The organism is Pseudomonas sp. PNPG3 (assembly GCF_023093815.1).
Classification (GTDB): Bacteria; Pseudomonadota; Gammaproteobacteria; order Pseudomonadales; family Pseudomonadaceae; genus Aquipseudomonas; species Aquipseudomonas asiatica.
Map to the genome: position 1 here is coordinate 1 of NZ_JALLKV010000030.1, position 57,671 is coordinate 57,671.

The window sequence follows — 57,671 nt, forward strand, 5'->3', positions numbered from 1 at the left end:
AGCTGGCTTTGTCCCTCCTCCTCCCTTCAAGTCTAACCATACAAGCTGGCTTGCCTGCGATGGAGCGCGAAGCGGTCCCAAGGATATCAGGCCGGGCGCAGCCGCAAGCTCCGCCACAAAGCCGCCGTCATCAGCACACTCACCCCGGCCCACCCCCAGGCCTGTTGGTTCTCCAACCCTTCCACAAACAACTGCGGCGCCACCCCGGCACCGACGATGAACGCCAGTAACGCCACCTCCGCACGCCGCGCCCGCACCGGCCACACTGCAAACACCAACGCTGGCAACGCCAACGCTGCGCTGGGGAAGCTGCGGTAGCGTGGGTCGAACACCATCGCCAGCATGCTCACCGCCGCGGCAAAACCCGCCGCCAGCAACAGCCAGCCGACCCGCGCCTGCAACCAGGCGTACAGGCGTTCGCGCCAGCCCGCGCGCCGTGCCAGGGCCAGCACGGCATGGGCCAGCACCAGCAGGTTCAGCCCTGCCAGCAGCACCGCCCACAGCCACTCCCCGGCAAAACGCGCATGGGTGCGCATCAGCTCGCCCCAGAGCCCCAGGCAGCCTGCCCCAAACGCTGCCAGCAACGGCAGCAGCATGGCTGCCGTCGGGGTGGCGGGGCGCCCGGCAATCATCAGCATCACCACCGTCAGCACGGCACTGGCCAGCAACCACTGCGGCCAGTAAGGCAGGTTGCTCACCGGCCCTTCGAGTATGCCCTTGTCCTGCCGGTTGGCATCGTAAAGCCCCCAGTAACCACCAACCGCCCCCTCATTGGCGCGCTTCCATGGCTGGTCGAACGCCTCGATCAGGTTGTAGTGCCAGCCGTTGCTTTCGGCCATGGCCACGAACCCGCGAATGAAGCGCGCCTCGTTGACCCGGCTGGGCTGTGCGGTTTCGCGCTGGCGGCCTTCGCTGGGCCAGCCGGTTTCGCCGATCAGGATGTCCTTCGGCGCGAAGCGCGTGCCGAACACCCGGCGCACATCGGCGACGTGGGCCAGGGCTTCGTCGATGCCCCGCGGGTCGTCTTCCCAGTAAGGCAGCAAGTGAATAGTCAGGAAGTCCACCGCAGGCGCTACCTGCGGGTGCTGCAACCAGAATTCCCACACATCGGCGTAGGTTACCGGCACCTTGACCTGGCTTTTCACCCGGGCGATCAGCGTGGCCAGGTGCGCGCCGGTCACCTCCTTGCGCAGCAGCGTCTCGTTGCCGACGATCACCGCGCTGACCACGTCGGGGTTGGCATTGGCGGCGGCGATCAGTAGCTCGATTTCTTTCTCTGTGTCGGCCGGGTGGGCGTTGACCCAGGCACCCAGCATCACCTTCAGGCCATGCTTGCGTGCCAGCGCCGGGATTGCCTCAAGACCGGTCTGGGAATAGGTACGGATGCACTGGAAACGCTCGGCCAGCAACGCCAGGTCGGCATCCATGCGCGCCGGGCGCAGGCGCAACGGCTGGTCGTAGGGCGACTGGTCCTTGTCGAACGGGGTGTACGAGGCGCATTGCAGCTTGTGCGTCGGGCTGGCCGCGTCGGGCAGTTGCACCGGCTTGCCAAGCCCGTACCAGAGCCCTCCGAGCCCGAGCAGGGCGAGCAGGGCGAGCAGGCAGGCAAGCAGGTACAACGGCAGCAGCAGGCGGGTAGAACTGGGCATCGGGCGGTCCATCGTCAGGCGCAAAAGGGTAGATAGTAGCCCGGCGCCAAACTTTTGGCATGCAAGGATCGCGCAGGGCGGCATAGGCCGATGGCGCTAATGGCATAGTGCTGTCGCATATGGGGCGGATATAGGTCGTAGCTGGAGCAGGTCGACTATTGTTGCAGGACGATGATGCAAATTCCGAGACCTGACGAGGGGATGCTTTGATGGCTGCTAATACAAAAATGCGACGTTTCCTGGGTGTGGGCACCGCCATGGTACTGGCCATGGGCGCGGCACAGGCAATGGCCAAAGAAGTCAGCATTGGTTACGTGGATGGTTGGGCTGACAGCGTGGCGACCACCAACGTGGCCGCCGAAGTGATCAAGCAGAAACTCGGCTACGACGTGAAGTTGCAGGCCGTGGCCACCGGGATCATGTGGCAGGGCGTGGCAACCGGCAAGCTCGACGCCATGTTGTCGGCGTGGTTGCCGGTAACCCATGGCGAGTACTGGGCCAAGAACAAGGACAACGTGGTCGACTACGGCCCGAACTTCAAGGACGCCAAGATTGGCCTGATCGTCCCTGAGTACGTCAAGGCGGTGAGCATCGCCGACCTCAAGACCGATGACACCTTCAAGCAGAAGATCGTCGGCATCGACGCCGGCTCCGGCGTAATGCTCAAGACCGACCAGGCCATCAAGGACTACGACCTGACCGGTTACAAGCTGCAGGCCAGTTCCGGCGCAGCGATGACAGCAGAACTGGGCCGTGCCTATGCCAAGCAGCAGTCGATTGCGGTGACCGGCTGGGTACCGCACTGGATGTTCGCCAAGTGGAAGCTGAAGTTCCTCGAAGACCCGAAAGGCGTGTATGGCGCCGCGGAAACCGTGAACAGCATCGGCAGCAAGGAACTGGCGACCAAGGCCCCGGAAGTGGCGGAGTTCCTGAAGAAGTTCAACTGGCAGTCGAAGGACGAGATCGGCGAAGTGATGCTGGCTATCCAGGAAGGCGCCAAGCCTGAAGCGGCGGCCAAGGACTGGGTGGCCAAGCACCCTGATCGCGTGAAGGAGTGGACTGGCAAATAACAACCTGTCAGGGCCAGTTTTGCTGCTTCGCGGGTGAACCCGCTCCTACAGGGATATCACTGCCTTCCGGGCTAGTGATGCCCCTGTGGGAGCGGGCGTGCCCGCGAATGGGCCATCACTTTGTTACGCAACCGGTAAAACACCGTTGCATCTAAGACTAAGGTCGTCTGGTTGGCGTCCGATAGCCGCATAAAGTAAGGGTCGTGGGTTCCACCCCTATCTGTGCTGCTAGGACAAAAACAATGAACGACAGCATTTACCTCTCGATACAAAACAGCCCCCGCTTCAAGGAGCTGGTCACCAAACGCGAACGGTTCGCCTGGATTCTCTCGGCGATCATGCTCGGCCTTTACTGCGCCTTCATCCTCCTGATCGCCTACGGTCCTCAGATCCTGGGCACCAAGCTCAGCCCTGAGTCGTCGATTACCTGGGGCATCCCCCTGGGCGTCGGCCTGATCGTCTCGGCATTCGTCCTGACCGCCATCTACGTACGCCGCGCCAACGGCGAATTCGATGAGCTGAACAAGGCCATCCTGAAGGAGGCGCAACAATGATTCGCCACGCCAAAGCCCTGGCCGTACTGGCCTGCGGAGCCTTCGCACCCGCCGTGTGGGCCGCCGAAGCCCTGACCGGCGAGGTGCAGAAGCAACCGCTGAACGTCTCCGCGATCGCCATGTTCGTGGCCTTCGTCGCCTTCACCCTCGGTATCACCTACTGGGCCTCCAAGCGCAACAAGTCGGCGTCGGACTACTACGCCGCCGGGGGCAAGATCACCGGCTTCCAGAACGGCTTGGCGATTGCCGGTGACTACATGTCGGCCGCCTCGTTCCTGGGTATTTCCGCACTTGTGTTCACCTCTGGCTACGACGGCCTGATCTATTCGATCGGCTTCCTGGTCGGCTGGCCGATCATCCTCTTCCTGATCGCCGAACGCCTGCGCAACCTGGGCAAGTACACCTTCGCCGACGTGGCCTCGTACCGCCTTGGGCAGAAGGAGATCCGCACCCTGTCGGCCTCCGGTTCGCTGGTGGTGGTGGCGTTCTACCTGATCGCGCAAATGGTCGGTGCCGGCAAGCTGATCGAGCTGCTGTTCGGCCTGGACTACCACGTGGCGGTGATCCTGGTGGGTATCCTGATGTGCCTGTACGTGCTGTTTGGCGGCATGCTGGCCACCACCTGGGTACAGATCATCAAGGCCGTGTTGCTGCTGTCCGGTGCCAGCTTCATGGCGCTGATGGTAATGAAGCACGTGGGCTTCGACTTCAACACCCTGTTCTCCGAGGCAATCAAGGTGCACGCCAAGGGCGAGGCGATCATGAGCCCGGGCGGCCTGGTCAAGGACCCGATCTCGGCATTCTCTCTGGGCCTGGCGTTGATGTTCGGTACCGCCGGCCTGCCGCACATCCTGATGCGCTTCTTCACCGTCAGTGACGCCAAGGAAGCGCGCAAGAGCGTGCTGTACGCCACCGGCTTCATCGGCTACTTCTACATCCTCACCTTCATTATCGGCTTTGGCGCCATCCTGCTGGTCAGCACCAACCCGGACTTCAAGGACGCCGCTGGCGCCCTGCTGGGTGGCAACAACATGGCAGCGGTGCACCTGGCCAACGCCGTGGGTGGCAGCGTGTTCCTCGGCTTCATCTCGGCTGTTGCCTTCGCCACCATCCTGGCGGTGGTCGCCGGCCTGACCCTGGCCGGTGCCTCGGCGGTGTCCCACGACCTGTACGCCAGTGTATGGCGCAAGGGCAAGGCCAACGACAAGGACGAGATCCGCGTGTCGAAGATCACCACCGTCGCCCTGGGCGTACTGGCGATCGGCCTGGGCATCCTGTTCGAGAAGCAGAACATCGCCTTCATGGTCGGCCTGGCGTTCTCCATCGCGGCCAGCTGCAACTTCCCGGTACTGCTGCTCTCGATGTACTGGAAGAAGCTGACCACCCGCGGTGCCATGATCGGCGGCTGGCTGGGCCTGGTGAGCGCGGTGACGCTGATGATCCTCGGCCCGACCATCTGGGTGCAGATCCTCGGCCACGAGAAGCCGATCTACCCGTACGAGTACCCGGCGCTGTTCTCGATGCTGATCGCCTTCGTCGGTATCTGGTTCTTCTCGGTCACCGACAAGTCCAAGGCTGCCGAAGACGAACGTGCGCTGTTCTTCCCGCAATTCGTGCGTTCGCAGACTGGCCTGGGCGCTTCGGGTGCTGTTTCGCACTGATCCTTCCGGCAATGAAAAAACCGCGCTTCGGCGCGGTTTTTTTGTGTTTTCGCTGCTAGATCATGCCTAGTAGCAACAAAACCAGCAGAACTACCAGCACCACGCCGATGATGCCGGACGGGCCATAGCCCCAACTGCGCGAGTGCGGGAAGACCGGTAAGCCACCAATCAGCAGAAGGATCAGGATGATGATGAGAATCGTGGTCATGACGGAGTCCTTGCGTGGTTGAGGGTCAAGGGCCTCGGACTGCTGGCCTCTTGTAAATAAGGACCGGTGGTGAGTGTTAAAGATTCCATTTGAATGGTTGCCAGTACCGGCCTCTTCGCGGGTAAACCCGCTCCCACAGGGACAGCGCAACCCTCAGGCTTGTGATGATCCTGTGGGAGCGGGTTTACCCGCGAAGAGGCCGGTACTGACCACACAGTCATGCCCCTCCATTCACTACCTTGATGAACCCTGCCTGCCCATCAGGCCTTGATTAGACTGGTTGCACAACCCATCAGAACAAGGCCAGCCACCATGCAAAACCGCATCATGATCACCGGCGCCGGGTCCGGCCTCGGTCGCGAGATCGCCCTGCGCTGGGCGCGCGAGGGCTGGCGCCTGGCGCTGGCCGATGTCAACGAAGCCGGCCTGCGCGAAACCCTGGAGCTGGCCCGCGCAGCCGGTGGCGATGGCTTTGCCCAGCGTTGCGACGTGCGCGACTACAGCCAGCTCACCGCCCTGGCCCAGGCCTGCACCGAGCAGTTCGGTGGTATCGATGTGATCGTCAACAACGCCGGCGTTGCTTCGGGCGGGTTCTTCGCCGAACTGTCGCTGGAGGACTGGGACTGGCAGGTCGCAGTCAACCTGATGGGCGTGGTCAAGGGCTGCAAGGCCTTTCTGCCGCTGCTGGAGCGCAGCAAGGGGCGGATCATCAACATCGCCTCGATGGCTGCGCTGATGCAGGGGCCGGGCATGAGCAACTACAACGTGGCCAAGGCCGGCGTACTGGCCCTGTCGGAAAGCCTGCTGGTCGAGCTACGCGAACTGGAAGTGGCGGTGCACGTGGTGTGCCCGTCTTTCTTCCAGACCAACCTGCTGGACTCGTTCCGCGGGCCGAACCCGGCGATGAAAGCCCAGGTTGGCAAGCTGCTTGAAGGCTCGCCGATCAATGCGGCGGAGATCGCCGAATACATCCACCGGCAGGTTGCCGCTGGTGAGTTCCTGATCCTGCCCCATGAAGCCGGGCGCCAGGCCTGGCAACTGAAGCGTCAGGCACCTGAGCGGCTGTATGACGAGATGGCTGAGATGGCGGTGAAAATGCGGGCCAAGGCTCGGTCGCGATGATTCGTCTGTAAGGAAAGTTACCGGCAGATGTAGGGTGCTTCTGAATCACGGCAGAACTATTGAGTAGCCCTATGCCGTCAAGGCAGGCTCCGGTTTTCCCTTTCGCTGGAGGAACGGAGCATGCTGGTAATAGGGCGCGAAGTGGGAGAGATCATCGTGATTGGTGATGACATTCGGATCATGGTCGTGGAAACGCGGGACGGGATGGTGCGCTTTGGCGTGGATGCACCGCGGCAGGTACCGGTGCATCGGGCCGAGGTGTACAAGCGCATCAACGAAGGGCAGCAGGCCAAAGCCCGCAGGGTTTGATGTTGCCTGTGTCCGCCTCTTCGCGGGCACGCCCGCTCCCACGGGTACTGCACCGCCCTCAAGACTTGTGAAATTCCTGTGGGAGCGGGCGAGCCCGCGAAGAGGTCAGACCTGTTAGTCGAGCAGCTCGCGGGGCACATCATGCTTGGCCAGCAACTGGCACTGCTGGCTTTCCGGGTCGAACAGGATGAACGCCTGGCCCTTGGTCAATGCCTGGCGCACCCGCAGCACGCGGGTTTCCAGCGGGGTGTCGTCGCCGTTGTCGGTACCGTCGCGGGTGACGAAGTCCTCGATCAGGCGGGTCAGGGTTTCGGCTTGCAGTTGGTCGTAGGGGATCAGCATGTTGGGCGTTGCCTAGGGTGTTGGTGGGGGCATGCTACGCGAAACATTCGGGATTTTGGGGCTGCAACGCAGCCCCCAGGGCCTCAAGCCTTGTTGCCAACCAGGCTATCCACCGCCGGCACCCGCGTATCGCTCTCCATCTGTGCATCATGTTCCAGCTGGTGGCTGAAGCGCTCCAACGACGCATTGGCCGGCTGCGAATCACTGGCAAACACCGGCGGGCTCAGCAGGTACGCCGACAACAAGCGGCTCAACGCCGCCAGGCTGTCGATGTGTGTTCGCTCGTAGCCATGGGTGGCATCGCAACCAAAGGCTACCAGCGCGGTACGAATATCATGCCCCGCCGTCACTGCCGAATGGGCATCGCTGAAGTAGTAGCGGAACAGATCGCGCCGCACCGGCAGGTCGTGGTCGCCGGCCAGTTTCAGCAGGTGCCGGGACAGGTGGTAGTCGTAAGGCCCCGACGAGTCCTGCATGGCCACGCTCACCGCATGCTCGCTGGAGGCCTGCCCGGGCGCCACCGGGGCGATGTCGATGCCGACGAACTCGCTGACGTCCCAGGGCAGGGCGCCAGCCGCTCCCGAGCCGGTCTCTTCGGTGATGGTGAACAGCGGGTGGCAGTCGATCAACGGTTGGCGGCCGCTTTCCACCACGGCTTTCAGCGCCGCCAGCAGCGCTGCCACGCCGGCCTTGTCGTCCAGGTGGCGGGCGCTGATGTGGCCGCTTTCGGTGAATTCGGGCAGCGGGTCGAAGGCAACGAAATCACCGATGCTTACACCCAGCGCCTCGCAGTCGGCGCGGGTGGCGCAGTAGGCGTCCAGGCGTACCTCAACGTGCTCCCAGCTGACCGGCATCTGGTCGATGGCGGTGTTGAAAGCATGCCCGCTGGCCATCAGCGGCAGCACGCTGCCCCGGTATACGCCGGTGTCGGTGAATACGCTGACCCGGCTGCCTTCGGCGAAGCGGCTGGACCAGCAACCGACCGGCGCCAGGGCCAGGCGGCCGTTGTCCTGCAACTGGCGCACGCTGGCGCCGATGGTGTCCAGGTGAGCGGACACGGCGCGGTCGGGCGAGGTTTGCCGGCCCTTGAGGGTGGCGCGGATGGTGCCGCGGCGGGTCAGCTCGAAAGGGATGCCCAGTTCGTCCAGGCGCTCGGCCACGTAGCGCACGATGGTGTCGGTGAAACCGGTGGGGCTGGGGATGGCGAGCATCTCCAGCAGCACGCGCTTGAGGTAGTCGAGATCGGGTTCGGGATGTCGGTCGGACATGGTTGGGGACTCCTTTACTCCTGTGCCGGCCTCTTCGCGGGTAAACCCGCTCCCACAGGGCCCCCACAGAGCCCGAGTGCAGCACCGTACCTGTAGGAGCGGGTTTACCCGCGAAGAGGCCAGCAGCGGTTACGCCAAAGGCCGACTATGCGGAAACAGCAGGTCGATAAAACGCTCGGCGGTCGGTTGCGGTTCATGGTTGGCCAAGCCGGCACGCTCGTTGGCCTCGATGATCACGTACTCCGGTTGCCCGGCATCACGCACCATGAAGTCCAGCCCCACCACCGGGATCTCCAGCGCCCGTGCAGCGCGCACGGCGGCGTCGGACAGCACCGGGTGCAGGCGTTCGGTCACGTCTTCCAGGGTGCCGCCGGTGTGCAGGTTGGCGGTACGTCGCACGGCCAGGCGCTGGCCGGCGGGCAACACGTCCTCGTAGCCAAAGCCCGCCGCGCGCAGGGTGCGCTCGGTTTCGTCATCCAGTGGAATGCGGCTTTCGCCACCGGTTGCGGCCTGGCGCCGACGGCTCTGGGCATCGATCAGCTCGCGGATGCTGTGCTTGCCATCGCCCAGCACTTGCGCTGGGTGGCGGATGGCTGCCGCCACCACTTCGTAGCCGATCACCACGATGCGCAGGTCATGCCCGGCATGGAAACTTTCCAGCAACACGCGGCTGTCGAACTGGCGGGCATGCGCTACGGCGTGGGTGATGTCGTCGATGCAGGTGAGGTTCACTGCCACGCCCTGGCCTTGCTCGCCATCGACCGGCTTGACCACCACCGCGCCATGCTCTTCGAGAAACGCCAGGTTGTCGTCGGCATTGCCGGCCAGCTGCTGCGCCGGCACCTGCAGCCCGGCATTGTGCAAGGCATGTTGGGTAAGGCGCTTGTCCTGGCACAGGGTCATGGTCACGGCGCTGGTCAGGTCGCTGAGCGACTCACGGCAGCGAATGCGGCGCCCGCCCAGGCTGAGGGTGAACAGGCCGCCGGCGGCATCGTCGACTTGAACCTCGATGCCTCGACGCAGCGCTTCGTCGACGATGATGCGTGCGTAGGGGTTGAGGTCGGCTTGAGGCCCCGGCCCCAGAAACAGCTGTTCGTTGATGCCGTTCTTGCGCTTGACCGCGAAGGTCGGCAGGTTGCGAAAACCCAGCTTCTGGTAAAGGCGCTTGGCCTGGCGGTTGTCGTGCAGCACCGACAGGTCCAGATAGGCCAGGCCGCGGCTCATGAAGTGTTCGATCAGATGGCGCACCAGCACCTCGCCCACGCCGGGGCGGGTGCAGTGCGGGTCTACCGCCAGGCACCAGAGGCTGCTGCCGTGCTCGGGGTCGTCGAACGCCTTGGCATGGTTCAGGCCCATGACGCTGCCGATCACCGCGCCGCTGTCTTCGTCCTCGGCCAGCCAGTACGCCGGGCCGCCCAGGTGCAGAGGCGTAAGCAGCTCGGCGTCCACCGGCAACATGCCGCGCGCCTGGTACAGGGTGTTGATCGCCTGCCAGTCGCCCGGGTTCTGTGCCCGGCGCACACGAAAGCCGCGGAACACCCGCTGCGCCGGGCGGTAGTCGGTGAACCACAAGCGCAGGGTGTCGGACGGGTCGAGGAACAGTTGCTGCGGGGCCTGGGCCAGCAGCTGCTGCGGCGCGGCCACGTACAGGGCGATATCGCGCTCGCCGGGGCGTTCTTCCAGCAGGTCGGCGGCCAGGTCGGCTGGGTTGGGGTAGGTGTGGCCGATCAGCAGCCGGCCCCAGCCGCAATGTACGGCGCGCGGCTGGTCGTGGGGCTGGCTGCCATCGCCGGCCAGGCGCGCCTGCAGGCGCTCGTAGGACGGCGCCTGGCCGCGCAGCAGGCGCTGACCGTAAGCGATTTCATGGGCTTTCATCGGTCAGATTCCTTGTTCGCTCAGCCACAGGTTCAGCGCCGCCAACTGCCACAGCTTGGAGCCGCGTAGCGGTGTCAGCTGGCCGTGCGGGTTGCTCAGCAGGCGGTCGAGCATGGCCGGATTGAACAGCCCGCGGTCCTGGCTGGGGTCGGTCAGCAGTTCGCGTACCCAGCCGAGGGTGGCGCCTTCCAGGTGCTTCAGGCCCGGCACCGGGAAGTAGCCCTTCTTGCGGTCGATCACCTCGTGCGGGATCACCCGCCGCGCCGCCTGCTTGAGCACCTGCTTGCCGCCGTCGGGCAGCTTGAAGCGTGCCGGAATGCGTGCCGAAAGCTCCACCAGGCGGTAGTCGAGGAATGGCGTGCGCGCCTCCAGGCCCCAGGCCATGGTCATGTTGTCGACCCGTTTGACCGGGTCGTCGACCAGCATCACCGTGCTGTCCAGGCGCAGCGCCTTGTCCACCGCATCGGGGGCGCCAGGGCGGGCGAAATGTTCACGGACGAAGTGGCCCGCTGCGTCGCTTTCCAGCAGCCAGGGTGCCTGCACGGTGTCGCGGTACTCGGCGTGGCTGCGATCGAAGAAGGCTTCGCGGTAGGCGGTAAAGGCATCCTCTGCGCCGTCCACCTGCGGGTACCAGTGGTAACCGGCGAACAGCTCGTCGGCGCCCTGGCCGCTTTGCACGCCCTTGCAGTGCCTGGCCACTTCCCGCGACAGCAGGTAGAAGGCGATGCAGTCATGGCTGACCATGGGTTCGCTCATGGCGCGGAAGGCGGCTGGCAGCTGGTCGATGATTTCGTGCTCGGCAATGCGCAGCTGGTGGTGACGGGTGCCGTAGTGCTTGGCGATCAGGTCGGAGTACTGGAACTCGTCGCCGCGTTCGCCACCGGCATCCTCGAAACCGATGGAGAAGGTCGACAGGTCATCCACGCCCACTTCGCGCAGCAGGCCGACCAGCAGGCTGGAATCGACCCCGCCAGACAGCAGTACACCTACGTCCACTGCTGCCCGTTGGCGAATGGCCACGGCGTCGCGGGTGGCGTCGAGCACGCGGGTGGTCCAGCCTTCCAGGTCCAGCTCACGTTCATCGGGGTTGGCGCCGTAGTGCAGCTGCCACCAGGTCTGGCGTTTCACTTCGCCATGACGATCGATGCGCATCCAGGTACCGGGTTCCAGCTTTTGCACGTTGGCCAGCAGGGTGCGTGGCGCCGGCACCACGGCGTGGAAATTCAGGTAGTGGTTGAGTGCCACCGGGTCGAGCATCGGGTCGATGTCACCACCCTTGAGCAGCGCTGGCAGGGTCGAGGCGAAGCGCAGGCGCTCGCCGTTGCGCGACAGGTACAAGGGCTTTACGCCCAGGCGGTCGCGGGCGAGGAACAGGCGCTGGTTGTCGCGTTCCCAGATGGCCAGGGCGAACATGCCATTGAGCTTGGGCAGCAGGGCTGCGCCCCAGGCGTGGTAGCCCTTCAGCAATACCTCGGTGTCGCCGTCGGACCAGAAGCTGTAGCCCAGGGCCTGCAGCTCCTGGCGCAGTTCGGGGAAGTTGTAGATGGCGCCGTTGAAAGCCAGCGACAGGCCCAGGGTGTTGTCGACCATCGGCTGGGCAGAGCCGTCGGACAGGTCCATGATTTTCAGGCGCCGGTGGCCGAGGGCGATCGGGCCTTGGCTATGGAAGCCCCAGGCATCCGGGCCGCGGGGCGCCAGGTGGTGGGTTATGCGCTCTACCGCAGCCAGGTCGGCTGGGCGAGGGGCTTGGTCGATGGGTGTAAAACGCAACTCTCCTGCTAATCCGCACATAGGTCCTTACCGGTTTTTCCGTTGGGGAGGGGGTGCCCCGGATTAGGGCACCTTAAGGAACTGACCCATGTGGTTTGCGAGAGTTTTAGATCGATCTGTTATATGGAGCTGCTGCGCAGCCCTTCGCGGGCTCGCCCGCGAAGGGCCGCACAGCGGCCCCAATCCCCTATTTCCCGCGAATCAACCTGCGCAAGGCAAACCGATTCGGGTGGCACGCCTCCGCCACCGCCCGTGGCAACGGCAGCGGTTCCCCGCACACCCACGCCGCCACCAGTTCGCCGCTCAACGGCGCCGTGATCAACCCGCGCGAGCCGTGCCCGCTGTTCACATACAACCCATCCAGCCAGGGGCAGGCCACATCCGGCACCTGGCGCGCATCCCGGCCCAGCACTGCATATGCCTGGGCGAACGCCTGCGCATCCGCCACCGGCCCAACGATCGGCAGGTAATCCGGGCTGGTGCAACGGAACGCTGCACGCCCCTGCAATTGCCCGGGGTCCAGTTCGGTGGTGCCCAGGCGCTGGGCCAGATCGACCGAAATCTCGTCCAGCAATGCCAGGTTGCCCTGGTGCTCGGCCACCGTCGGCGCCAGGTCTGTGCTGTGGAAGTCGAAGCTCGCGCCCAAGGTGTGTTCATCGCCGCGCGGCGGCGCTACATAGCCTTCCGCACACACCACGGTGCGCAGCGCGCGGCTGCTGGGGGTGGCCGGCAGGCGGGTGATCTGCCCGCGGATGCGCTTGAGCGGCAGCTGCGCGCATGGTTCGAAGCGCAGTACGTCGGCGGCACCGGCCAGCACCACCACCGGCGCGCTGGCCAGCAAACGTTCTCCAGCCCAGGCTTGCCACTGCCCGTCGACCTTGCGCAGCTCGAGCACCTCCTGGTGCGTCAGCAGGCGAATACCCGGGTGCTGCAACTGCTGCTGGCACAGCGCCGGCGGGTGCACCCAGCCACCTTCGGGATAGAACAGCCCGCCAGCCGGCAAGGCCACACCTGCGATGGCTTCGGCTTCTGCACGTTCCAGCGAGTGCAGCAGGCCATGTTCGAAGGCCCCAGCCAGTTTGCCCTGGCGTTCGGCTTCCTTGCTGTCGAAGGCCAATTGCAGCACGCCGCAGGCATCCCAGTCGTGGCCACGTTGCAGGCGCTGCAGCTGGCGCCGGGTGTAACCGAAACCGGCCAGGATCATCTGCGACAACGCCGTGCCATGGGCGGACAGCTTGAGGTACAGCACCCCTTGCGGGTTACCCGAAGCTTCCCGAGCCGGCGTGTCGTGGCGTTCCAGCACGGTAACCTGCCAGCCACGCCGTGCCAGGCTGGCGGCGGTGGTGCTGCCGGCGAGCCCGGCGCCTATCACCAGCGCTTCACGCGGCCCCGCAACGGCAGCCGGGCGCGCATACCATGGCGCACCGGGGCTGGGCACAGGGCCGACATAGGCGCCGCTCATCACTTCCCATTTCTTGCCGATGCCCGGCACCTTCTTCATGGCGAAGCCGGCATCGACCAGGCTGCGGCGTACCCAGCCGGTGGTGGTGAAGGTGCCTAGCACCGTGCCCGGGTGTGACAGCCGTGCCAGTTGCGCGAACAGCTCCGGGGTCCACATGTCGGGGTTCTTGGCCGGCGCGAAGCCGTCGAGGAACCACACATCGATCTGCGCATCGAGTTGCGGCAGCTGCTCCAGTACGTCGCCTATCAGCAGGGTGAGGGTGACCCGGCCGTTGTCGAAGGTGAACTGCTGGAAGCCAGGGTGCACCGCCACGTACTGCTCCAGCAGGGGCTGGCTGTAGGCCGCCAGTTCCGGCCACAGGCGTATGGCGCGGGCCAGGTCGTCGCGACCGAGGGGGTATTTTTCGACGCTGACGAAATGCAGGCGGGCCTCGGCATGGGCGTGCTGCTCGAACAGTTGCCAGGCGCAGTAGAAATTCATGCCGGTGCCGAACCCGGTTTCGCCGATCACCACGCAGGCGTGCGGGGCGAGGTTGGCAAAGCGCTCGGCCAGACGGGTTTGCCCGAGAAACACGTGCCTGGTTTCTTCGATGCCTTCGTTGACTGCGAAATAGACGTCGTCGTATTGCCGCGAATGGGGGCGGCCCTGGTCGTCCCAGTCGATCTGGGCGTGCTGGAGGAGGGTGGACATGGTTGGCTCGGTTGCAGCGGATGGGCGGATTTTATGCCATCTGAGGATTTTGCGCTGGCTGTGCCGGCCCTATCGCCGGCACGCCCGCTCCCACAGGTACTGCACAAGCCTTCAAATCCGCTAGTCTTGCTTATCCATTGAAGGAGCCAGTGCATGTTCGAATCCGCAGAAATCGGCCACAGCATCGACAAGGAGGCTTACGACGCCGAGGTACCCGCTTTGCGCGAGGCCCTGCTCGAAGCCCAGTACGAACTCAAGCAGCAGGCGCGCTTCCCGGTAATCGTGCTGATCAACGGTATCGAAGGCGCCGGCAAGGGCGAGACGGTCAAACTGCTGAACGAGTGGATGGACCCGCGCATGATCGATGTGCTCACCTTCGACCAGCAGACCGACGAAGAGCTGGCCCGCCCGCCGGCCTGGCGCTACTGGCGGGCCCTGCCACCCAAGGGGCGGATGGGCGTGTTCTTCGGCAACTGGTACAGCCAGATGCTGCAGGGGCGGGTGCACGGGGTGTTCAAGGATGCCGTGCTCGACCAGGCCATCACCGGCGCCGAACGCCTGGAAGAGATGCTGTGCGACGAAGGTGCGTTGATCATCAAGTTCTGGTTCCACCTGTCCAAGAAGCAGATGAAGGCGCGGCTGAAATCGCTCAAGGACGACCCGCTGCACAGCTGGAAGATCAGCCCGCTGGACTGGCAGCAGTCGGAAACCTACGACCGTTTCGTGCGCTTTGGTGAGCGCGTGCTGCGCCGCACCAGCCGCGACTACGCGCCATGGCATGTCATCGAGGGCGTCGACCCGAACTACCGCAGCCTGGCGGTAGGGCGCATCCTGCTGGAAAGCCTGCAGGCGGCACTGGACAACAACCCCAAAGGCAAGCATCAGGGCAACGTCGCCCCGCTGGGCCGCAGCATCGACCAGCGCAGCCTGCTCGGCGCGCTGGACATGACCCTGCGCCTGGACAAGTCCGACTATCAGGAGCAACTGGTCACCGAGCAGGCCCGCCTGGCCGGCCTGCTGCGCCACAAGCACATGCGCCGACATGCCTTGGTGGCGGTGTTCGAAGGCAACGACGCTGCCGGCAAGGGCGGTGCCATCCGCCGCGTGGCCGCCGCGCTGGACCCGCGCCAGTACCGCATCGTGCCCATTGCGGCACCCACTGAAGAAGAACGCGCGCAGCCATACCTGTGGCGGTTCTGGCGGCACATTCCGGCGCGTGGCAAGTTCACCATCTTCGACCGTTCCTGGTATGGCCGGGTGCTGGTGGAACGTGTGGAAGGCTTCTGCAGCCCGGCGGACTGGATGCGTGCCTACAGCGAGATCAACGATTTCGAGGAACAGCTGGTGAATGCCGGCACGGTGGTGGTCAAGTTCTGGTTGGCGATCGACCAGCAAACCCAGCTGGAGCGTTTCGAAGAGCGCGAGCAGATCCCGTTCAAGCGTTACAAGATCACCGAGGATGACTGGCGCAACCGCGACAAGTGGGACGACTATGTCCAGGCGGTGGGCGACATGGTCGACCGCACCAGCACCGAAATTGCGCCGTGGACGCTGGTGGAGGCCAACGACAAGCGCTGGGCGCGGGTGAAGGTGTTGCGCACCATCAACCAGGCGCTTGAGGCGGCGTTTGCCAAGGACAAGAAATAGCCAGGCTTGTTGGTTGCCTGTTCTGGCCTCTTCGCGGGCACGCCCGCTCCCACAGGATTCGCACACACTCTGAATCTTGTGGGGGCCCTGTGGGAGCGGGCGTGCCCGCGAAAGGGCCAGAACAGGCAGCACACCCGCCAAGCCATGCCACAGAAGAATGACCTGATGAATTCTTTTCCCGGCACCCGCCACCGTCCCCGCCCTTCAAGCCCGTAGAATTCAACCACCCCCACCACGGGCTCGATCGAGGATTTTATGCACACCATTACCGGCCGCTGGGGCTATGGCCTTTTCCTGGCACTTTTGACGGCGTTGCTCTGGGGCATCCTGCCGATCAAGCTCAAGCAGGTGCTGCAAGTGGTCGACCCGGTCACCGTCACCTGGTACCGCCTGCTGGTCTCCGGCGGCCTGCTGTTCGCCTGGCTGGCCGCCAAGCGCAGGCTGCCTTCCTTCAGCAAGCTGACGCCCAAGGGCAAAGGCCTGGTGTTAGTGGCCGTGCTCGGCCTGATGGGCAACTACGTGCTGTACCTGATTGGCCTGAACCTGCTCAGCCCGGGCACCGCGCAACTGGTCGTGCAGATCGGCCCGGTGCTGTTGCTGGTGGCCAGCGTGTTCGTGTTTCGCGAGCGCTTCAGCCTGGGGCAGGGCGTGGGTCTGCTGATCCTGCTGGCGGGGTTCGGGCTGTTTTTCAACCAGCGCCTGGAAGAGCTGCTGACCTCGCTCGGCACCTATACCACCGGCGTGTTGACCATCCTGTTGGCCACCAGCGTCTGGGTGTTCTATGCGCTCAGCCAGAAGCAGTTGCTGACGGTGTGGCATTCGCAGCAGGTAATGATGGTGATCTACCTCAGTTGCGCCGCGCTGCTGATACCCTGGGCCCACCCGTTGGAGGCGTTGCAGCTGACCTCGGTGCAAGGCTGGCTGTTGCTGGCCTGTTGCCTGAACACCCTGGTGGCCTATGGCGCGTTCGCCGAGGCGCTGGCGCACTGGGAGGCGTCGCGGGTGAGTGCCACGCTGGCGCTGACCCCGCTGGTGACCTTTGTCGCGGTGGCACTGGCGGCGTTGGTCTGGCCTGATTATGTGCACGCCGAGGATATCAATGCCCTGGGCTATGTGGGGGCGGTGACCGTGGTGCTAGGCTCTGCGCTGGTGGCACTGGGGCCTTCGCTGGTGGCCGGGTGGCGCGCCCGCAGGGCGCGGTTGGCCCAGGCTCAATGATCGCCTGTACCGGCGCTTTTGCGGGCTTGCCCGCTCCCACAGGTACTGCACCAATCTGCAAGACTGTGGAGATCCTGTGGGAGCGGGCAAGCCCGCGAAGAGGCCGGTACAGGCGACAGGTGATCTAGCCCTTGCCCCCCGGAGCCAGCATGTTCTCCGGCCTCACCCACTGGTCGAACTGCTCATTGGTCAGGTACTTCAACTCCAGTGCCGCCTCGCGCAAGGTCTTGCCTTCGCCATAGGCCTTCTTGGCAATTTCCGCTGCCTTGTCATAGCCAATATGCGGGTTCAACGCCGTCACCAGCATCAGCCCCCGTTCCAGGTGCGCCGCCATCTGCTCGGCATCCGGCTCGATGCCCGCCACGCAGTGCTGCTGGAAGTTGCGGCAGCCGTCAGACAGCAATTCGATCGACTGCAGCAGGTTGTGGATGATCACCGGCTTGAACACGTTCAGTTGCAAATGCCCCTGGCTGGCGGCAAAGCCGATCGCCGCGTCGTTGCCCAGCACCTGACAGGCCAGCATCGACAGCGCCTCGCACTGGGTAGGGTTGACCTTGCCTGGCATGATCGAGCTGCCCGGCTCGTTGGCCGGCAGGCGTACTTCGGCCAACCCGGCGCGCGGGCCGGAACCCAGCAGGCGCAGGTCATTGGCGATTTTCATCAGGGCCACGGCCAGGGTCTTCAGGGCGCCGGCCAGGCTGGTCAGCGGCTCGTGGCCGGCGAGGGCAGCGAACTTGTTCGGCGCAGTGACGAACGGCAGGCCGGACAGCGCCGCCAGCTCGGCGGCGATGGCTTCGGCAAAACCATGCGGGGCGTTGAGCCCGGTACCCACGGCAGTGCCACCCTGGGCCAGTTCGCACACCGCCGGCAGGGTGGCGCGGATGGCACGCTGGGCGTAGTCGAGCTGCGCGACGAAGGCCGAGACCTCCTGGCCGAAGGTGATCGGCGTGGCGTCCATCATGTGCGTGCGGCCGGTCTTTACCAGCTTGTGGTGGCGTGCCGACAGCTCGGCCAGCCCCGAGGACAGCTCGGCGATGGCCGGCAGCAGCTTGTCGTGCACCGCCTGCGCCGCAGCGATGTGCATGGCGGTGGGGAAGCAGTCGTTGGAGCTCTGCGAGCGGTTGACGTGGTCGTTGGGGTGCACGGGCGCCTTGCCGCCACGGCCCTTGCCGGCCAGTTCATTGGCCCGACCGGCGATCACTTCGTTGACGTTCATGTTGCTCTGGGTGCCGCTGCCGGTCTGCCAGACCACCAGCGGGAACTGGTCGTCATGCTCGCCGCCCAGCACTTCGTCGGCGGCCTGTTCGATCAGCCGGGCGATGTCGGCCGGCAAGTCGCCGTTGCGGTCGTTGACGCGTGCCGCGGCCTTCTTGATCAGCGCCAGGGCATGCAGCACCGCGATGGGCATGCGTTCCTTGCCAATGGCGAAGTTGATCAGCGAACGCTGGGTCTGCGCACCCCAGTAGGCGTCCTCAGGAACTTCGACCGGGCCCAGGCTGTCTGTCTCGATACGGCTCATTCTGTACTCACTCCCTTGTAGTTCGAATTCGCAGTTTAGGCCCTGATTCGACCGAGCGGTTCCGTCGCTCGTCGTGCCACTTGAGCACATCGCCACCACGGCGCAGAATGCTCTACTCTGAGGTACCCGCCTCCCTCTCTTCTGAAGGAAATGCAATGACCCGTCTCCGTGTCCTTTGTGCCGCCGTTGCCCTGGCTTGCGCCAGCGGCCAGGTACTCGCTGCCACCGCCAGCCACAACGCTGCTGCCGAGAAATTCCTGACCCTGGCCAACGCCGACAAGCTGGGCACCCCGGTGTACATGCAGGTCCAGCAGATGTTCGCCCAGCGTTTCGCCCAGACCAAGGCCCCGGCCACCAAGCAGCCGGTGCTGGAAAGCTACCAGGCCAAGGCCAACGCCGCGCTGGACAACGCCATCGGCTGGAACAAGCTGAAGCCGAAGATGGTCGACCTGTACACCCAGACCTTCACCGAGCAGGAGCTCAAGGACCTGGTCAAGTTCTACGAATCGCCGCTGGGCAAGAAAGTGCTGCGCGAAATGCCCAAGGTCACCCAGCAGTCGGCCCAGCTGACCCAGCAGAGCCTGGAGCCAGCGGTACCGGTGGTTAACAAGCTGCTGGACGACATGACCAAGGAACTGGACCCGAACGCTGGCAAGGCCGCCGCCCCGGCGAAGAAGTGAGTACGCCGCGATGACCATGCAACAGCGTATCGAACAGCAGCTGGCCGCCCTGGCGCCGCAACACCTGCAAGTGCTCAATGAAAGCCACATGCACAGTCGTGGTCAGGAGACCCACTACAAGGCAGTGATCGTCAGCGAGCAGTTTGCCGGGTTGAACAGCGTCAAGCGCCACCAGAAGGTGTACGCCACCATGGGTGAGCTGATGGGCGAGATCCATGCCCTGGCCATCCACACCTACACCGCCGAAGAGTGGGCCAAGGTCGGCGTTGCACCGGCCTCGCCGGTGTGCGCGGGCGGCGGGCACTGAAACCTTGTTGTTGTTCTGGTAGAATCCGCAACATCCCAAAAGGGGGCTGCTGTGCAGCCCATCGCCGGCAAGCCGGCTCCCACAGGTAAAGTGCCCTTCTTGAGTGTGGCGCAATACATGTGGGAGCTGGCTTGCCGGCGATGGGGCGCGCAGCGGCCCCCTGTTTCTTGTGTAACCCGGTCCGCCCCTTACGAGGGCAACCACTGGAGATCCTGCTTCATGTCCCAACCCATCGTCGTCGCGGCGCTGTACAAGTTCATCACCCTGGAAGACTACGTCGAGCTACGTGAGCCGCTGCTCAAGACCATGCTCGACAACAACGTCAAGGGCACCCTGCTGCTGGCCCACGAGGGCATCAACGGCACCGTGTCGGCCACCCGCGAAGGCATCGACGGCCTGCTGGCCTGGCTGCGCAACGACCCACGCCTGGCCGATGTCGACCACAAGGAATCGTACTGCGACGAACAGCCGTTCTACCGCACCAAGGTCAAGCTCAAGAAAGAGATCGTAACCCTCGGCGTACCGGGCGTGGACCCGAACCAGGCGGTCGGCACCTACGTCGAGCCCAAGGACTGGAACGCGCTGATCAGCGACCCGGAAGTGCTGCTGATCGACACCCGCAACGACTACGAAGTGGCCATCGGCACCTTCAAGGGCGCCATCGACCCGAAGACCGAAACCTTCCGCGAGTTCCCCGACTACATCAAGGCCAACTTCGACCCCAGCAAGCACAAGAAGGTTGCCATGTTCTGTACTGGCGGTATCCGTTGCGAAAAAGCCTCCAGCTACATGCTCGGTGAAGGCTTCGAGGAGGTCTATCATCTTAAGGGCGGCATCCTGAAATACTTCGAGGAAGTGCCTCAGGAAGAAAGCCTGTGGGACGGCGACTGCTTCGTCTTCGACAACCGCGTCACGGTGCGCCATGACCTGAGCGAAGGCGAGTACGACCAGTGCCACGCCTGCCGCCACCCGATCAACGCAGAGGAGCGCGCGTCCGAGCACTATTCGCCAGGGGTCAGCTGCCCGCACTGCTGGGACACCCTGAGCGAGAAGACCCGGCGTAGCGCCATCGACCGGCAGAAGCAGATCGAGCTGGCCAAGGCCCGCAACCTGCCGCACCCGATCGGTTACAACTACAAAGCCGAGGCTTGATGCATGTCTGCACGCCTGATCTATGTGATGGACCCGATGTGCTCGTGGTGCTGGGGTTTCGCACCCGTGGCAGCGGCCCTGATCGCCCAGGCGCGTGACGCAGGCGTGCCTACCCGCCTGGTGCCGGGCGGGCTGCGTACCGGCGGCAGTGCCCTGGACAGCTCTACCCGCAAGTACATCCTTGAACACTGGCAGGCGGTGGCCGACGCCACCGGCCAGCCGTTCCGCTTCGAGGGGGCCATGCCCGACGGCTTCGTCTACGACACCGAGCCGGCCTGCCGTGCCCTGGTCACCGCCCGCGAGCTGGACGCCGAACGCGTCTGGCCGCTGCTGGCGCTGATCCAGCGTTCGTTCTACGAGCAGGGCGTGGACGTCACCATTGCGCCGCATCTGGTCGACCTGGCCGAACAGGCAGGCTTCGACCGCACCGTGTTCGCCGAGGCCTTCGCCTGTGCCGACACTCGCGCCGCCACTGCAGCCGATTTCAGCTGGGCCCAGGACCTGGGCATCGCCGGTTTCCCGACCTTGCTGGCCGAACGCAATGGCCAACTGGCCCTGCTGACCAACGGCTATCAGCCGCTGGAGCGCCTGCAACCCTTGCTCGGCCGCTGGCTGCAGCAGGCCGCCTGTGCTTGATGTGCCTGGGTCACCCGACCCGGTGCCGGGCAAGCCTCACACTGTGGCCGATCGACTGAGCTGGGCGGAAATCCGCCGCCTGGCCCTGCATCACAAGAAAAACCTCTGGTCCGCCAACTTCATCGCCGTATTGGCGGCCTGCTGCAGCGTGCCCATCCCGCTGTTGCTGCCGCTGCTGGTGGACGAAGTGCTGCTGGGCCATGGCGATGCCGCGCTGAAGTGGATGAACCACCTGCTGCCATCCAGCTGGCAGGTGGCGGCGGGCTACATAGGCCTGATGTTGCTGCTGACCCTGTGCCTGCGCCTGGCCGCGCTGGCGTTCAACGTGATCCAGGCCAAGCTGTTCGCCGGCCTGGCCAAGGACATCGTCTATCGCCTGCGCATTCGCCTGATAGAGCGGCTCAAGCGCATCTCGCTTAAGGAATACGAAAGCCTGGGTAGCGGCACGGTAACCACCCATCTGGTCACCGACCTGGACACCCTCGACAAGTTCGTCGGCGAAACCCTGAGCCGCTTCCTGGTGGCCATGCTGACCCTCACCGGCACGGCGGCCATCCTGATCTGGATGCACTGGCAGCTGGCCATGCTGATATTGCTGTTCAACCCGCTGGTGATCTATTTCACCGTGCAGTTGGGCAAGCGCGTCAAGCACCTGAAAAAGCTCGAGAACGACAGCACCGCACGCTTTACCCAGGCGCTGGCGGAAACCCTCGACGCCATTCAGGAAATCCGTGCCGGTAACCGCCAGGGCTACTTCCTCGGTCGCCTTGGCCTGCGCGCCCGCGAAGTGCGGGACTACGCCGTGGACTCGCAGTGGAAGAGCGATGCCAGCGGCCGCGCCAGTGGCCTGCTGTTCCAGTTCGGCATCGATATCTTCCGCGCCGCGGCCATGCTCACCGTGCTGTTCTCCGACCTGTCGATCGGCCAGATGCTGGCGGTATTCAGCTACCTGTGGTTCATGATCGGCCCGGTGGAGCAGCTGCTAAACCTGCAATACGCCTACTACGCCGCCGGCGGTGCATTGAGCCGCCTCAACGAACTGCTGGCACGCGCCGACGAGCCGCAGTATCCGGCGGCCAGCGACCCGTTCGCCGGCCGCGAGACGGTAGGTATCGAAGTACGCGACCTGCGCTTTGCCTATGCCGACGAGCCGGTGCTCGAGCACCTCGACCTGTCCATCGCCCCGGGCGAGAAGGTGGCGATAGTCGGCGCCAGCGGTGGCGGCAAGAGCACCCTGGTGCAGCTGTTGCTGGGGCTTTACAGCGCCCAGGCCGGCACCATCCGCTTTGGCGGTGCCAGCCTGCAGGAAATCGGCCTGGAAACCCTGCGTGAAAACGTCGCGGTGGTGTTGCAGCACCCGTCGTTGTTCAACGACACCGTGCGCGCCAACCTGACCATGGGCCGTGACTGCAGTGATGAGGCCTGCTGGCAGGCACTGCGCATCGCTCAGCTGGATGCCACCATCGCCGCCTTGCCGCAGGGTTTGGACAGTGTGGTGGGGCGCTCCGGCGTGCGCTTGTCCGGTGGCCAGCGCCAGCGCCTGGCCATTGCCCGCATGGTGCTGGCCGAACCCAAGGTGGTGATCCTCGACGAAGCCACCTCGGCCCTGGATGCCGCCACCGAATACAACCTGCACCAGGCCCTGGCGCGCTTCCTCAGTGGCCGTACCACACTGATCATCGCCCACCGCCTGTCGGCGGTGAAACAGGCCGACCGGGTGCTGGTGTTCGACGGCGGGCATGTGGCCGAGGATGGCGACCACCAGCAGCTGATTGCCGAGGGTGGGTTGTATGCCAAGCTTTACGGGCACCTGCAGCAGAGCTGAATTTGTGGCTGCCTGTGCGGGCCCCTGTGGGAGCGGCCTTGCGTCGCGAAAGGGCCGCAAAGCGGCCCCAGACAATCAAGGCAGATGCAGAAATTGCCGGGGCTGCTTTGCAGCCCTTTCGCGACGCAAGGCCGCTCCCACAGTGCCAGTTCAGGCCATATGCAAATCACCCCCCTTTCCTGCCATAAAAACCCAACCACCGGGATGGCAAATGGCCTACGCTGTGCTTTGTCTGGGTTGATTTGCGCCTTATCTGCTCTGTGACAGGGACTCCATGAAGGGACATCGCACTCTAGAAGCGCCAAAGTTGCTCGGCATCACCTGGCCCTTCATCGCCGTTGTGGTCTTCCAGGTAGCCTTGGGCAGCCTGAGCCTTTATACGCTCTCGGCCGTGCGTGCCTACGTCGCGGGCGAAAGCCTGTGGTCCAAGGCGCAGAAAGACGCCATCTACTACCTCAACCTGTACGCCGAAACCCGCGACGACAGCACCTATCAGCGCTATCGCCAGGCCATCACCGTGCCCCAGGGCGACCACCAACTGCGCGAAGTGATGGACCAGCCCAGCCCCGACCTGGATGCCGCACGCCAGGCCGTGCTGCAAGGCGGTAACCACCCCGACGATGTCGAGCGGATCATCTGGTTCTACCGTAACTTTCGCAACGTAAGCTACATGCAGACGGCCATCGACTACTGGGACATCGGCGACGACTACCTGGGCAAGCTGGATATGCTGGCCGTGGAAATGCGCAGCAGCTTTGCTGCTGGCCCGGTCGACGCCCGCACGCTCAGCGACTGGAAGGCGCGCATCGTCACCATCAACGAAGGGGTAACCCCGGCCGCCAAGGCGTTCAGCGATGCCTTGGGCGAGGGTTCGCGCATGCTGCTGCGGGTGCTGCTGATCACCAACCTGCTGACCGCGATGTTCCTGATTGCCATTGCCTGGCGCCGCTCCAGCAAGCTGCTGGCCCAGCGCCAGGCCTTTGCCAGCGCCCTGCAAGAAGAAAAGGAGCGGGCGCAGATTACCCTGCAGGCCATTGGCGATGCGGTGATTACCACCGATGTGGAGGGCAGTATCGGCTACATGAACCCGGCCGCCGAACAACTGACCCACTGGCAGGCCGGCCAAGCCCAGGGCCTGCCGTTGTCGGCGCTGTTCAGCCTGGTGGACGAGCAGGCAGAGGAAGACGGCCGCAGCCTGGTCGAGCAGGTGCTCAGCGGCAGCCTCAAGGGCGGCGCCGAGCATGCCCGGCTGATCCAGCGCCTGGACGGCAGCACTGTGTCGGTCAACCTGGTCGGCTCGCCGATCGTCAATGACGGCCAGGTCAGCGGTATCGTGTTGGTGCTGCACGACATGACCCAGGAGCGCCAGTACATCGCCAACCTGTCCTGGCAGGCGACCCATGACGCCCTGACCGGCCTGGCCAACCGCCGCGAGTTCGAATACCGCCTGGAGCAGGCGCTCAATGACCTGGCGCGCCAGGCCGGGCGGCATTCGCTGATGTTCCTGGACCTCGACCAGTTCAAGCTGGTCAACGATACCTGCGGGCATGCCGCCGGCGACGAGCTGCTGCGGCACATCTGCGCCGTGCTGCAGTCCGGCCTGCGCGAGGGCGATACCCTGGCCCGGCTGGGTGGTGACGAATTCGGCGTGCTGCTGGAAAACTGCCCGCCCGACCAGGCCGAGCGCATTGCCGAGCAGCTGCGCCAGCTGGTGCAGAGCCTGCATTTCGTGTGGAAAGGGCGGCCGTTCGTCACCACCGTCAGTGTCGGCCTTGTGCACATGGCCCAGTCCCCCGGCACCCTCGAAACCTCGCTGCGCGCCGCCGACATGGCTTGCTACATGGCCAAGGAAAAGGGCCGCAACCGCGTGCAGGTGTACCATGCCGACGACAGCGAGCTGTCCATGCGCTTTGGTGAAATGGCCTGGATCCAGCGCTTGCACGTGGCCCTGGAAGAAAACCGCTTCTGCCTGTACGCCCAGGAAATCGCCCCGCTGAAAACCTTCGAAGGCCCCGGCCATATCGAGATCCTGCTGCGCCTGCACGACGAAAGCGGGCGCACCATCCTGCCCAGCAGTTTCATCCCGGCGGCCGAGCGCTACGGCCTGATGACCGCGCTGGACCGCTGGGTGGTGCGCAATGTGTTCCTGGTCATCCGCCAGTGCCTGGATGAAGGGCGCGAGGGGCCGCTGTCGATCTGTGCGATCAACCTGTCGGGGTCGAGCATTGGCGATGACAAGTTCCTCGAATACCTGCAACGCCTGTTCGTCGAATACGCCATTCCGCCGCGGATGATCTGTTTCGAAATCACCGAAACCAGCGCCATAGCCAACCTTGGCAGCGCCATCCGTTTCATCAACGAGTTGAAGGGGCTGGGTTGTCGCTTCTCGCTCGATGATTTCTGCGCCGGCATGTCGTCGTTCGCCTATCTCAAGCATTTGCCCGTGGATTACCTGAAGATCGACGGAAGTTTCGTCAAGGACATGCTCGACGACCCGGTCAACCGGGCCATGGTCGAGGTCATCAACCACATCGGTCACGTAATGGGCAAGCGCACCATTGCCGAATTCGTCGAAACACCCTTGATCGAGCAGGCCTTGCAGGAAATTGGCGTGGATTATGCCCAGGGCTACCTCATCGAACGCCCCCAGGTGTTCACCTGTGACAGTCTGCAGCGCCAACGGATCGCCGCCCGGCCTCTGTTGCAGCGGGCACCTGGCACGTTTCGCTAGCTAGAAATCACAAGGATCAAGGAGCTGAAAGTGATTGACGCATTCGTTCGTATCGGGCCTTTGATGGATCCCGCCAGCTACCCCCAATGGGCCCAGCAACTGATTGAAGACTGCCGCGAGAGCAAGCGCCGGGTAGTCGAGCATGAGTTCTACGCGCGCCTGCGCGATGGCCAGTTGAAGCAATCTACCATTCGCCAGTACCTGATCGGTGGCTGGCCGGTGGTGGAGCAGTTTTCGCTTTACATGGCCCACAACCTGACCAAGACCCGCTATGGCCGGCACCAGGGCGAAGACATGGCGCGGCGCTGGCTGATGCGCAACATCCGTGTCGAGCTCAACCACGCCGACTATTGGGTGAACTGGTGCCAGGCGCATGGCGTGCACCTGCACGAGCTGCAGGCCCAGGAAGTGCCGCCTGAACTGAACGGCCTGAACGACTGGTGCTGGCGCGTGTGCGCCACCGAGAACCTGGCTATTTCCATGGCGGCGACCAACTACGCCATCGAAGGTGCGACCGGTGAATGGTCGGCGGTGGTGTGCTCCACCGACACCTATGCGCTGGGCTTCCCGGAAGACCAGCGCAAGCGGGCGATGAAGTGGCTGAAGATGCATGCCCAGTATGACGACGCGCACCCGTGGGAGGCGCTGGAGATCATCTGCACCCTGGCGGGCGAGAACCCGACCCTGGGGCTGCGCAATGAACTGCGCAAGGCGATTTGCAAGAGCTACGACTGCATGTACCTGTTCCTGGAACGGTGCATGCAGCTGGAAGGGCGCCAGCAGGGGCGCATGCGCCCGGTGTTGGCAGCAGGCTGATCGCTCTCCTGTCCCGGCCTCTTCGCGGGTAAACCCGCTCCCACAAGTACTGCGCTGCCCTCATGGGCGGTGAATAACCCTGTGGGAGCGGGTTCACCCGCGAAAGGGCCGGTACAGGCAAATGGCTTACTGGGCGTTGAACGCCTGCCCATTCACCCCTTTGCTGTCCGGCCCCATCAGGTACAGGTACACCGGCATGATCTCTTCCGGCAGCGGGTTGTTCTGCGGGTTTTCGCTAGGGTAGGCCTGTGCCCGCATCGCCGTGCGCGTGGCACCCGGGTTGATGCTGTTGGAGCGCACCGGTGCCACGCCTTCCAGTTCATCGGCCAGGGTTTGCATCAGGCCCTCGGTGGCGAACTTGGACACGCCATAGGCGCCCCAGTAGGCCCGGCCCTTGCGCCCGACGCTGCTGCTGGTGAACACCACCGAAGCGTCTTCCGACAGCTTCAGCAGCGGCAGCAGGGTGCTGGTGAGCATGAAGGTGGCATTGACGTTGATGTGCATCACCCGCATGAAGTTGTCACCCGACAGCTGCTCCAGCGGCGTACGCGGGCCGATGATCGAAGCGTTGTTCAGCAGGCCGTCGAGGCGGCCGAACTGGTCTTCGATCATCACCGCCAGTTCGTCGTACTGGTGGGGCAGGGCGGTTTCCAGGTTGAACGGGATCACTACCGGTTGCGGGTGCCCGGCGGCTTCGATCTGGTCGTAGACCTCGTTGAGGTTGGCCTCGGTCTTGCCCAGCAGCAGCACGGTAGCGCCCAGCGCAGCGTAGGCCTTGGCGGCAGCGGCGCCGATGCCGCGGCCGGCACCGGTAACCAGGATGACCCGGCCTTGCAGCAGGTCGGGACGGGCGGTGTAGTCGAACATGGTAGGTCCTTCGAGTTCGTTGGCGCGGCACCGTCCCCTGTGGGAGCGGGTTTACCCGCGAATGCGTACTATCAGACGCTGGTATCGCCTGGGCTGGCGCATTCGCGGGTGAACCCGCTCCCACAGGGGCTGTGCTGCGGTCTAGACGGGGTTCAGCAGCCGCACAGCGCGCTGTCGATCACCTTGCGCAGTTCCAGCGGGTGGTCCACCACCACATCGGCGCCCCAGTTGTTGGGGTTGTCCTCTGGATGAATATAGCCGTAGCGCACTGCCGCCGTGCGAGTACCGGCGTCGCGGCCAGACTCGATGTCGCGCAGGTCGTCGCCGACGAACAGTACGCTGGCCGGGTCCAGGCCGAGGGTCTTGCAGGCGAGGATCAGCGGCTCGGGGTCGGGCTTGCTGTTCTTGACGTGGTCCGGGCAGATCAGCAGCGCCGAACGCTCGGCCAGGCCCAGTTGCTGCATGATCGGCTCGGCGAAGCGCACCGGTTTGTTGGTGACCACGCCCCACAGCAGGTTGCCTTTCTCGATGTCGGCCAGCAGCTCGGCCATGCCGTCGAACAGCTTGCTGTGCACCGCGCAGTCACGCTGGTAGCGCTCGAGGAACTCAAGGCGCAGGGCTTCGAAGCCCTCGGCCTCCGGGCTGATGGCGAAGGTCGCGGCGACCATCGCGCGGGCACCGCCGGAGATCACGTCGCGGATCACCTTGTCATCGACGGCCGGCAGGCCGCGCTCGGCGAGCATGGCCTGGCAGATGGCGATGAAGTCCGGCGCCGTGTCGAGCAAGGTGCCGTCCATGTCGAAGAGTACTGCTCGCAAACTCATGTTTATTCCTCGCGCAGGGTCTGGACCATGTAGTTGACGTCGACGTCGCTGCTGAGCTTGTAGTGCTTGGTCAGTGGGTTGTAGGTCAGGCCGATGATGTCTTTCACCTGAAGGCCGGCAACGCGGCTCCAGGCGCCCAGCTCGGACGGGCGGATGAACTTCTTGAAGTCGTGGGTGCCGCGCGGCAGCATCTTCAGGATGTACTCGGCGCCGACGATGGCCAGCAGGTAGGCCTTGGGGTTGCGGTTGATGGTGGAGAAGAACACCTGGCCGCCAGGCTTGACCATGCGGTAGCAGGCGCGGATGACCGAAGACGGGTCGGGCACGTGCTCGAGCATTTCCAGGCAGGTGACCACGTCGAACTGTTCGGGCATTTCCTCGGCCAGGGCTTCGGCGGTGATCTGCCGGTATTCCACCTGCACGCCCGACTCCAGCTGGTGCAGCTGGGCCACGGCCAGTGGCGCCTCGCCCATGTCGATGCCGGTGACCGTGGCGCCGCGCAGGGCCATCGCCTCGCTGAGGATGCCGCCGCCGCAACCCACGTCCAGCACCTTCTTGCCGGCGAGGCTGACGCGCTCGTCGATCCAGTTGACGCGCAGCGGGTTGATTTCGTGCAGCGGCTTGAACTCGCTTTCGCGGTCCCACCAGCGGTGGGCCAGCGCTTCGAACTTGGCGATTTCGGCGCGGTCGACGTTGCTCATTAGAACAGTCCTCTGAAACTTCGCAAAATTGCGCCGGAGTATACCCGAGCGCTCGGCCCCGAGGGTCGCTATAATCGCCGGCTTTTGATATCCGAACGACGGGGAGAGGCGATGCGCGAGCGACTTTTGGCGGCGGAGAAGGTGACCGGGATCCGCTGGCAGGGCGGCGTCCTGCACCTGCTCGACCAGCGCCTGCTGCCGTCGGAAGAGCGCTGGCTGGCCTGCGACAATGTCGCGCAGGTTGCAGCGGCGATCCGCGACATGGCCGTGCGCGGCGCCTCGGCCATCGGCATTGCCGCGGCCTATGGCCTGGTGCTGGCCCTTGAGGAGCGGCTGGCCGAGGGCGGCGACTGGGAAATGGACCTGGAGGAAGACTTCCTTGTCCTGGCTGAAGCGCGCCCTACCGCCGCCAACCTGTTCTGGGCGCTGAACCGCATGCGTGAGCGCCTGCAGCGCCTGCGTCCGGACGAAGACGTGCTGGCGGCACTGGAGGCCGAGGCGGTGGCCATCCACGAGAGCGATCGCGAGGCCAACCTGACCATGGCCCAGTACGGTATCGAGCTGATTCGTCGCCACCAGGGCAACGCCCAGACCCTGCTCACCTATGGCAATGCCGGTGCTCTGGCCTGTGGTGGTTTCGGTACCGCGCTGGGGGTGATCCGTGCCGGTTACCTGGAGGGCATGGTCGAGCGTGTATACGCCGGCGAGACCCGCCCTTGGCTGCATGGTTCGCGCCTGACTGCCTGGGAACTGGCCAACGAAGGCATCCCGGTGACCCTGTGCGCCGACTCGGCGCTGGCCCACCTGATGAAAAGCAAGGGCATCACCTGGGTGGTGGTGGGCGCGGACTGCATCGCCGCCAACGGTGACGTGGCCAGCAAGATCGGCACCTATCAGCTGGCGGTCAGCGCCATGCACCACGGCGTACGTTTCATGGTGGTGGCGCCGAGCACCAGCATCGACCTGAACCTGGCCACGGGCGAGGACATCCCGCTGGAAGAGCGCGCTGCCGACGAGTTGCTGGACATTGGCGGCACCCGCGTGGCGCCGGATGTCGAGGTGTTCAACCCGGTATTCGACGTGACCCCTGCCGACCTGATCGACGTGATCGTGACCGAGCGCGGCATCGTCGAGCGGCCGGATGCCGCCAAGCTGGCGCAATTGATCTGCCGCAAGCGCCTGCACTGACCGGAAACCTCGCTGGCTTCTTCGCGGGCGCGCCCGCTCCCACAGGGACACCACCACTCTCGAGTGTTGCGAGATCCCTGTGGGAGCGGGCGTGCCCGCGAAGAAGCCAGTGAAAATCCGAAGATTCAACCTCGTGTGAGGCCACCTGCCACATCTCCCCACCGCCCCTGCCTTTGTGATAACATCCGGCAGTTTCCAAGACCGCCCACCACGGCGGCCTTCATTGCGCAGATCCATGGCACAACTCATTGATTTGTCGTAAGTCGTCGCACCCTTATGCGCTGCGGCGGCGAGCTTCGTTCGGCCCTTGATGGAGCTGCGAAGTTTCACCAGAAAAAGGAATCAGGCTTCTCATGGGCGAACTGGCCAAAGAAATCCTCCCGGTCAATATCGAAGACGAACTGAGACAGTCTTACCTCGACTACGCGATGAGCGTGATTGTCGGGCGAGCGCTGCCCGATGCGCGTGACGGCTTGAAGCCCGTGCATCGTCGCGTTCTCTATGCGATGAGCGAACTGGGCAACGACTGGAACAAGCCGTACAAGAAATCCGCCCGTGTGGTCGGTGACGTGATCGGTAAGTACCACCCGCACGGCGACACCGCGGTCTACGACACCATCGTGCGTATGGCCCAGCCGTTCTCGCTGCGCTACCTGCTGGTCGACGGCCAGGGCAACTTCGGTTCGGTGGACGGCGACAACGCCGCAGCCATGCGATACACCGAAGTGCGCATGGCCAAGCTGGCCCACGAGCTGCTGGCCGACCTGCACAAGGAGACCGTCGACTGGGTGCCCAACTACGACGGCACCGAGCAGATCCCGGCGGTCATGCCGACCCGTATTCCCAACCTGCTGGTCAACGGTTCCAGCGGTATCGCCGTGGGCATGGCGACCAACATCCCGCCGCACAACCTCGGCGAGGTGATCGATGGCTGCCTGGCACTCATCGACAACCCCGAAGTCACCATCGATGAGCTGATGCAGCACATCCCTGGCCCGGACTTCCCGACTGCCGGCCTGATCAACGGCCGCCAGGGCATCATCGAGGCCTATCGTACCGGTCGTGGTCGCATCTACATGCGCGCCCGTTCCGAGATCGAAGACATCGACAAGGTCGGTGGTCGCCAGCAGATCGTGGTTACCGAGCTGCCGTACCAGCTGAACAAGGCTCGCCTGATCGAAAAGATCGCCGAGCTGGTCAAAGAGAAGAAGATCGAAGGCATCACCGAGCTGCGCGACGAGTCCGACAAGGACGGCATGCGCATCGTCATCGAGCTGCGTCGCGGCGAGGTGCCGGAAGTGGTGCTCAACAACCTCTACCAGCAAACCCAGCTGCAGAGCGTATTCGGTATCAACGTGGTGGCCCTGGTCGACGGCCGTCCGCGTCTGCTCAACCTCAAGGACCTGCTCGAAGCGTTCGTGCGTCACCGCCGTGAAGTGGTAACCCGCCGTACCGTGTTCGAGCTGCGCAAGGCCCGCGAACGCGGCCATATCCTCGAAGGCCAGGCGGTCGCGCTGTCCAACATCGACCCGGTCATCGCCCTGATCAAGGCCTCGCCGACCCCGTCCGAGGCCAAGGAAGCCCTGATCTCCACTGCCTGGGAATCCAGTGCCGTGCAGGTCATGGTCGAGCGCGCTGGCGCCGATTCCTGCCGCCCCGAGGACCTGCCGGAGCAGTACGGCCTGCGTGAAGGCAAGTACTACCTGTCGCCGGAACAGGCCCAGGCCATTCTCGACCTGCGCCTGCACCGCCTGACCGGCCTGGAGCACGAGAAGCTGCTGGCCGAGTACCAGGAAATCCTCGAGCAGATCGGCGAACTGATCCGCATCCTCAGCAGCGCCGAGCGCCTGATGGAAGTGATCCGCGAAGAGCTGGAAGCCATCCGCGCCGAATATGGCGATGCCCGCCGTACCGAAATCCTCGATGCGCGCCACGATCTCAACTACGGCGACATGATCCCGGAAGAAGAGCGCGTGGTGACCATCTCCCACGGCGGCTACGCCAAGACCCAGCCGCTGTCCGCCTACCAGGCCCAGCGCCGTGGCGGCAAAGGCAAGTCGGCTACCGGGGTGAAGGACGAGGACTACGTCGAGCACCTGCTGGTTGCCAACAGCCATGCCACCCTGCTGTTGTTCTCCAGCAAGGGCAAGGTGTACTGGCTGAAGACCTACGACATCCCTGAAGCGTCCCGCGCCGCCCGCGGCCGTCCGCTGGTCAACCTGTTGCCGCTGGAGGAAGGTGAGCGCATTACCGCCATGCTGCAGATCGACCTCGAGGCCCTGCAGCAGAACGCTGACGCCGACGAAGAGCTGGAGGACGCGGAAGACACCGTGCTCGAAGGCGAAGTGGTCGAGGCCGAGGAGGTGGACGAGGAAGACGGCGACACCCCTGAATGGGTGGCCGAGCCGACCGGCGCCTACATCTTCATGGCCACCGCTTCGGGTACTGTGAAGAAGACCCCGCTGGTGCAGTTCGCCCGTCCGCGCTCCAACGGCCTGATCGCCCTGAAGCTCAAGGAAGGTGACACCCTGATCGCCGCGGCCATCACCGACGGCGCCAAGGAAGTCATGATGTTCTCCGACGCCGGCAAGGTGATCCGCTTCGCTGAAAGCGTGGTGCGCGAGATGGGCCGTAACGCCCGTGGCGTGCGCGGCATGAAGCTGGGCAAGGGCCAGCAGATCATCTCCATGCTGATCCCGGAATCTGGCGCGCAGATTCTCACTGCCTCCGAGCGTGGCTTCGGCAAGCGCACTCCGCTGTCCAAGTTCCCGCGTCGCGGCCGTGGTGGCCAGGGTGTGATCGCCATGGGCACCAAGGGGCGCAACGGTCTGCTGATCGGTGCCATCCAGGTGCAGGAAGGCGAGGAGATCATGCTGATCTCCGACCAGGGCACGCTGGTGCGTACCCGCGTTGGCGAGGTGTCCAGCCTGGGTCGTAACACTCAGGGTGTGACCTTGATCAAGCTGGCTACCGACGAGACGCTGGTGGGCCTGGAGCGTATCCAGGAGCCTTCCGAGGACGAACTCGATGATGTGATCGAGGCGGACGAAGAGGGCGTCGAGGCTGAAGCGCCAGACAACGAAGAAGCTGCTGGTGCCGAAGAGGCCCCGCAGGAGTAAGCAAGCGTAAAACCCGAACGGGGCGACCAAGGTCGCCCCGTTTGACTGATCAGGCCAGGTCATTGGGGCCGCTGTGCGGCCCATCGCCGGCAAGCCGGGCTCCCACAGGTTCAGCGCGAGCTTCGGGGTTTGCGCAGTCCCTGTGGGAGCTGGCTTGCCGGCGATGGCCTGCAAGGCAGGCCCATGACAGGCGACACAGTTTTAGTTAGTCAGCACCGAATTACGATTTTGTACCATTTGGCAGAGCGAGAGTGGATGTGAGCAAACGAGCCTTTAACTTCTGCGCAGGCCCTGCCGCGCTTCCAGATGCTGTTCTGCAGCGCGCCCAGGCCGAGATGATGGATTGGCGTGGCAAGGGCTTGTCGGTGATGGAAATGAGCCATCGTAGCGACGATTACGTGGCCATCGCCGAAAAGGCCGAGCAGGACTTGCGTGACCTGCTGTCCGTCCCCTCCAACTACAAGGTGCTGTTCCTGCAGGGCGGCGCCAGCCAGCAGTTCGCCGAAATCCCGCTGAACCTGCTGCCGGAAAACGGCACCGCCGACTACATCGAGACCGGCATCTGGTCGAAAAAGGCCATCGAGGAAGGGCGCCGCTTCGGCAGCGTCAACGTCGCCGCCAGCGCCAAGCCCTACGACTACCTGGCCATCCCGGGCCAGAACGAGTGGAAGCTGACCAAGAACGCTGCCTACGTGCACTATGCGTCCAACGAGACCATTGGTGGGCTGCAGTTCGACTGGGTGCCGGAAACCGGTGACGTGCCACTGGTGGTCGACATGTCGTCCGACATCCTCTCGCGCCCGATCGACGTGTCGCAGTACGGCCTGATCTACGCCGGCGCGCAGAAGAACATCGGCCCGAGCGGCCTGGTAGTGGTGATCGTGCGCGAAGACCTGCTGGGCCGCGCCCGCAGCAGCTGCCCGACCATGCTCGACTACAAGGTATCGGCCGACAACGGCTCGATGTACAACACCCCGGCCACCTACTCCTGGTACCTCTCGGGCCTGGTGTTCGAGTGGCTGAAAGAGCAGGGTGGCGTCGATGCCATGGAACAGCGCAACCGCGCCAAGAAAGACCGCCTGTACGGTTTCATCGACAGCAGCGAGTTCTACACCAACCCGATCAGCCACAACGCCCGTTCGTGGATGAACGTGCCGTTCCGCCTGGCTGACGAGCGCCTGGACAAGGCCTTCCTCGCCGGCGCCGATGCCCGTGGCCTGCTCAACCTCAAGGGCCACCGTTCGGTAGGCGGCATGCGCGCCTCCATCTACAACGCCCTGGGCCTTGAAGCGGTCGAAGCCCTGGTGGCCTACATGGCCGAATTCGAGAAGGAGCACGGCTGATGTCCGAGCACGAACTGAAGGCGTTGCGCGTTCGCATCGACAGCCTCGACGAGAAGATCCTCGAGCTGATCAGCGAGCGCGCCCGGTGCGCCCAGGAAGTGGCCAAGGTCAAGACCGCCTCGCTGGCGGAAGGCGAAAAACCGGTGTTCTACCGCCCTGAGCGTGAAGCCGCAGTGCTCAAGCGCGTGATGGAGCGCAACAAGGGGCCGCTGGACAACGAAGAGATGGCGCGGCTGTTCCGCGAAATCATGTCGTCGTGCCTGGCCCTGGAAGAGCCGCTGAAAATCGCCTACCTCGGCCCTGAAGGCACCTTCACCCAGGCTGCGGCCATGAAGCACTTCGGCCACGCGGTGATCAGCCGGCCGATGGCGGCCATCGACGAAGTGTTCCGCGAAGTGGCGGCCGGTGCCGTCAACTTCGGCGTGGTGCCGGTGGAAAACTCCACCGAAGGCGCGGTCAGCCACACCCTGGACAGCTTCCTCGAACACGACATGGTGATTTGCGGTGAGGTCGAGCTGCGCATCCACCACCACCTGCTGGTGGGCGAGAACACCAAGACCGACAGTATCACCCGCATCTACTCTCACGCCCAGTCGCTGGCCCAGTGCCGCAAGTGGCTGGACGCGCACTACCCGAACGTGGAGCGCGTGGCCGTGTCTAGCAATGCCGAGGCCGCCAAGCGGGTCAAGGGCGAGTGGAATTCGGCGGCGATCGCCGGCGACATGGCGGCCAACCTGTACGGGTTGACTCGCCTGGCCGAGAAGATCGAAGACCGCCCGGACAACTCCACGCGCTTCCTGATGATCGGTAACCAGGAAGTGCCGCCGACCGGCGACGACAAGACCTCGATCATCGTTTCGATGAGCAACAAGCCGGGTGCCTTGCACGAGCTGTTGGTACCGTTCCACCAGAACGGCATCGACCTGACTCGCATCGAGACTCGCCCGTCGCGTAGCGGCAAGTGGACCTACGTGTTCTTCATCGACTTCGTCGGCCACCACCGCGACCCGCTGATCAAGGCGGTGCTCGAGCAGATCAGCCAGGAGGCTGTGGCGCTGAAGGTGCTGGGTTCGTATCCGAAGGCGGTGCTTTGATTCAAGGCCTTTGGGGCTGCTTTGCAGCCCTTCGCGGGCACGCCCGCTCCCACAGTGACAGCGTGATGTCGAACTCTGTGGGAGCGGGCGTGCCCGCGAAGGGCCGCACAGCGGCCCCAATGGGCCCCGCAGGCTGTCTAGATTTCTGAACAGGGTTCGCACCAGTGGTAAAAGCAGTAACAACCAAACCCGCGCCAATCATCAACCGCCTGGTCGTGGTCGGCCTCGGCCTGATCGGTGGCTCGTTCGCCAAGGGCCTGCGTGAAAGCGGCCTGTGCCGCGAAGTGGTCGGTGTCGACCTGGACGCCCCCTCGCGCAAGCAGGCCGTGGCCCTGGGCGTGGTCGATCGCTGCGAAGAAGACCTTGCCGCCGCCTGTGTCGGTGCCGATGTCATCCAGTTGGCCGTGCCGATCCTGGCCATGGAAAAAGTCCTGGCCCGCCTGGCCAAGCTCGACCTTGGCGCTGCCGTCATCACCGACGTCGGCAGCGCCAAGGGCAACGTCGTGCGTGAGGCGCGGGTGGTCTTTGGGGAGCGCTTGCCGCGCTTCGTCCCCGGCCACCCCATCGCCGGCTCCGAGCAGAGCGGGGTAGAGGCCTCCAATGCTGCCCTGTTCCGCCGACACAAGGTCATCCTCACGCCGCTGGCCGAAACCGACCCGGCCGCCCTGGCCCTGGTCGACCGCCTGTGGCGCGCGCTGGATGCCGATGTGGAGCACATGTCGGTCGAACGCCACGACGAAGTGCTGGCCGCCACCAGTCATCTGCCGCATCTGCTGGCCTTCGGCCTGGTCGATTCACTGGCCAAGCGCAATGAAAACCTCGAGATCTTCCGGTACGCTGCGGGAGGCTTCCGCGATTTCACGAGAATCGCCGGCAGCGACCCGACCATGTGGCACGACATCTTTCTCGCCAACCGCGACGCTGTCCTGCGCACGCTTGATACATATCGCAGCGATCTCGACGCCTTGCGCGACGCGATCGCTGAAGGGGACGGGCACCAGCTGCTGGGTGTATTCACCCGCGCACGCGTTGCCCGCGAGCATTTCAGTAAAATCCTGGCCCGCCGGGCCTATGTGGACGCTATGAACGCCAACGATCTGATTTTCCTGGCCCAACCGGGTGGCCGCCTGTCCGGGCGAATCCGCGTACCGGGCGACAAGTCGATTTCCCACCGCTCGATCATGCTCGGCTCGCTGGCCGAAGGCACCACCGAGGTCGAAGGCTTCCTCGAAGGTGAGGACGCGCTGGCGACCCTGCAGGCATTCCGTGACATGGGTGTGGTCATCGAAGGCCCGAACCACGGTCGCGTGACCATTCATGGTGTCGGCCTGCACGGCCTCAAGCCACCACCCGGGCCGCTGTATGTGGGCAACTCGGGTACCTCGATGCGCCTGCTGTCGGGCCTGCTGGCCGGCCAGCCGTTCGACGTGACCATGACCGGCGACGCTTCGCTGTCCAAGCGCCCGATGAACCGCGTGGCCAACCCGCTGCGCGAAATGGGTGCCGTGGTCGAGACTGGCCCTGAAGGCCGCCCGCCGCTGACCATCCGTGGTGGCCACAAGCTCAAGGCGCTGACCTACACGCTGCCGATGGCCAGTGCCCAGGTCAAATCCTGCCTGCTGCTGGCCGGCCTGTACGCCGAAGGCAAGACCACCGTCACCGAGCCTGCACCAACCCGTGACCACACCGAGCGCATGCTGCGCGGCTTTGGCTACAGCGTCGAAAGCAACGGCCCGGTGGCCTCACTGCAGTCCGGCGGCAAGCTCACTGCTACCCGTATCGAAGTGCCGGCCGACATCTCCTCGGCGGCGTTCTTCCTGGTGGCAGCGTCCATTGCCGAAGGTTCCGAGCTGGTGCTGGAGCACGTTGGCATCAACCCGACCCGTACCGGCGTGATCGACATCCTGCGCCTGATGGGTGGCGACATCACTCTGGAAAACCAGCGTGAAGTCGGCGGCGAACCGGTAGCCGACCTGCGTGTGCGCGGCGCCAAGCTGAAGGGTATCGACATTCCTGAAGAGCTGGTGCCACTGGCCATCGACGAGTTCCCGGTGCTGTTCGTCGCCGCTGCCTGCGCCGAAGGGCGTACCGTGCTGCGTGGAGCCGAAGAGCTGCGGGTGAAGGAATCCGACCGTATCCAGGTCATGGCCGACGGCCTGATCACCCTTGGCATCAAGTGCGAGCCGACCCCGGACGGCATCATCATTGATGGCGGCCAGTTGGGCGGCGGCGAAGTGCATGGCCACGGTGACCACCGTATCGCCATGGCCTTCAGTGTTGCCTCGCTGCGCGCCAGCGCGCCGATCCGCATCCACGATTGCGCCAACGTCGCAACCTCGTTCCCCAACTTCCTGGCGCTGTGCGCCGAAGTGGGCATCCGCGTGGCGGAAGAGGGCAAGTCGTGAGTGCCCTGACGCCGGTTATCACCATCGATGGGCCAAGCGGTTCGGGCAAGGGTACGGTCGCCGGGCTGCTGGCCCGCGAGCTGGGCTGGAAGTTGCTGGACTCTGGCGCGCTGTACCGTCTGCTGGCGTTCAACGCCAGCAACCATGGCGTCGATCTGACCAACGAAGAGCTGCTGACCAAGCTTGCCGCCCATCTGGATGTGCAGTTCATTGCCGCCGAGCCCGGTAAGCTGCAACAGATCATCCTCGAGGGCGAGGACGTCAGCAACATCATCCGCACCGAGACCGTTGGTGCCGGTGCCTCGATGGTTGCTTCGCTGCCAGCCGTGCGTGATGCGTTGTTGGTGCGTCAGCGCGAATTCCGCGAGGCGCCTGGCCTGATAGCCGACGGCCGCGACATGGGCACCGTGGTGTTCCCGGATGCGCCGTTGAAAGTCTTCCTCACCGCCAGCGCGGAGGAGCGAGCGCGTCGCCGCTACCTGCAGTTGAAGGGCAAGGGTGAAGATGTTAGTCTGTCGAGTCTGCTGGATGAGATTCGTGCGCGTGATGAGCGCGACACCCAACGTGCAGTGGCCCCGCTGAAGCCAGCGGTCGATGCCATTCAGTTGGACTCTACCGAGTTGTCCATCGAGCAGGTGTTGCAACGTATCAGGAGCGAGATCGCACTGCGCGACCTTCTCTGATAGCCAGGAAAGCAGGCAGGGGCACCAGTCAACGTCCTGCCGGCTTTCCTTTACTTAAAACAAACCCACATTGTCTGGAATGTGGCTATGGGCGTCTGTTTCGCCCGAATCTACAGGAATTAAAATGAGCGAAAGCTTTGCAGAACTCTTTGAAGAAAGCCTGAAAACCCTCAATCTTCAGCCGGGTGCCATCATCACCGGTATCGTTGTCGACATCGACGGCGACTGGGTTACCGTACACGCTGGCCTGAAGTCCGAGGGCGTCATCCCGCTCGAGCAGTTCTACAACGAAGCTGGCGAGCTGACCATCAAGGTCGGTGACGAAGTTCACGTTGCGCTGGACGCGGTCGAAGACGGCTTTGGCGAAACCAAGCTGTCCCGTGAAAAAGCCAAGCGCGCCGAGTGCTGGATTGTTCTGGAAGCAGCTTTCGCCGCCGAAGAAGTGGTCAAGGGCGTTATCAACGGTAAGGTTAAGGGCGGCTTCACTGTCGACGTTAACGGCATCCGTGCGTTCCTGCCGGGCTCCCTGGTTGATGTCCGCCCTGTGCGCGACACCACCCACCTGGAAGGCAAAGAGCTGGAATTCAAGGTCATCAAGCTGGACCAGAAGCGCAACAACGTTGTCGTTTCCCGTCGCAGCGTGCTGGAAGCCGAGAACAGCGCCGAGCGCGAAGCCCTGCTGGAAACCCTGCAGGAAGGCCAACAAGTCAAAGGTATCGTCAAGAACCTCACCGACTACGGCGCCTTCGTGGACCTGGGCGGTATCGACGGCCTGCTGCACATCACCGACATGGCTTGGAAGCGCATCAAGCACCCATCGGAAATCGTTAACGTTGGCGACGAAGTCGACGTGCGCGTTCTGAAGTTCGACCGCGAGCGCAACCGCGTTTCGCTGGGTCTGAAGCAGATGGGCGAAGATCCGTGGGTAGCTATCACTGCCCGTTACCCAGAAGGTACTCGCGTACAGGCTCGCGTTACCAACCTGACCGACTACGGCTGCTTCGCTGAGCTGGAAGAAGGCGTTGAAGGTCTGGTACACGTTTCCGAAATGGACTGGACCAACAAGAACATCCACCCGTCGAAAGTCGTTCAGGTTGGCGACGAAGTGGAAGTCATGGTTCTGGACATCGACGAAGAGCGTCGTCGTATCTCCCTGGGCATCAAGCAGTGCAAGTCCAACCCATGGGAAGACTTCTCCGGCCAGTTCAACAAGGGTGACAAGATCACCGGTACCATCAAGTCGATCACCGACTTCGGTATCTTCATTGGTCTGGACGGCGGCATCGACGGTCTGGTTCACCTGTCCGACATCTCCTGGAACGAAACCGGCGAAGAAGCCGTGCGTCGTTTCAAGAAGGGCGACGAGCTGGAAACCGTCATCCTGTCGGTCGACCCAGAGCGCGAGCGCATCTCCCTGGGCATCAAGCAGCTGGAAGACGATCCGTTCTCCAACTTCGTTGCTGTCAATGACAAGGGCGCTATCGTCAAGGGCATCGTGAAAGAAGTTGACGCCAAAGGCGCCATCGTCACTCTGGCCGACGACATCGAAGCTACTCTGAAAGCTTCCGAAATCAGCCGTGACCGCGTTGAAGACGCGCGTAACGTCCTGAAGGAAGGCGAAGAGATCGAAGCCAAGATCATCAGCGTTGACCGCAAGTCCCGCGTTATCAGCCTGTCCATCAAGTCGAAGGACGATGCTGAAGAGCGCGAAGCCATCCAGAGCCTGAAAAACGCTCCGGAAGCGGCTGCCGACACCACCATGGCTGCGCTGCTGCGCGAAGCAATGGCCAAGCAGAACTGAGTTCTGTTTGATCGGTAAAAAAGGGCGACCCTCGGGTCGCCTTTTTTTATGCCTGTCGCGCAAGATGCAAGGTCCGAGAGGGTGTCGCATTACCTGTGGGAGCGGGTGGCGCAGGCATACAAGGCATGCACGATCCCTGTAGGAGATCCCCTAGCTCTTTAGGCTGCGCTGTCACGCAAAGAACAAAGTCTGTAAGCGCGCCGCGGACCCTGTGGGAGCGGGTTTACCCGCGAAGCAGGCGCCGCGGTGTATGGCACCGGCTGCGCCGGTGTTCGCGGGTAAACCCGCTCCCACCTGGGTGGCGCAGGCATACAAGGCATGCACGATCCCTGTAGGAGATCCCCTAGCTCTTTAGGCTGCGCTGTCACGCAAAGAACAAAGTCTGTAAGCGCGCCGCGGACCCTGTGGGAGCGGGTTTACCCGCGAAGCAGGCGCCGCGGTGTATGGCACCGGCTGCGCCGGTGTTCGCGGGTAAACCCGCTCCCACCTGAGTGGCGCAGACATGGAACGCATGTGGCATCTCTGCGGTGCAGCGCTCTTGCCCAGGCTTCCAAAAAGCTTACACGATACCTGTGGCAGCCGGCTTGCCGGCGATGAGGCCGGCCCTGCCAACCCAATCCAGCTAGACCATTCTTGAAAAACTTCAATCTTGAATTTTTTTATTAAGTCAAGAACCGCCCTGTTCAAATCCTTCCCAGCGTGCTACAAACTGGTTAAGCAATGATCTAGCTGCTTGATAACGAAGGGAAAAATATGACGAAGTCGGAGCTGATCGAACGTATTGTCACCCATCAGGGGCTGCTCTCGTCCAAGGACGTGGAGCTGGCCATCAAGACCATGCTTGAGCAGATGTCACAATGCCTTGCCACTGGCGATCGCATCGAGATCCGCGGTTTTGGCAGCTTCTCGCTGCACTATCGCGCACCGCGTGTCGGCCGTAACCCGAAGACCGGCCAGTCGGTCAGCCTCGAAGGCAAGTTCGTGCCGCACTTCAAGCCCGGCAAGGAGTTGCGCGACCGGGTCAATGAAGAAGATGAGGTCCACACCTGATTCCACAAGGAGCAATCTGATGCGTAACCTCAAGCGCGCCCTGGCGGCGGTATTCGTGCTGCTGTTGGCGGCTGTGGTGCTGTTCTTCGTGCTGGAGAACCAGCAAGCCGTCTCGTTGGTCCTGTTCGGCTGGGCCGCACCGGCCATGCCGGTCGCAGTACTGGTGCTGGCCGCCCTGGTCATTGGCCTGGCAGTCGGGCCGTTGCTGGGTGCCTACGGCGTGCAGCGCAGCAAACGCAAGATCAGGGCTTCTGCCCGCCAGGCAGCACTGAGCGGTAATTAAGGGCTTTTCCTACAGCTGCTTGGGAAAGTCTCACCTATGCTTGCGTCGGTGGCCATGGAGTAATAGCGCACTTCATTTTCGGCTCAGACGAGTGAGTGCAGCATGGAATATCCCAGCCTTTCCCATCACGGTGGTACCCGCGGCGTTACCGGGTCCTGCCACCAACTGCACCTCGACCCGTCCACCAGCCTGTTGGTCGACTGCGGCCTGGAGCAGGGCGCCGATGCAGCGCCAGGTGCGGAGTCCGCGCCGCTCGGCTTCGACGTGCAGGGCATCCAGGCCCTGGTCATCACCCATGTGCATCTCGACCACGTCGGCCGTATCCCGGCCCTGCTGGCCGCCGGCTACCGCGGCCCCATCCTGTGCAGCGAGCCGTCTGCCAGGTTGCTGCCGCTGGTACTGGAAGACGCCTACAAGCTGAGCATCAGCAGCGAGCCCGCCCATGTGGCGAGGTGCCTCGATTTCATACGCGGCCTTATCGTGCCCCTGCCGTTCGAGCAGTGGCATTCGCTGGTCGAGCGTCCCGGTCTCGCCTGCCCCATTCGCCTGCAGCGCGCCGGCCATCTACTGGGTTCGGCCTATGTCGAATGCGACGTGCGGCATGAGCAAGCCAATACCCGCTACGTCTTCTCCGGCGACCTGGGCGCTTGTGGCAACCCCTTGCTGCGCCCGTTGCAGCCCCCGGAACGTGCCGACGTGCTGGTGCTGGAAAGCACCTACGGGGACCGCCTGCACCCCCATGCCGGCGACCGTCGGCAGCGCCTGGAAGACGCTATCGATCGCGCCCTGGCCGATAAGGGCACTATCCTCATTCCCGCGTTCAGCCTTGGCCGCACCCAGGAACTGCTGTACGAGCTCGAAGACATTCTTCACCGCAAGGCTTTGCTGAACAAACCCGGCCCAGCCCCTGATGGCGACCCGCTTGACTGGTCGCAATTGCCCATCATCCTCGACTCACCCCTGGCCCAGCGCATCACCACGGTGTATCGGGAGTTGCATGATTACTGGAATGCCGAGGCCAGGGCCCGCCTTGCCGAAGGGCGTGACCCGCTCGGTTTCAGTCAACTGATCAGCGTGGACACCCACGCCCGCCATCAGCAGGTGGTCAATTACCTCAAGAGCACCGGGCGGCCAGCGATCGTCATTGCCGGCAACGGCATGTGCTCGGGCGGGCGTATCGTCAATTACCTCAAGGCCATGCTGGGGGATCCGCGGCATGAGGTGATGTTTGTGGGGTATCAGGCAAAAGGCACGCCGGGGGCGGTGATTCAGGCTTGCGAAGGGGCGGAAGGGTTTGTGCAGGTTGATTTGGATGGGCAGATGTATGACATCAGGGCTAAGGTGCTTACCCTGGCTGGCTATTCCGCTCATGCCGATCAGGCGGGCTTGATCACATTCGCTACTGGCATGCCTCAGGCACCAAAAAGCATTGTGCTGGTGCATGGCGAACGGGGTGCCAAGGCCGAATTGGCAAATGCCCTGAAGCGGCGGTTTGAAGGCTTGCAGTGGACGACGCAGATCCGTGTGCCGGTATAAAAGTTGTCTTTTATTGAACGTTGCCAATCTTCATTGTCTTATGCCCGCAATGATGTGTTTCTCGGTGCCTGCAGGTGTGGTGATCCACCTCAATTCAACGGTGGGCGCCATAGTGCCTGCAGCTGGCCGGCAAGCTACGAAGAAAAATCTCTGGTATTCTACAGCGTGAAGCTTGCGTCTTGTGCCTATGGATGGCCAGGGATTTACACACGCTGGGCGCTTAAATTTTAGCGCCGTTGCGCTTCATCGCGACGGTGATCAGAAATAAGACACATGCCGGTTTCTTGAAGTTAATAACTTCGAGTGACCGTTAAGGATCCGAATATGGAATTGATCCCGGTAATTCTATCCGGTGGCGTTGGTAGCCGTTTGTGGCCAGTATCTCGTGAGGCTCATCCGAAGCCATTTATGACCTTGCCCGACGGGCAGAACCTTATCCAAAAGACCTTCCTTCGTGCTGCCCAGCTGGAGGGTGTGGTCGAAGTCCTCACCGTCACCAACCGCGAGTTGCTGTTCAAAACCGAAGACGAATATCGCACGATCAATACCAAGGGCCATTCGCAGGGCTATATTCTTGAGCCATTCGGCCGTAACACGGCTGCTGCCGTGGCCGCTGCTGCGCTGCAACTGCACCAGACTCACGGCCCGGAAGCGCACATGCTGGTTCTGGCTGCCGACCACCTTATCCAGAACGAAGTGGCCTTTGCTGAAGCCGTTGGCAAGGCGATGCACCTCGCGGCGCAAGGCTGGCTGGTAACGTTCGGCATCAAGCCCCAGTATCCCGAAACCGGGTTCGGTTACATCGAGGCTGCTGCAGGTGGTGGGCTTGATGGGGGGCTGAAGGTCGAGCGTTTTGTCGAAAAGCCTAATGCCAAGACTGCCGAGTCCTATGTTGCGGCCGGTAACTACTTCTGGAATGCCGGTATGTTCTGCTTCCAGGTCGGCGCGGTAATCGAAGAGTTCAAAACCCACGCACCTGACGTGCTGGAGGCCGTAGCCGCTACCTTGGCCGCGTCTCGTTGCTCGATTTCTGAGGGCTACAGCTGTCTCGCGCTGGATGCCGACAGCTTCGCTAAAGTTCCTGATATTTCCATTGACTACGCCCTAATGGAGCGTTCGCGCAAGGTCGCTACCATTCCGTGTGACATCGGCTGGAGCGACATCGGGTCGTGGAATGCGGTCAGCGAACTGACGCCGCCGGATGAGCACGGCAACCGTTTCGAGGGTGAAGTGATGGCCTACGGAGCAAGCAACAACTACGTCAGCACCGAAGATCGCCTGGCTGCCCTGGTCGGGGTGCAGGACCTGCTGGTGGTTGATACGCCGGATGCATTGTTGATTGCTCACAAGGACCATGCCCAGGACGTCAAGCACATTGTCAAACGTCTCAAGAGCGACGGCCACGCCGCGCACCTGTTGCACCAGACAGTGCATCGCCCATGGGGGACGTACACCACACTGGAAGATGGCGAGCGCTTCAAGATCAAGCGTATCGTGGTCAAGCCCAAGGCTTCGTTGTCGCTGCAGATGCACCATCATCGCAGCGAGCACTGGATCGTGGTCAGCGGCATGGCCCTGGTGGTCAACGATGACCAGGAACTGATGCTCAATACCAACGAATCCACCTTCATTCGTGCCGGCCATAAGCATCGATTGCAGAATCCAGGTGTCATAGACCTGGTGCTGATCGAAGTGCAGAGCGGTGACTACCTCGGCGAAGACGACATCGTTCGTTTCGAGGACAAGTACGGTCGTTGCGACGCCTGAATCCAGGCCTTTCCCGTCGGCCCGTGCCTTGCCTTGCCGAGGCGGCCGGTCCGGTCTTCGGTGGTAACCCACCGCCGGCTATCCCCTGAAGTCGGTGCCCGTTCGCGGCACCGCATCGAGTGAGATGTATGTACGCACCTATCCAGACCCGCTGCTTCAAAGCCTACGACATTCGTGGCCAAGTGCCCGCCGACCTCAATGATGATATTGCCTACCGGATTGGTCGTGCCTTGGTGGCCGAGCTGGGGGGGAAGTGCTATGTCGTGGGGCGTGATATGCGCCTGGAAAGCCCGGGCCTGTCTCGCGCGCTGATGAAGGGGCTGACCGAAGGTGGTGCAGAGGTAATCGACATCGGCCTGTGTGGTACGGAAGAAGTCTACTTTGCGACCAGCCATTACCAGGCTGATGGCGGCATCATGGTGACTGCCAGCCATAACCCCAAGGGTTACAACGGCATGAAACTGGTGCGCGAGCAGTCCCGCCCGATCAGCGGTGATACCGGCCTGAACGATATCCGCCAGCGGGTCGAAGCTGGCAATCTCGGCACCCCGGGCATAACTCCAGGCGTTGTTCGTGAAGCGTTCGACAAGAGCGCCTACATTGACCACCTGCTGACCTACGTCGACGTGTCTGCGCTCAAGCCCCTGAAAGTATTGGCCGACCCAGGCAATGGCGCTGTCGGCCCGGTGCTCGAGCTGCTGAAAGCACGCTTGCCACTGGACATCACGATCATCAATGGTGAGCCGGATGGCAACTTCCCCAATGGTATTCCCAACCCGTTGTTGCCTGAAAACCGCGACCTGACCCGCCAGGCAGTACTCGACACGGGTGCTGACATGGGGATTGCTTTCGACGGTGATTTCGACCGCTGCTTCTTCTTCGATAACCAGGGCCGCTTCATTGAGGGTTACTACGTTGTTGGCCTTCTGGCTGAAATGCTGCTGGCCAAGAACCCCGGTAGCAAGATCATCCACGACCCGCGCCTGACCTGGAACACCATCGAACAGGTTGAGGCCGCAGGCGGTATCGCCATCCAGAGCAAGACCGGTCACGCCTTCATCAAGGAACGCATGCGTGCCGAAGATGCCGTGTATGGCGGCGAAATGAGTGCCCACCATTACTTCCGCGACTTCGCCTACTGCGACAGTGGCAACATCCCATGGTTGCTGGTCGCCGAGCTGATGAGCACGACCGGCAAGAGCCTGGCGCAACTGGTGGACGAGCGTATCGCGGCCTTCCCGTGCAGCGGCGAGATCAATTACGAAGTTGCCGACGTGAAGGCTACTATCGAGAACATCCTCGCCTTCTACCTGCCGCATAACCCTGAGGTCGACCGTACCGATGGCATCAGCGTAGCGTTCGCCGATTGGCGTTTCAGCTTGCGCGGGTCGAATACCGAGCCACTATTGCGGCTGAACGTCGAAAGCCGGGCTGACAGCACGTTGGTCGAGCGCCGCGTTAATGAGATCGCGCGCTTGATCAGGAGCTGACTCGTTACATGAAGCTTTTGCTCAATACCGAATCGCTCGTTCCGCCGTTGACTGGGATCGGCAACTATACCTTCAACCTTCTCGAGCAACTGCTGGTGGTTGAGGAGTTGGGGGTGATCGATTGCTTCCAGGGAGCCAATTTCTTCAGCGCCGAAAGCGCATTGGCCCATTGCATGGCCGCCAGTGCGCAGTATGTGAAGCCAGGTGGTGAATGCGCAAAACCCAGCGCGCGGCAAGCGCTCGAAGCACACGTGCGGAGCATTCTGAAGCGTTGGACGTTCACTTACCGCGCGCGGGAAGTGTTGCTCAATGCCCGGCGCTACTCTCGGGCGGGTGAACGCCGGCATTACGTCTATCACGAGCCGAATTTTATCCTCAAGCCTCACGCAGGCCCGTGCGTGGCCACCATTCATGACCTTTCCTTCCTGCATTTTCCGCAGTTCCATCCGCGTAAACGCGTGGAGTGGCTAACCTCCAAGCTGCCCCAGACGTTGAAGCGAGCGGACTTCCTGATCACGGATTCGGATGTGATTCGGGATGAGCTGGTGGGTGACTTCGGGGTAAGTGGCGACAGGGTGAAAACGGTGTACCTGGGTGCGTCCCAGGCGTACCAGCCTCAAACGGCCGAACAGACCTGCCTGCCTCTGCAGCGGTATGGCCTGCGGCATGGGCGCTATGTACTGTTCGTCGGTACACTGGAGCCACGCAAGGGTGTCGACACCCTCATCGAGGCTTGGTGTCGCCTGCCGCGAGCCATTCGTGATGAGTACCCGCTGGTTCTGGCTGGTGCGCCTGGCTGGCACAACCAGGCCCTTGGCGATCGCATCAAGGCGCTGGAACTCAGCCACGGTTTGCGCCAACTTTCCTTTGTGCCGGGCAGTGACCTGCCGGCGCTTTATGCAGGGGCGTCGGTCTTTGCCTACCCGTCGCTGTATGAAGGTTTCGGCCTGCCTGTGCTGGAGGCCATGCAATGCGGCGTGCCAGTAATCTGCACAGCAGGCACGTCCATGGCCGAGTTCACCCAAGGCAGCGCGCTGCTGGTGGAGGCTGGCAATATCGAACAATTGAGTGCGCAGCTCAGCGATGTGCTGGGTGACCTCGCGGGGCGCTCCGCCCTGGCCGATGCCGGCTTGCTGCGTGCCGCCGAATTTTCCTGGAGGCGTTGTGCCCAGGAGACGCTAGAGGTCTACCGTGCAGTCGGTTCGTAGCTGGGGGCATTACTGCCTGCCTTGGCCCGCACGGCCCACGCCGTACATTACACATGGGGTGCTAGTGCCTTACATACAGGAAGTCTTATGAATATGGTGAGTCGAGTACAATGAATACGCCGCTGTCTTTGGTAAAAGACGTACTGCGCTATCGTGGTCTGATCTTCGCGATCACCCTGCGGGAGATCAAGAGCCGTTATGCGGGCTCTACCTTCGGCGCCCTGTGGTTGGTGGTGCCGCCCATTTTCATGGTGTTTATCTATACCGTGATCTTCTCGCGCCTGATGCAGGCGCGGATGCCAGGTATCGAGCACCAGTATGCCTACAGTATCTACCTGTGTGCCGGGCTGATTACCTGGAACCTGCTGCTGGAACTGGTTCAGCGGGGTAAGGGAGTGTTTCTTGAACACGCCAACCTGATCAAGAAGTCCAGCTTTCCCAAGTTCATCCTGTTCATTCCGGTCATCGCGACGGCGGCACTCAACAGCTTGATTCTGCTGGTGCTGGTGGTCATGTTCATGCTGGTGTCGGGCTTCCCGATCATGCCCACGGCGCTGGTGTTGATTCCGGTGCTGGCCACCACCGTGTTGCTGGGGATTGCCGTGGGTGCCTTGCTGGCGACCTTGAACGTGTTTTTCCGCGATATTGGCCAGTTGAGCGATGTGTTCTTTCAGGCGCTGTTCTGGGCGACGCCAATCGTCTATCCGCTGAGCATTCTGTCTGAACATGTTCAGTCGTTGCTCTCGTGGAACCCGGTTTTCCCCATGGTGCTCACGGCGCAGAAAGCGTTGTTGGGCGAACCCGTAGGGATGTCCCAGTTGGCTTATCCGCTTGGCTTCGCGGTCATCGTTTTCATCCTGGCTGTTGTGTTGTACCAGCGCAGCTACAACGACCTGCTCGATCAGATCTGATATGACAATTCAAGTAAACCAGGTAGGCAAGGCCTATCCAAAACTCAAAGGTCGCTGGCACGCACTCGGTACTTGGCTCGGGCTGTGCAAACGCGATCAGAACTGGATCATCCGCGATGTCAGCTTCAATGTGGGGCAGGGCGAGTCGGTAGGCATCATTGGCGTCAACGGCGCTGGCAAGAGTACCTTGCTGAAGATGATCACCGGCACTGCGATGCCAACCGAGGGTTCGATCACCACCACCGGCCGCATTGCCGCGCTGCTGGAGCTGGGCATGGGCTTCCATCCCGAGTTCACCGGCCGGCAGAATGTCGCGCTGGCCGGGCGCATGCAAGGGCTTGAACGCGCCGAAATCATTGCGCTGATGCCGGAAATTGAAGCGTTCGCCGAAATTGGCCACTACTTCGACATGCCTGTCCGGACCTATTCGTCGGGTATGTTCGTGCGCCTGGCGTTCAGTGTGGCAACTGCGGTACGCCCCGAAGTGCTCATCGTTGACGAAGCATTGGCGGTGGGCGATGCCTACTTCCAGCACAAGTCGTTCGCGCGCATTCGAGAATTCCGCGAGCAGGGTACGACTTTGCTGTTCGTTTCCCACGATCCGGGTGCCATCAAGAGCCTGTGCGACCGTGCGATCCTGTTGGGTGACCACAAGATGCTCATGGATGGCCGCCCCGACGAGGTGCTGGATTACTACAACGCGCTGATTGCCCGTAAGGAAGAAGGCTCGCTGCAGGCACAGGCTGTGAATGCGCCGTATGCAGGGCGCTCGGGCAATGGCAAGGCACGTATCGAAGAGCTTACGCTCAGCAGCAATGGCCGTGCGGCCACCATGCTCGAGGTAGGCGCACCGCTGACACTGAGCCTGAAGATCCGCTCCAACGAGCCAATCTACGACTTGTCGTTGGGCTTCATGTTCAAGGACCGCACTGGGTATGACATCTTCGGTACCAACACCTGGTTGCGTGGAGAGCTGCGTGACCTTGGTGTCGAGGCTGGCAAGGAACAGAGCCTGACCGTGACCATCCCGGCCTTCAACGTCGGGCCCGGCAGTTACAGCCTGACCCTGGCCTTGCATGGGGGCGCCGACCACATCGAGGACAACTTCGATTGGTGGGACAAAGCCGTGGTGTTCAATGTCATTGGCAATAGCAGTTACAAACACTTCGCCGGGGTGTGCGCCATGCAGGCGGAGTTCAAGCTCGACTGAGGCGCTGGAGGGGTGTTACCCGTTTGCATGAAGGTCGCCAACTTCGTCGTTTTGCCAGGTTTTTGCCGGCAACGACGGCCTTCCAGGCGGCTGGCACCCCGGGGCGCTTGCTCGACGATAGCAAGGCGACCTGCGTAGAATGACGGCCTCTAGTGTTCCCGTAGCGTACGTAGCTAGTGCCATACACTCATCCGCATACACTGGCCACTCAACCAGTTTTGAACACAAATAATGACTATCGATCTTAAAAAACTGCAAAAAACCATTCAGGCTGAAGTCAATCGCCGGGAGTACGAGCGAGTTACTGCCAGTGCCGATAGTGCAAAGCTGCCCAGTAACGTACCCAACGACATCGTGCGCACCTTTGAGCTGATGGACCTCGAAGGCTACCTGCCGCCCAGGCCGGAAGTACCGGCGCAACCTGAGGTAGTGGTCACCGCAGCTGCCAACGACGATGCCCCGCAAGCCCAGACGCCACCGCCGAGCCTGTATCGCAGGCTGCGCGGGCTACCGGTAGTCGGCAAGCTCTTCAGCCACCCGCGTATCATGAATTTCCTCACCCGAGTGCGCCAGCGCCCAGGTGGCGCCACGCTGAAAAACCTGTTCATCGTGCTGGCCCGTGCGGTGATCGTGCGTATCCCGGGTGCATTACGCATGCTGCAGGTGCTTGCCGTGGCACGTCATCTGCCCGAGCGGTTGGGCGCGCTGGAGTGGCACATCGCCGATGGCAATGCACGCTTGCGTAATGTTGGCGTGCAAGTGCAGAACCAGACCAATCAGAGCCTGTACACCCACGGCTTGGCGATTCAGCAGAACGAGCAGTATCTGATCGAGCGTATGCGTCGGCTGGAGCAACTGCTGCGCGAGCAGACCATGACCATTGCCGAGCTTCAGGCGTCGCGACCACGGGGCGAAGCCGGTGATCAGGTATTGCCGGCAGTGGTAGACGAACCTGGCATGCCGGCAGAGCTCTACCTGGAGTTCGAGGCCAGCTTCCGCGGATCGCCCGAAATGATCCGCGAACGGCTGAAGCGAAACCTTGACTACTTCCGCGTTGATCCGGAGCTGGTTCCGTTGCCGGTGCTGGACTTAGGCTGTGGTCGCGGCGAATGGCTGCAACTGCTCAAAGAGGAGGGCATCCCGGCAATTGGCGTTGACTCGAACAGCGCGATGATCGAAAACTGCAAGCAGGCTGGCCTTGAAGTGTACATGGGCGACGCACTGCAGTACCTGGCAGCTATGCCTGCCAACAGCCTGGGGGGGCTGACTGCCTTCCACATCATCGAACATTTGCCATTGAACGTGCTGGTCCGCCTGATCGACGAAGCTCGCCGTGTGGTTTGCCCTGGTGGCGTGGTGCTGTTTGAAACGCCGAACCCGGAAAACCTCATTACCGGGGCCTGCAACTTCTATGTCGACCCGACGCACCGTAACCCGTTGCCGCCAGCGCTGGTTGCGTTCTTGCTTAAAGCGCGTGGTTTCGAGCGAGTTGAAATCGATCGCCGACACCCGGGTGATCCATCGCTGTTGCTGCAAGGCAACGACGAAGCAATCACCGGCCCTCTCAATCGATTGCTGTTTGGCCCGCAAGACTACGCCGCCATCGGTTATGCGCCCTGAACAGGCTGAGTTGATCCCATGCATCTGATTATCTGCAACGAGCGCCTGCTGTTCCGTTTCGGCGTCGACCGTGTATTGCTGCTGCTGGCACAAGGCCTCAAGGCCGCAGGCTGGCACATTACCTTTGTTGCCCAGCGCGCCAACCACGATGTGTTGCGTCGTATCACCGACGATATCCATACGCCACCGGAACACCTGGGGGCCTACACCGACCTAGACCAGGTGACCGCTGAATGGTTGCGCGACAACCGCCACCTGTTCATCTCCCCGGGTCGTGACCCGTCGGGTACGGTAGCGCTGATCGGTGGCTGGCCGTTCTATGCCTCTATCGCGGTCTTCCGCCAGTGGGGCGTACCGACCGTGGCGCTGGACTGCGGCGGTGTCCCTTACGAAGACATGCAGGGGCCGGCGCGTGTCGTGCAGGAACGCCTGCGTGCCCAGCGTCGCGAATACCTTCCGGAAGCGCGAGTAGTCACGCCGATCAGCCATTTCGTCTCGCGTAGCCAAAGCTTGCCCGATGCTGGCACCGAGGTAGAAATCGCCATGATTCACCTGGGCGCTGACCACCTGGCCGGGGGCGTTGATCAGAGCCTCTGGCAGCATGGCCATCAGGTTGGCGGTATGCAGGCTGGCACCGACCCTGCAGACGGCCCCATGATCATCAACCTGGGCCGCTGGGAAACCGGTAACTACAAGAACAGCGAAGGGCTGTACCCGATTGCTCGGCAAATCATCGCCGTGCACCCCAAGGCACGCTTCAGCGTACTGGCCACTGCCGACGAACTGAAACTGCCGGCTGACTTGGTCGGCCATATATTGCCCTTGGGCCACCCCAGCGATGCCGAGCTGTCGACGTTGATGGCCAACGCCCAGTTGGGCTTGAGCGTGTCGCACTGGGAGGGGTTCAACCTGCCGCTGGCAGAGATGCAGCAGCTGCGCAAGCCTGTGCTGGTGCTGAACATTGGCGCCCATCCTGAAGTGGTTGCCGACCCTCGACAGCTTTGCACCGACGAACAGGACATGGGTGAAAAGGCCCTGCGCGTGCTCGCTGGTGATCTGCTGGCAGGCCCTGAATGGGAAGCCAACCTGGATACCTTCCAGCAGACCTTTACCTGGAAGCGCACGATCAATGCCTACGCCGACCTGCTCGCCACCTTGAACCCGATCCAGGAGCTGCCGGTACCAAGGCTGGTCATCGACACCAGCGCCTGCCTGCGTGATACCGCCAACACGGGTGTCGCGCGGGTAGTGCGAAGCCTCACCCGCAAATTGCAGGACTTTGGTGAACCACTGTTCGTGACCTGGGATGAAACCTTGCGCGATTATGTGCTGCCCACTGAAGGCGAGTACCACAACCTGGCATTGTACGGCGGGCCGAAACCTGACCCGCAGCACTACGTATTGCCCCGCTCCCCGGCCAACCGTCGGCAGACCTTGTCCAGCCTCGGGGGCCGAGCCCTGCGCGGTGGCTGGTTGCTGCAAAGCGAGATCGTCTTCGAGCGCCAAGGGCCGGCGCGCCGCGCCGCAGCGCGGCAGCTGGGCCTGAACGTTGCAGCGATCTTCTACGACGCCATTCCGGTCACGCACCCCGAGTGGGTTGCCGATACCGTCATTCGTGACAACCATGCAGCGTACATGCGCGGCTTGGCCGAAACCGACCGTGTGCTGCCGATTTCCCCGGATGCCGGCAAACAGTTGCAAGCCTTCTGGGCACGTGAAGGTATTACGCCTCACGCGCAAGTGAAAACCTGCTGGATTCCCGGCGAGTTGACCGCGTCGGTACGTGCCACCACGCCGGCCGCGGCGCCGCGCCCGGGTGAACCGCTGCGCATCCTGTGCGTCTCGACACTCGAACCGCGCAAGAACCACAAAGTGCTGCTCGAAGCCGTCGCCCGCCTGGCTCGGGACTACCCGCAGTTGGACTGGCAACTGGACCTGATCGGCAACCGTTATGCCGGCGCCGACCATATCGTCGATGCAGTACATGCAGCCAATGCGGCCGACCCACGTATCGTCTGGCATGGCGTGGTCGATGACGCCACCCTCAACGACTATTACGCCAAGGCACACATCAGCGTGTATGCATCGCTTGTCGAAGGTTATGGCATGCCCATCGTCGAGTCGCTTTGGCATGCTCGTCCCTGTATCTGCCACAACGGCGGCGTAATGGCCGAGCTGGCAGCGGAAGGCGGTTGCCGCACCGTGGACATGACCGACCCCGATGCACTTGCTGCGCAAATCCACGCGCTGGCAAGCGAGCCGCAGGCGTACCTGCAACTGGCCAGCGAAGCCGTGGCCCGGCCGATTCTGACCTGGCGCAGCTACGCGCGTGCATTGTTGCGCCAGTTGGCCAGCCACACACCGCGATCGGTTGCCAAGCCTTTGCCGCGTCAATGGCAGCACTTGCTGATAGACCCGCAACTAACCTTGGTGGACGATCCTGGTCAACTCGCCCTGGCTTGCCTGCTGAACCATCGGCCGGCCCAATGTGCACTGCTAATGGGCGAGCATCCCCAATGGGTGACCGACCTGGTCGGCCACCAGGCACTCCGAGCCTGGCAAGTGGCGGATGAAGCCCTCTCGGGTGAGGTAACCCGGCAAGGTGCGGTCAGCCGCATCGATGCGCCCGTGGACGTGGCCTTGCCGTTGTTGCTGGACGAACTGCGCGACAACGAAATCGCCATTGACCTGGTTGTGCTGGCGGCCGAGCAAGCCGACAGCACAGCATTGCATGCAGCGCTCGCCCCGCTGCTGTCGGGGCAGGCCGAAGGCCTGCTGTTGATAGCACAGGGTGTCACTGCCGAGGCAGCGCTGGCGTTGGGCTTGCCCGCTGAAGCAGCCATCGAACTGCCAGGCTTCAGCGGCTATCACTACCCGCTTGTGACGCCAGGGTCGGATCAATGAAGGTTCTTGTCATCTCCAACTTCTTCCCGCCGCACGTCATTGGCGGTGCGGAGATCATTGCTCACCACCAGGCCCGGGCGTTGGCAGCCCGGGGCCATGAGGTGCGCGTGCTGGCGGGGGACAACAGCCGTGGCCTGCCAGGCTACCCTATCGAGCAGGAAGTGTTCGATGGCATGTCGGTTACACGTGTTTCGCTGACTTATCTGGATTTTGCGCCAACCGGCAACAATGTCGCCCACCCAGGTGTGGAGCGGATTTTCCTTCGCCTCATCGCCGATTGGCGGCCCGATGTCATTCATGCGCATCACATGGCCGGCCTGTCGCTGGGTATTCTGCAGCTGGCGCGGGCACATGGTATTCGTATCGCGCTGACCCTGCACGACCACTGGGGGTTCTGCATGAACAGCACGCGGATCACCACCCAGGACACGCTGTGCCAGGACAGCACGCAGTGCCACAAATGTCACTCGCACATTTACAACGAAGAACTGATGGTGCCCCAACGCATGCGTCAGGACTACCTGCGTTGGCAGCTGGATGCAGTCGATCACTTCATCTCGCCCAGCCACTACCTGGCTGACACCTACATCGCCAACGGCCTGCCTGCCGAGCGCATGAACGTGATAGCCAATGGCATCGAGCTGGAGCGCTTCAGTGCCACCACACCAGCGGCACCCGGCCCGCGCCTGAATGTGTTGTTCACGGGCTACATGGGCGGCCACAAAGGCGTGCCAACCCTGCTCAAGGCACTGGCATTGCTGCCGCCCGAGCGGGTGCATGTCGATATGGTCGGCGATGGCCACATGCTCGAAAGCTACAAGGCTGAGCTGCGTGCAATCGCCCCCAACCTGTCGGCCAAGTTCTGGGGGCGGTTGCCCAACGCGCGTATTGCGGAGCGCTTTGCCCAGGCTCACGTTTTTGTCTTGCCATCGGTATGCCCGGAGAACCAACCGGTGACCATCACCGAGGCCATGGCCTGTGGCCTCGCGGTGGTCGGTTCGCGCATTGGCGGTATTCCGGAGCTGGTGGATGAGGGCGTCACTGGCCAGCTGTTCGAGCATGGCAACGCTGAAGAGCTCGCGCGTTGCCTGCGCCTTTACCTCGACCACCCAGAACAGCTGGTGGCCCATGGCAAAGCCGGCCGTGAACGTATCCAGGCTTATGCATTCGACCTGCAAATCGACCGCATCGAAGCGTTGCTCGCCGGGCCAGGGGCTGAACGTGGTGAGGCGCCGCAACTGATTGCCTGCCACGGGGCGCCCTTGGCCAGTACGTTCGATACGGTACTCAAGGCCTTGTGCCCGGTGCCGTCCAACCGGCCTCAACCGGCGAGCCAGCCATGCTGCATTCCGGCAAACTGGATCGCGCCGGAGCAGGCAGATGTGCTTTGGGTGGCAGGGCCGACTGCTCATGACCCGGATGCAGCCATGAAGCTCATCGAAGCCTACCGGGAGCAGGGTAAGCAGGTGGTGGTGGATGAGCGGCACCTGTTGGTGGCCCGTAATACCGAGTCAGCCCTGTTGGCACGAGGCGGCGCCGAGGTTGCCCTGGGCCTGGAGTATCTCCTGGCTTACGCCAAGGAGCCTGCAATCGACAGTGTTACGCCGTGAGGGTGCAAGGCTGACCCGCGTTGCGCGGAACATGCCCATTGGCCTGTTTCGCGCAGCCCACTACCGCACCAGGTTCAAGGCGCGAGCAGTTGCGCCAGGCCCTCGTTGATGGGCGTTGGTTTGGGCAACTCAAACAAGCTCAACAGGCGTTGGTTGTTGGCCCTGGAGTGGCGGATATCCCCGGCCCGGGCAGGTTGATAGGTAACCACTGGCAACTTGCCGATTACTTGCGACAAGGCCGCCAGTACCTGATTGAGCGAGGTTGCCTGGTTCAAGCCCACATTGACTGCACCTGCCACGTCTGTGGGCAGCTCCAAACCTTGCATCAGCAGCTTTATCAGGTCGCTGACAAAGACGAAATCGCGCGTTTGCTCGCCATCGCCGAATACCGAAATGGGTAGGCTCTTTTGCGCGCGTTCGGCAAAAATGCTGATGACCCCTGAATAAGGCGAGGAGGGGTCCTGGCGTGGGCCGTAGATATTGAAGAAGCGGAAAACCACAGGCAGCAGCCCGTGTTGGCGCTGGTAGAAGTCCAGGTAATACTCGCTCGCCAGCTTATCCGACGCATAGGGCGTCAATGGCGCTTTGGGCGTGTCTTCGGCAATGGACGCACCCTCTCCGTTGTTGCCATAAACTGCTGCGCTGGACGCGAACAGCACACGCTTTACACCTGCCACGCGCATTGCCTCGCACACGTTCAATGTGCCGATGAAATTGCTTTGATGGGTGCGTACAGGGTCGTCGACCGAGGCTTGCACCGAAGCCACTGCTGCTAGGTGTACCACCGCCTGGCAGCCTGAAACTGCCTGTATTACCAGGGTGGCATCGGCCACATCACCCTCGATGAGTTGCAGCCGCGGGTTTGCCAGTGGCAAGTTGCTGCGCTTGCCTGTGGAGAGGTTATCAAGCACGCGTACCGCGTAGCCACTGGCGAGTAGGGCATCGGCCAGGTGTGAGCCAATAAAACCGGCGCCGCCAGTGATAAGAATGGGGGAGTCGGGCGTAGAGCTTTTTGGCATACGGTTTTCCAGGCTGGAATAGGGTTTACGCTGTAAGAGTGAAGCCAGGTGTCGACGACGGGTCAGGCTGGCATCTGCTTGCTGTCCTTGCGTGGCACAGCCAGCCAGCTTGTGCGCAAATACCGTTGAGCCGGGCGCTCGAACCATCGATGGCAGGCAAGGCTCAAGTGCACCAACACCGCGAAGAACAACAGCATGACCCACGGTTGGTAGAACACCTCGCGAGCAAAGCCCAGGCCGTCCAGAACCAGGGCAAACACGACCTGCAGCGGGAAGTGCAGCAGGTAAGAGGCATAGCTGATGTCCCCGACCCAGGCCGCTGAACGCATCATGCCTGGCCAATGCATGCCTGCTGCTGCCAGCATTGCCAACGAGGCAGGGAAGCACAGACACATTACCAGGTAAATATCAACGCTAGCCGCCACTTGCACCTGGTAAAACCAGGCCGCTACTGCGAGGCCGGTAGTGGCAACCAGCGCCATGCCACTGCCAGCCCAGCGGCGCAGTTGCACCAGCAAAGCATAGGC

The 57,671-nt window shown here is 62.9% G+C and carries 45 protein-coding genes (1 of these 45 running past the window's edge); 32 read left to right on the forward strand and 13 right to left on the reverse strand.

Annotated elements, in window-relative coordinates; genetic code table 11:
- Window positions 1-86: 86 nt before the first annotated feature.
- Window positions 87-1,661, reverse strand: coding sequence for a beta (1-6) glucans synthase (locus tag MJ643_RS18860; protein WP_247726973.1), 1,575 nt, complete (start codon window positions 1,659-1,661; stop codon window positions 87-89).
- A 197-nt stretch (window positions 1,662-1,858) separates the two neighbouring features.
- Here MJ643_RS18860 and MJ643_RS18865 point away from each other — a divergent pair, with 197 nt between their 5' ends.
- From MJ643_RS18865 to MJ643_RS18875, 3 genes are all read left to right on the forward strand, one after another.
- Entirely contained in the window at window positions 1,859-2,719 is an 861-nt protein-coding gene (locus MJ643_RS18865) for a glycine betaine ABC transporter substrate-binding protein (RefSeq protein ID WP_054573879.1), read from the forward strand.
- Window positions 2,720-2,961: 242 nt separating this feature from the next.
- On the forward strand, window positions 2,962-3,273 hold the full coding sequence (locus tag MJ643_RS18870; protein ID WP_003260090.1) for a DUF485 domain-containing protein: 312 nt from the start codon (window positions 2,962-2,964) through the stop codon (window positions 3,271-3,273).
- Window positions 3,270-4,934, forward strand: a complete 1,665-nt coding sequence (locus tag MJ643_RS18875) for a cation acetate symporter (protein WP_247726974.1) — start codon at window positions 3,270-3,272, stop codon at window positions 4,932-4,934. Before MJ643_RS18870 ends, MJ643_RS18875 begins: the two co-directional genes overlap by 4 nt.
- A 55-nt stretch (window positions 4,935-4,989) precedes the next feature.
- On the opposite strand, the gene MJ643_RS18880 is transcribed toward MJ643_RS18875, so the two are convergent.
- A complete protein-coding gene (locus MJ643_RS18880; RefSeq protein ID WP_013971433.1) occupies window positions 4,990-5,142 on the reverse strand; it encodes a DUF3309 family protein in 153 nt (50 codons plus the stop codon).
- 312 nt (window positions 5,143-5,454) lie between these two features.
- On the opposite strand from MJ643_RS18880, the gene MJ643_RS18885 reads away from it, so the two are divergent.
- Together MJ643_RS18885 and csrA are read left to right on the forward strand one after the other, a co-directional pair.
- On the forward strand, window positions 5,455-6,264 hold the full coding sequence (locus MJ643_RS18885; RefSeq protein ID WP_013971434.1) for an SDR family oxidoreductase: 810 nt from the start codon (window positions 5,455-5,457) through the stop codon (window positions 6,262-6,264).
- Window positions 6,265-6,384: 120 nt separating this feature from the next.
- Complete coding sequence (gene csrA / locus MJ643_RS18890) at window positions 6,385-6,573, forward strand: carbon storage regulator CsrA (RefSeq protein WP_024086434.1); 189 nt, start codon at window positions 6,385-6,387, stop codon at window positions 6,571-6,573.
- 114 nt (window positions 6,574-6,687) lie between these two features.
- Here the strand turns inward: csrA and MJ643_RS18895 are convergent, their stop codons facing one another.
- The 5 genes from MJ643_RS18895 to mnmC form a co-directional block, all read right to left on the reverse strand.
- A complete protein-coding gene (locus tag MJ643_RS18895) occupies window positions 6,688-6,915 on the reverse strand; it encodes a YheU family protein (protein ID WP_247726975.1) in 228 nt (75 codons plus the stop codon).
- Window positions 6,916-6,998: 83 nt separating this feature from the next.
- Window positions 6,999-8,183, reverse strand: a complete 1,185-nt coding sequence (locus tag MJ643_RS18900; RefSeq protein WP_013971436.1) for an osmoprotectant NAGGN system M42 family peptidase — start codon at window positions 8,181-8,183, stop codon at window positions 6,999-7,001.
- Window positions 8,184-8,312: 129 nt separating this feature from the next.
- The gene (gene ngg, locus MJ643_RS18905) at window positions 8,313-10,058 is read right to left on the reverse strand and encodes an N-acetylglutaminylglutamine synthetase (RefSeq protein WP_024086436.1); all 1,746 of its coding nucleotides are present in this window, start codon (window positions 10,056-10,058) and stop codon (window positions 8,313-8,315) included.
- A gap of 3 nt (window positions 10,059-10,061) precedes the next feature.
- Window positions 10,062-11,849 carry an N-acetylglutaminylglutamine amidotransferase gene (locus MJ643_RS18910; RefSeq protein WP_024086437.1) on the reverse strand — a complete coding sequence of 596 codons (1,788 nt, stop codon included), beginning with the start codon at window positions 11,847-11,849 and terminating at the stop codon, window positions 10,062-10,064.
- Window positions 11,850-12,015: 166 nt separating this feature from the next.
- On the reverse strand, window positions 12,016-13,980 hold the full coding sequence (gene mnmC, locus MJ643_RS18915) for a bifunctional tRNA (5-methylaminomethyl-2-thiouridine)(34)-methyltransferase MnmD/FAD-dependent 5-carboxymethylaminomethyl-2-thiouridine(34) oxidoreductase MnmC (protein ID WP_024086438.1): 1,965 nt from the start codon (window positions 13,978-13,980) through the stop codon (window positions 12,016-12,018).
- 153 nt (window positions 13,981-14,133) lie between these two features.
- Between mnmC and pap the strand changes: the two genes are divergently transcribed.
- Both pap and MJ643_RS18925 read left to right on the forward strand, forming a co-directional pair.
- Window positions 14,134-15,627, forward strand: coding sequence for a polyphosphate:AMP phosphotransferase (pap, locus tag MJ643_RS18920; protein WP_024086439.1), 1,494 nt, complete (start codon window positions 14,134-14,136; stop codon window positions 15,625-15,627).
- Between the two features lie 255 nt (window positions 15,628-15,882).
- A complete protein-coding gene (locus MJ643_RS18925) occupies window positions 15,883-16,845 on the forward strand; it encodes a DMT family transporter (RefSeq protein ID WP_047594988.1) in 963 nt (320 codons plus the stop codon).
- A gap of 124 nt (window positions 16,846-16,969) precedes the next feature.
- Here the strand turns inward: MJ643_RS18925 and MJ643_RS18930 are convergent, their stop codons facing one another.
- Window positions 16,970-18,364, reverse strand: coding sequence for a class II fumarate hydratase (locus tag MJ643_RS18930; protein WP_024086441.1), 1,395 nt, complete (start codon window positions 18,362-18,364; stop codon window positions 16,970-16,972).
- Between the two features lie 155 nt (window positions 18,365-18,519).
- Here MJ643_RS18930 and MJ643_RS18935 point away from each other — a divergent pair, with 155 nt between their 5' ends.
- The 7 genes from MJ643_RS18935 to MJ643_RS18965 all read left to right on the forward strand — a co-directional run bounded on the left by MJ643_RS18935 (window position 18,520) and on the right by MJ643_RS18965 (window position 26,511).
- Entirely contained in the window at window positions 18,520-19,044 is a 525-nt protein-coding gene (locus MJ643_RS18935) for a DUF2059 domain-containing protein (protein ID WP_003259051.1), read from the forward strand.
- Between the two features lie 10 nt (window positions 19,045-19,054).
- The gene (locus MJ643_RS18940; protein ID WP_003252644.1) at window positions 19,055-19,351 is read left to right on the forward strand and encodes a BolA family protein; all 297 of its coding nucleotides are present in this window, start codon (window positions 19,055-19,057) and stop codon (window positions 19,349-19,351) included.
- A 219-nt stretch (window positions 19,352-19,570) separates the two neighbouring features.
- A complete protein-coding gene (locus MJ643_RS18945) occupies window positions 19,571-20,503 on the forward strand; it encodes a rhodanese-related sulfurtransferase (protein ID WP_024086442.1) in 933 nt (310 codons plus the stop codon).
- Between the two features lie 3 nt (window positions 20,504-20,506).
- Window positions 20,507-21,139, forward strand: coding sequence for a DsbA family protein (locus MJ643_RS18950; RefSeq protein WP_015269296.1), 633 nt, complete (start codon window positions 20,507-20,509; stop codon window positions 21,137-21,139).
- The gene (locus MJ643_RS18955) at window positions 21,132-22,964 is read left to right on the forward strand and encodes an ABC transporter ATP-binding protein (protein WP_023662524.1); all 1,833 of its coding nucleotides are present in this window, start codon (window positions 21,132-21,134) and stop codon (window positions 22,962-22,964) included. The genes MJ643_RS18950 and MJ643_RS18955 overlap by 8 nt, the downstream gene beginning before the upstream one ends.
- Window positions 22,965-23,238: 274 nt before the next feature.
- Window positions 23,239-25,695: an EAL domain-containing protein gene (locus MJ643_RS18960; protein ID WP_038409033.1), complete on the forward strand. Its 2,457-nt coding sequence runs from the start codon at window positions 23,239-23,241 to the stop codon at window positions 25,693-25,695.
- 30 nt (window positions 25,696-25,725) lie between these two features.
- Window positions 25,726-26,511 carry an iron-containing redox enzyme family protein gene (locus MJ643_RS18965; RefSeq protein ID WP_015269299.1) on the forward strand — a complete coding sequence of 262 codons (786 nt, stop codon included), beginning with the start codon at window positions 25,726-25,728 and terminating at the stop codon, window positions 26,509-26,511.
- 126 nt (window positions 26,512-26,637) lie between these two features.
- Here the strand turns inward: MJ643_RS18965 and MJ643_RS18970 are convergent, their stop codons facing one another.
- The 3 genes from MJ643_RS18970 to ubiG all read right to left on the reverse strand — a co-directional run bounded on the left by MJ643_RS18970 (window position 26,638) and on the right by ubiG (window position 28,903).
- On the reverse strand, window positions 26,638-27,378 hold the full coding sequence (locus MJ643_RS18970) for a YciK family oxidoreductase (RefSeq protein ID WP_015269300.1): 741 nt from the start codon (window positions 27,376-27,378) through the stop codon (window positions 26,638-26,640).
- A gap of 152 nt (window positions 27,379-27,530) precedes the next feature.
- Window positions 27,531-28,202: an N-acetylmuramic acid 6-phosphate phosphatase MupP gene (gene mupP, locus MJ643_RS18975; protein ID WP_024086445.1), complete on the reverse strand. Its 672-nt coding sequence runs from the start codon at window positions 28,200-28,202 to the stop codon at window positions 27,531-27,533.
- Between the two features lie 2 nt (window positions 28,203-28,204).
- A complete protein-coding gene (gene ubiG, locus MJ643_RS18980) occupies window positions 28,205-28,903 on the reverse strand; it encodes a bifunctional 2-polyprenyl-6-hydroxyphenol methylase/3-demethylubiquinol 3-O-methyltransferase UbiG (RefSeq protein ID WP_003260863.1) in 699 nt (232 codons plus the stop codon).
- Between the two features lie 111 nt (window positions 28,904-29,014).
- Between ubiG and mtnA the strand changes: the two genes are divergently transcribed.
- From mtnA to MJ643_RS19070, 18 genes are all read left to right on the forward strand, one after another.
- Window positions 29,015-30,091: an S-methyl-5-thioribose-1-phosphate isomerase gene (gene mtnA, locus MJ643_RS18985; RefSeq protein WP_024086446.1), complete on the forward strand. Its 1,077-nt coding sequence runs from the start codon at window positions 29,015-29,017 to the stop codon at window positions 30,089-30,091.
- A 353-nt stretch (window positions 30,092-30,444) separates the two neighbouring features.
- On the forward strand, window positions 30,445-33,210 hold the full coding sequence (gene gyrA / locus MJ643_RS18990) for a DNA gyrase subunit A (protein ID WP_013971451.1): 2,766 nt from the start codon (window positions 30,445-30,447) through the stop codon (window positions 33,208-33,210).
- A gap of 257 nt (window positions 33,211-33,467) precedes the next feature.
- The gene (gene serC / locus MJ643_RS18995; protein WP_247726976.1) at window positions 33,468-34,553 is read left to right on the forward strand and encodes a 3-phosphoserine/phosphohydroxythreonine transaminase; all 1,086 of its coding nucleotides are present in this window, start codon (window positions 33,468-33,470) and stop codon (window positions 34,551-34,553) included.
- The gene (gene pheA / locus MJ643_RS19000) at window positions 34,553-35,647 is read left to right on the forward strand and encodes a prephenate dehydratase (protein ID WP_013971453.1); all 1,095 of its coding nucleotides are present in this window, start codon (window positions 34,553-34,555) and stop codon (window positions 35,645-35,647) included. Before serC ends, pheA begins: the two co-directional genes overlap by 1 nt.
- 197 nt (window positions 35,648-35,844) lie before the next feature.
- Complete coding sequence (locus MJ643_RS19005; RefSeq protein ID WP_041506488.1) at window positions 35,845-38,052, forward strand: bifunctional prephenate dehydrogenase/3-phosphoshikimate 1-carboxyvinyltransferase; 2,208 nt, start codon at window positions 35,845-35,847, stop codon at window positions 38,050-38,052.
- On the forward strand, window positions 38,049-38,735 hold the full coding sequence (cmk, locus tag MJ643_RS19010; protein WP_023662287.1) for a (d)CMP kinase: 687 nt from the start codon (window positions 38,049-38,051) through the stop codon (window positions 38,733-38,735). The genes MJ643_RS19005 and cmk overlap by 4 nt, the downstream gene beginning before the upstream one ends.
- Before the next feature lie 124 nt (window positions 38,736-38,859).
- A complete protein-coding gene (gene rpsA / locus MJ643_RS19015) occupies window positions 38,860-40,536 on the forward strand; it encodes a 30S ribosomal protein S1 (protein WP_003252673.1) in 1,677 nt (558 codons plus the stop codon).
- A gap of 753 nt (window positions 40,537-41,289) precedes the next feature.
- Window positions 41,290-41,586 (forward strand): integration host factor subunit beta, encoded by a 297-nt coding sequence (gene ihfB / locus MJ643_RS19020; protein ID WP_024086448.1) that lies wholly within the window; start codon window positions 41,290-41,292, stop codon window positions 41,584-41,586.
- Window positions 41,587-41,605: 19 nt separating this feature from the next.
- Window positions 41,606-41,869: a lipopolysaccharide assembly protein LapA domain-containing protein gene (locus MJ643_RS19025; protein ID WP_012271042.1), complete on the forward strand. Its 264-nt coding sequence runs from the start codon at window positions 41,606-41,608 to the stop codon at window positions 41,867-41,869.
- Window positions 41,870-41,971: 102 nt separating this feature from the next.
- Entirely contained in the window at window positions 41,972-43,405 is a 1,434-nt protein-coding gene (locus MJ643_RS19030; RefSeq protein ID WP_024086449.1) for an MBL fold metallo-hydrolase, read from the forward strand.
- A 324-nt stretch (window positions 43,406-43,729) separates the two neighbouring features.
- Window positions 43,730-45,172: a mannose-1-phosphate guanylyltransferase/mannose-6-phosphate isomerase gene (locus MJ643_RS19035; protein ID WP_024086450.1), complete on the forward strand. Its 1,443-nt coding sequence runs from the start codon at window positions 43,730-43,732 to the stop codon at window positions 45,170-45,172.
- Window positions 45,173-45,300: 128 nt separating this feature from the next.
- Window positions 45,301-46,662, forward strand: coding sequence for a phosphomannomutase/phosphoglucomutase (locus MJ643_RS19040; RefSeq protein ID WP_024086451.1), 1,362 nt, complete (start codon window positions 45,301-45,303; stop codon window positions 46,660-46,662).
- An 8-nt stretch (window positions 46,663-46,670) separates the two neighbouring features.
- Window positions 46,671-47,870 carry a glycosyltransferase family 1 protein gene (locus MJ643_RS19045; protein WP_024086452.1) on the forward strand — a complete coding sequence of 400 codons (1,200 nt, stop codon included), beginning with the start codon at window positions 46,671-46,673 and terminating at the stop codon, window positions 47,868-47,870.
- Between the two features lie 110 nt (window positions 47,871-47,980).
- A complete protein-coding gene (locus MJ643_RS19050) occupies window positions 47,981-48,781 on the forward strand; it encodes an ABC transporter permease (RefSeq protein ID WP_024086453.1) in 801 nt (266 codons plus the stop codon).
- A 1-nt stretch (window position 48,782) separates the two neighbouring features.
- Entirely contained in the window at window positions 48,783-49,991 is a 1,209-nt protein-coding gene (locus MJ643_RS19055; RefSeq protein WP_024086454.1) for an ABC transporter ATP-binding protein, read from the forward strand.
- Between the two features lie 231 nt (window positions 49,992-50,222).
- A complete protein-coding gene (locus tag MJ643_RS19060) occupies window positions 50,223-51,611 on the forward strand; it encodes a class I SAM-dependent methyltransferase (protein WP_024086455.1) in 1,389 nt (462 codons plus the stop codon).
- A gap of 18 nt (window positions 51,612-51,629) precedes the next feature.
- Complete coding sequence (locus MJ643_RS19065; protein WP_247726977.1) at window positions 51,630-54,515, forward strand: glycosyltransferase; 2,886 nt, start codon at window positions 51,630-51,632, stop codon at window positions 54,513-54,515.
- On the forward strand, window positions 54,512-56,125 hold the full coding sequence (locus tag MJ643_RS19070; protein ID WP_247726978.1) for a glycosyltransferase family 4 protein: 1,614 nt from the start codon (window positions 54,512-54,514) through the stop codon (window positions 56,123-56,125). The genes MJ643_RS19065 and MJ643_RS19070 overlap by 4 nt, the downstream gene beginning before the upstream one ends.
- Before the next feature lie 74 nt (window positions 56,126-56,199).
- On the opposite strand, the gene MJ643_RS19075 is transcribed toward MJ643_RS19070, so the two are convergent.
- Complete coding sequence (locus MJ643_RS19075) at window positions 56,200-57,144, reverse strand: NAD-dependent epimerase/dehydratase family protein (protein ID WP_024086458.1); 945 nt, start codon at window positions 57,142-57,144, stop codon at window positions 56,200-56,202.
- 62 nt (window positions 57,145-57,206) lie between these two features.
- Window positions 57,207-57,671, reverse strand: the 3' end of a protein-coding gene (locus MJ643_RS19080) for an acyltransferase (protein WP_024086459.1). Its footprint extends 648 nt past the window's final position; the window shows 465 of its 1,113 coding nt (coding positions 649-1,113); its start codon lies beyond the right edge, outside the window — the gene reads right to left on this strand; the stop codon is at window positions 57,207-57,209.

What these genes read in the sequence shown, in the direction of transcription:
- MJ643_RS18860 (WP_247726973.1), bottom strand. Translation starts at nt 1,661, where the DNA reads ATGGACCGCCCGATGCCCAGTTCTACCCGCCTGCTGCTGCCGTTGTAC.
- MJ643_RS18865 (WP_054573879.1), top strand. Translation starts at nt 1,859, where the DNA reads ATGGCTGCTAATACAAAAATGCGACGTTTCCTGGGTGTGGGCACCGCC.
- MJ643_RS18870 (WP_003260090.1), top strand. Translation starts at nt 2,962, where the DNA reads ATGAACGACAGCATTTACCTCTCGATACAAAACAGCCCCCGCTTCAAG.
- MJ643_RS18875 (WP_247726974.1), top strand. Translation starts at nt 3,270, where the DNA reads ATGATTCGCCACGCCAAAGCCCTGGCCGTACTGGCCTGCGGAGCCTTC.
- MJ643_RS18880 (WP_013971433.1), bottom strand. Translation starts at nt 5,142, where the DNA reads ATGACCACGATTCTCATCATCATCCTGATCCTTCTGCTGATTGGTGGC.
- MJ643_RS18885 (WP_013971434.1), top strand. Translation starts at nt 5,455, where the DNA reads ATGCAAAACCGCATCATGATCACCGGCGCCGGGTCCGGCCTCGGTCGC.
- csrA (WP_024086434.1), top strand. Translation starts at nt 6,385, where the DNA reads ATGCTGGTAATAGGGCGCGAAGTGGGAGAGATCATCGTGATTGGTGAT.
- MJ643_RS18895 (WP_247726975.1), bottom strand. Translation starts at nt 6,915, where the DNA reads ATGCTGATCCCCTACGACCAACTGCAAGCCGAAACCCTGACCCGCCTG.
- MJ643_RS18900 (WP_013971436.1), bottom strand. Translation starts at nt 8,183, where the DNA reads ATGTCCGACCGACATCCCGAACCCGATCTCGACTACCTCAAGCGCGTG.
- ngg (WP_024086436.1), bottom strand. Translation starts at nt 10,058, where the DNA reads ATGAAAGCCCATGAAATCGCTTACGGTCAGCGCCTGCTGCGCGGCCAG.
- MJ643_RS18910 (WP_024086437.1), bottom strand. Translation starts at nt 11,849, where the DNA reads ATGTGCGGATTAGCAGGAGAGTTGCGTTTTACACCCATCGACCAAGCC.
- mnmC (WP_024086438.1), bottom strand. Translation starts at nt 13,980, where the DNA reads ATGTCCACCCTCCTCCAGCACGCCCAGATCGACTGGGACGACCAGGGC.
- pap (WP_024086439.1), top strand. Translation starts at nt 14,134, where the DNA reads ATGTTCGAATCCGCAGAAATCGGCCACAGCATCGACAAGGAGGCTTAC.
- MJ643_RS18925 (WP_047594988.1), top strand. Translation starts at nt 15,883, where the DNA reads ATGCACACCATTACCGGCCGCTGGGGCTATGGCCTTTTCCTGGCACTT.
- MJ643_RS18930 (WP_024086441.1), bottom strand. Translation starts at nt 18,364, where the DNA reads ATGAGCCGTATCGAGACAGACAGCCTGGGCCCGGTCGAAGTTCCTGAG.
- MJ643_RS18935 (WP_003259051.1), top strand. Translation starts at nt 18,520, where the DNA reads ATGACCCGTCTCCGTGTCCTTTGTGCCGCCGTTGCCCTGGCTTGCGCC.
- MJ643_RS18940 (WP_003252644.1), top strand. Translation starts at nt 19,055, where the DNA reads ATGACCATGCAACAGCGTATCGAACAGCAGCTGGCCGCCCTGGCGCCG.
- MJ643_RS18945 (WP_024086442.1), top strand. Translation starts at nt 19,571, where the DNA reads ATGTCCCAACCCATCGTCGTCGCGGCGCTGTACAAGTTCATCACCCTG.
- MJ643_RS18950 (WP_015269296.1), top strand. Translation starts at nt 20,507, where the DNA reads ATGTCTGCACGCCTGATCTATGTGATGGACCCGATGTGCTCGTGGTGC.
- MJ643_RS18960 (WP_038409033.1), top strand. Translation starts at nt 23,239, where the DNA reads ATGAAGGGACATCGCACTCTAGAAGCGCCAAAGTTGCTCGGCATCACC.
- MJ643_RS18970 (WP_015269300.1), bottom strand. Translation starts at nt 27,378, where the DNA reads ATGTTCGACTACACCGCCCGTCCCGACCTGCTGCAAGGCCGGGTCATC.
- mupP (WP_024086445.1), bottom strand. Translation starts at nt 28,202, where the DNA reads ATGAGTTTGCGAGCAGTACTCTTCGACATGGACGGCACCTTGCTCGAC.
- ubiG (WP_003260863.1), bottom strand. Translation starts at nt 28,903, where the DNA reads ATGAGCAACGTCGACCGCGCCGAAATCGCCAAGTTCGAAGCGCTGGCC.
- mtnA (WP_024086446.1), top strand. Translation starts at nt 29,015, where the DNA reads ATGCGCGAGCGACTTTTGGCGGCGGAGAAGGTGACCGGGATCCGCTGG.
- gyrA (WP_013971451.1), top strand. Translation starts at nt 30,445, where the DNA reads ATGGGCGAACTGGCCAAAGAAATCCTCCCGGTCAATATCGAAGACGAA.
- pheA (WP_013971453.1), top strand. Translation starts at nt 34,553, where the DNA reads ATGTCCGAGCACGAACTGAAGGCGTTGCGCGTTCGCATCGACAGCCTC.
- rpsA (WP_003252673.1), top strand. Translation starts at nt 38,860, where the DNA reads ATGAGCGAAAGCTTTGCAGAACTCTTTGAAGAAAGCCTGAAAACCCTC.
- ihfB (WP_024086448.1), top strand. Translation starts at nt 41,290, where the DNA reads ATGACGAAGTCGGAGCTGATCGAACGTATTGTCACCCATCAGGGGCTG.
- MJ643_RS19025 (WP_012271042.1), top strand. Translation starts at nt 41,606, where the DNA reads ATGCGTAACCTCAAGCGCGCCCTGGCGGCGGTATTCGTGCTGCTGTTG.
- MJ643_RS19030 (WP_024086449.1), top strand. Translation starts at nt 41,972, where the DNA reads ATGGAATATCCCAGCCTTTCCCATCACGGTGGTACCCGCGGCGTTACC.
- MJ643_RS19035 (WP_024086450.1), top strand. Translation starts at nt 43,730, where the DNA reads ATGGAATTGATCCCGGTAATTCTATCCGGTGGCGTTGGTAGCCGTTTG.
- MJ643_RS19040 (WP_024086451.1), top strand. Translation starts at nt 45,301, where the DNA reads ATGTACGCACCTATCCAGACCCGCTGCTTCAAAGCCTACGACATTCGT.
- MJ643_RS19045 (WP_024086452.1), top strand. Translation starts at nt 46,671, where the DNA reads ATGAAGCTTTTGCTCAATACCGAATCGCTCGTTCCGCCGTTGACTGGG.
- MJ643_RS19050 (WP_024086453.1), top strand. Translation starts at nt 47,981, where the DNA reads ATGAATACGCCGCTGTCTTTGGTAAAAGACGTACTGCGCTATCGTGGT.
- MJ643_RS19055 (WP_024086454.1), top strand. Translation starts at nt 48,783, where the DNA reads ATGACAATTCAAGTAAACCAGGTAGGCAAGGCCTATCCAAAACTCAAA.
- MJ643_RS19060 (WP_024086455.1), top strand. Translation starts at nt 50,223, where the DNA reads ATGACTATCGATCTTAAAAAACTGCAAAAAACCATTCAGGCTGAAGTC.
- MJ643_RS19065 (WP_247726977.1), top strand. Translation starts at nt 51,630, where the DNA reads ATGCATCTGATTATCTGCAACGAGCGCCTGCTGTTCCGTTTCGGCGTC.
- MJ643_RS19070 (WP_247726978.1), top strand. Translation starts at nt 54,512, where the DNA reads ATGAAGGTTCTTGTCATCTCCAACTTCTTCCCGCCGCACGTCATTGGC.
- MJ643_RS19075 (WP_024086458.1), bottom strand. Translation starts at nt 57,144, where the DNA reads ATGCCAAAAAGCTCTACGCCCGACTCCCCCATTCTTATCACTGGCGGC.